Origin of the sequence: Sphingosinicella sp. (assembly GCF_052388015.1) — a bacterium.
Taxonomy (GTDB): Bacteria; Pseudomonadota; Alphaproteobacteria; order Sphingomonadales; family Sphingomonadaceae; genus Allosphingosinicella.
The window spans coordinates 1-55,346 of the sequence record NZ_JBQTIN010000020.1 but is presented as its reverse complement, the minus strand read 5'-3'; the positions used below and the strand labels follow the sequence as shown (position 1 = coordinate 55,346).

Sequence of the window (55,346 nt, the reverse complement as noted above, 5' to 3'; positions counted from 1 at the left end):
GTGCCCATGCCCGCCCGGACCGATGCGTCCGGCTCGAAGAAGCTGTAGATCATGCTGAGGCCGTCGGCCTGCTGGTCGGTCAGGCAAGCGCCGACCAGCCGCCCTGGACGGCCGCCCACCGAAGGCTCGCGATATTCGACGAGATAGGTGCGGACCGGGCTATGCTCCACCATGTCCGAGAAGTCGCGCTCGTCCATGTCGACCATGCCGCCTTCGGGGTGGCGGGCCTGCAGATAGCGGCGGAGCAGCTCATATTGCTCCTCCGTCGCCCAGGGCTTGCAGGCGGTGACCTCGAGATCGGCATTGCGCTTGAGCAGCCGGCGCTGGGTCGCGCTCGGCTGGAATTCGGGCGCGACGACCCGGACCGAGACGCAGGCGGCGCAATCGAGGCAGGACGGGCGATAGGCGACGTTCTGGCTGCGCCGGAAACCGATCCGGCCGAGCGCGTCGTTGAGCTCGCCGGCATGCGGGCCGGAGAGCTCCGTGAACACCTTCCGCTCGGTCTTGCCCGCGAGATAGGGGCAAGGCGCGGGGGTGGTGACGAAGAAGCGGGGAAAACGGAAAGGTGCGCTCAACGCCGGGTTCCTGCGGGAATGAGTGAATCTGTCGTGGGATTCTTATGAGCCGGCGGCCGGGCCTTGGAAAGGGCGCTTGCGACGAGGAAGGCACCTATGCGCCGAGCCGTTCCAGGACGGGACGACGACGGGTCGACCGGTAACGGACGAACGTTAAGGTCGTCGGTTCCGGGCGCCATCTGGCGCGCGTCGCGAACTATGCGTATCGCGAGGTCCGGGCAAAGCGAGGCATCATGGGGCGCGACCTTCTCTCACTCTTCCGGACGTTGTTGTTGTTCGTGCTCGCGGCCTGCGTGGGAACGCCGGCGCTCGCCGACCAGCTGGTCGAGAACGTCAATGGCTATACGCTGCGGGGCGGCCGGCTGGTGCGCTTCAACGCGCTGTGGATCGGTGACGACGGACGGGTGCGGCAATTGCTCGAGCGCGGCGAGCGGCGGCCGCAGACCCGCTATCTGATCGACGGGCGCGGCCGGACGCTGATCCCCGGCCTCATCGACGCGCATGGCCATGTCATGGGCCTGGGCATGGGGGCGATCCAGCTCGACCTCAGCGACACCAACAGCCTCGCCGAGGCGCAGCAGCGCATCCGCGACTATGCCGCGGCCAATCCGACGCCGCGCTGGATCATCGGCCGCGGCTGGAACCAGGAGCGCTGGAACCTCGGCCGCTTCCCGACAGCGGCCGACCTCGAGGGGCTGGCCGGCGATCGGCCGATCTGGCTCAGGCGCGTCGACGGCCATGCCGGCTGGGCCAATGCCGTCGCGATGCGCGAAGCCGGCGTCACCGCCGCCAGCCAGGCGCCGTCCGGCGGCAGGATCGAGCGGGTGGGGCGCAATCCCGGCGGCATCTTCGTCGACGCGGCGATGCGGCTGGTCGATCAGGCGGTGCCGCCCGCGCTGCCGGTCACCCGCGACCGGGCGTTGCAGCGGGCACAGGAAATCCTGCTCTCCAACGGCCTCACCGCCGTCGCGGACATGGGCACGAGCGTCGAGGACTGGAGCGTGATGCGCCGCGCCGGCGATGCCGGCCAGCTCAATGTCCGCATCCTCTCTTACGCCTCGGGCATCGACAATCTGCTCGCCATCGCCGGCACCAGGCCGACACCGTGGCTCTACGACCAGCGGCTTCGCATGATCGGCGTGAAACTCTATCTCGACGGCGCGCTTGGTTCGCGCGGCGCCTGGCTGAAGCAGCCCTATCGCGACGCACCGGGCCAGCGCGGCCTGCCGCTCGTCACCGACACCGTGCTCAAGAATCTGATGAGCCGGGCGGCGATGGATAATTTCCAGGTCGCGGTGCACGCGATCGGCGACCGGGCGAACGCCACGCTGCTCGACGCGATCGAGGAGCTTGCCGACACCTATCGCGGCGACCGGCGCTGGCGGATCGAGCATGCCCAGATCGTCGATCCGGCCGATCTGCCCCGCTTCGCCCGGCATGGGATCATCGCCTCGATGCAGCCGGTTCACCAGACCAGTGACCGGCTGATGGCCGAAGCGCGGATGGGGCTCGAGCGGCTGGGCGGCGCTTATGCCTGGCGCAGCATGATCGCGAACAATGTGCCGCTCGCCTTCGGCTCGGATTTCCCGGTCGAAAGCCCGAACCCTTTCCACGGCCTCGCCGCTGCGATCAGCCGCGAGGACGGACAGGGCCAACCCCCCGGCGGCTGGCTGCCGGAGCAACGGGTGACGCTGCTCCAGGCGTTCGATGCCTTCACGCGGGGCGCGGCCTATGCGTCCTTCGCGGAAGGGCAGATCGGCTCGCTGGAGCCCGGTCGACAGGCGGATTTCATCTTCATCGACCGCGATATCTTCAACAATCTCGGCCAGCGCGAGATCAGGGAGACCCGGGTGCTGGAGACCTATGTCGGCGGCCGCAAGGTCTGGGACCGGCGCGAGCGCGACGCGCGCTAGCCGCCGAGGCTGGTCATCGTGCCGACGGTAAGAAGCTGCGGCAGCACCTCCGCCTCCCGACCCGGAGCGTAATAGAGATAGAGCGGCACGCCGGAGCGGCCGTGCCGGGCCAGGAAGCGGGTGATCGCCGGATCGCCGCGCGTCCAGTCGCCGACGAGGGTGCGGACCCCCCGCGCCCGAAAATGCTCGGCCACCTCGGCCCGGTCGAGCACGGCGCGCTCGTTGACCTTGCAGGTCAGGCACCAGTCGGCGGTGAAATAGACGAAGACCGGGCCGGAGGCGCGCAGGGCGGCAAGCCGCGCCTCGCTGAACGGCTCGGCGCCAAGCGCGCTGCCTTCGGCCACTGGCGCTCCTTCGGCCGTCTGGATGAAGGGCAAGGGCGCGACGACCGCCAGCGCGATGACGATGAAGGCGGGCCAAAGGCTACGCCCGTCCTGCCGCCGGCCGAGCCACCAGAGACCGAGGCCGAGCAGCAGCGCCGCGCCAAGGCCGAGCGCCATGCCATCGACGCCCGTTTGCCGGCCAAGGACCCAGGCGAGGCCCAAGGCGGTGAGCAGCATCGGCGCGGCGAGCAGGCGCTGGAAGCGCTCCATCCAGACGCCGGGCTTCGGCAGGCGGCTGCGGAGTGCCGGAATGAAACCGAGCAGCAGGAAGGGAAAAGCGAGGCCGAGGCCCAGTCCGGCAAAGACCGCCAGCGCCGCCCAGGCGGGCAGCACGAGCGCAGCGCCCAGCGCGAAGCCGAGGAACGGGCCGGTGCAGGGCGTCGCGACGAACGCGGCGAGTGCGCCGGTGAAGAAGGCACCCCGCGCTCCGCTTTGACCGGTGAGCGCGTCGCCGCCGCCGAGCGTCGGCAAGCGAAAAAGGCCGGCGAGGTTGAGCGCGATCGCGATGACGAGCAGCAGCAGGACCAGGATGATGCGCGGATCCTGAAGCTGGAACGCCCAGCCCGCGGCCACGCCCGCCGCGCGCAGGATGAGCAATGCGCCACCGAGTGCGAGGCAGATAAGGACCGCGCCGGCCGAATAGGCCAGGGCCTCGCGCCGCGCCGTGCCCTCGTCGGCACCGGCCCGGGCAAGGCTCAGCGCCTTGAGGCTGAGAATCGGGAAGACGCAGGGCATGACGTTGAGGATCAGCCCGCCGGCTAGCGCGCCGAGCAAGGCGAGCAGGATCGACGCCTCCGCGCCATCTCCACTGCCCCCGGACGCGACCGAGTTGTCAGCGCCGGGCGGCGCATTCGCCCCGCCGCCCACGGTGGCGAGGGTCGCGCCCGCCGGCGGCACCGGCCCGGGTCGCGCGGTCAGCGCCAGCGCGACGCCGGGCGCGAGCTCGATCACCCCTTCGATCGCGCCGAGCCGGACCGCGCTGGGTCCCGCGCCGGTTTCGATGACCAGGACGTCGCCGTTGCGCGAGATGGTCTGCGGCGCGGCATGGCTGAGCGCATCGCTCGTCGCCGGGAAGAAATAAGGCTCCGACAGCGCGGCGCCGGCCGGCACCGGGATGGCAAGCCTGATGCGGCCGTTCGTCGCCTCGAACCGCCCCTCGCCCTGCAAGGGGCGCGGCAGCGCCTGCCGGTAAGCCGCGAAGGCCGGATTAGGCCGGCCCGGCGCGCGGGTGGCGACCTCAACCGAAACATCCGCCTCCTCGGGCACGCAAACCTCGTTGGTGCAGACGAGATATTCGAGCCGCGCGTCGATCGGCGAGGCGACGCCCGGCTCGGCATCCGCCGGCACCCGGATCGTCGCGAGCAGGGCATAATCGCGCTCGAACACATAGTTCATCAGGCCCATCACGATCAGGCGATCGGGGGCGGGATATTGCAGCGGCCCGGCCTGCCAGCCCTCGGGCAGCCGCCAGCGCACACGCGGCTCCGCGCCGGCATCGCCAGGATTACGCCAATAGCCATGCCAACTGGTGCCCGGCCGCATCACGAAAGCGACCGTGAGCGTCGTACCGGGGAGGACGTTGGCCGTCTCCGGCACCAGCGAAACATCCATCCGGCGCTGCGCCGCGGCGGGCGCGCCGACCAGCAGCGCGCAAAGCAGAATGAGGAGCGCGCCGGCGCGAGTCATGCCGGCGCTATAGCATGGACCATCGCGCAGGCGAGCCGGTCCGCGCCCGCCCCGAAGCGGCGAAAAAATTCTCGAAAGAATCTTGGAACCTTTGCCGCACGGCCTCGTTGAGCGGCTTGGATAGTGACCTTTTGCCCCCCCGCTCTCGCTATCCGACAGAATGGGCCCGGAACGCGTCAACCCCCTCCCCCCCGGTGGCGCATTCCGGGCTCAAATCTTTTCGGCTCCGGAATCTTTGTCGCATCCGCGCGTCGTTTCGTCACGCGCGCGGAACCGGGGAGGCGCGCCGGCATTGACGGGAATCATGGCTCGGACGCATGGTTCTCGTCCCGGGCGAGGGAGAATGAAATGAAGAAGCTGCTGATGATCGCGATGGCGACGAGCACTTTGGTGCTGGCCGCGTGCAACACCGTCGAGGGCGCGGGCCGCGATGTGCAGTCGGCCGGCCGCGCGATCGAGGACGCCGGCGACCACTAGGCGTCGCGCGAGATCATGTGACAAAGCGCCGTCCCGCGCGAGGCGGCGCTTTTTCTAAGGGGCGGGCGCCTCGGCCGCCTCTGTCTTGGCGCGGTTGCGGTTGCGCTTGCGCTCGGTGAACCAGATCGCGACCAGCGAAACCTCGTAGAGAAGCACCAAAGGCACGGCGAGCAGCAGCTGCGACACCACGTCCGGCGGGGTCAGCACCGCCGCGACGACGAAGGCGATGACGATCGCGTAGCGCCGGCCCTTCTTCAGCTGCTGGCGCGTCACCAGCCCGGCCGTCTCGAGCAGCATCAGCAGCACCGGCAGCAGAAAGGCGACGCCGAAGCCGAAGATGAATCGCATCGAGAAATCGAGATAATTGCCGATCGCCGGCAAGGCCTCGGCCGTCACGCCCCCGACGTCACCCTGATAGCTGAGCAGGAAGCGCAGCGCGACCGGCATGGCGAAATAATAAGCGAGCGCGGCGCCCGTCGCGAACAGGAAGGGCGTGAGGATCAGGAAGGGCGCGAACGCCTTCTTCTCCTTCGAATAGAGGCCGGGCGCGACGAAGCGCCAGATCTGGTTGGCGATGATCGGGAAGGCGACCATCAAGGCGGCGAAGAAGGCGACCTTGATCTCGACGAAGAAGGCCTCGAAGATGTTGGTGTAGATCAGCCGCCCCTGGCCGGCGGCGAGCAACGGCTGGACGAGGATACCGAAGATCGGCCGGGCGAAATAAAGGCACACGCCGAAGGCCACCGCGAGCGCGACGAAGCTCCAAAGCAGGCGGCGGCGCAGTTCGATCAGATGCTCGAGCAACGGCGCCTTGCTGGTGTCCAGTCCCTCCTCGTTCCGCTCTTCGTCGCTCATGCCGCATCATCCGCTGGCGGCGCCGTGGGCGCAACGGGACCGCTCGCCGCCTTGCCGCGCGGGCGGCGGGGCCGGGCCGGCGGCGGCTTCGGACGCGAAGGATCCGCGGCCGCCGGCGACGGGAGGACGGGCGTGGCCGGCTCGGCGGGTTCCTCGCCTTTGCCCCAGTCGCTGTCGGCAGGCGGCGGCGCGGCGCGCATGATCCGCTCGTTATTGGCCTTCCAGAGCTTTTCCATGTCCTGAAGCTCGGATTCGCGGATCATATTGTCGACGCCGGCGCGGAAATGGCCCGCCATGCCGCGCGCCTTGCCGACGAAATTGCCGATCGCCCGCATCACGCGCGGCAGATCCTTCGGCCCGATGACAAGCAAAGCGACGATCGCGATGATGAACAGTTCGCCGGAATCGATCCCGAACACGCGTCGTCCTCAATTCTGGCCGGGCGAAAAGATCAGCGGCGCTCGGCGTCCGGCGCGGGCGTCGCCGCCGGGGTCGGCTCGGCTGGCGCGGCCGCGGTCGGCGCCGCTTGCGGCGGCGCGGCCTCGATCCGCCGCTGCGCCGCCGCGGCCTCCTCGTCCTCGCTCATGCCCTTCTTGAAGCTCTTCAGGCCCTTCGCGACATCGCCCATCATGTCGCTGAACCGGCCCTTGCCGAACAGCAGGAGCACGACCAGGCCGACGATGAGCCAATGCCAGAGGCTGAAACCACCCATGTGAAGATTCTCCCGATGTCCCGCCCTATCTAGGCCGGTTCGGAGTCACTTTCCAGTTCGTCCGCGTCGGTATCGTCGCGTTCGAGGACAAGCTGCCCCAGCGCGGCGTCGATCGGGTCGAGCAGGCCGGCCGCCTTGAGATCGTCGATGCCGGGCAGATCGCGCCGGCTGGCGAGGCCGAAATGGGTCAGGAAATCGGGCGTGGTGGCATAAGTGAGCGGCCGGCCGGGCCCCTCGCGACGGCCGGCGGGGCGAATCCAGCCCGCCTCCATCAGCACGTCCAATGTGCCCTTGCTGATCTGGACACCGCGGATCGCCTCGATCTCCGCCCGGCTGACCGGTTCGTGATAGGCGACGATCGCCAGCGTCTCGACCGCGGCGCGCGAGAGCCGCCGGCTCTCCTCGCGCTCGCGGCGCAGCATCTGAGCGAGATCGGCGGCGGTCTGGAAATGCCAGCGCCCGCCGCGCTCGACCAGCTCGACGCCGCGGCCGGCATAGTGAGACTGAAGATCGGCAAGAGCCGCTGTAACGTCCACCCGGGCGCCGACATGAAGCGCAAGCTCGGCGGCCGTCATCGGATCTTCGGCGGCGAACAAGACCGCCTCGACGGCACGCCGCGCGTCGTCCAGCTCGTTCATATTCTCCCCTCCCTGCAAGGGAGGGGATGGGGGTGGGTTAGCGGAGCGCCGGCGCGACGCCGGCGGTTCGCTACTACGCCGCATGATTCTTTTGGCGCGCGGACGCGCACACCCACCCCTCGATCCCCTCCCTGGAAGGGAGGGGAAGAAATGAGTTGCGCGATCACACTCATGCCGCCCTCACATAAAGTGGCGCGAAGCTGCGTTTCTGGTCGAGCTGCAGCTTGCCGAGCCGCGCGAGCTCCAGCGTGGCGACGAAGCTGGAGGCGAGCGCGGAGCGCCGATATTCGGGATCGTCGCTGTCCGGCAAGAAGGCCTCGAGCGCGGTCCATTCGACCTTCATGCCGATCATCCGCTCCAGCCGGTGAATCGCTTCGTCCAGCGTCATCACCGGCCGGCGCGAAACGATGTGGACCGACGGTTCACCGCGTGCGCGGATGATGCCATAGGCGGAAATCAGATCGTAGAGATCGGCCCGCCAGGCGGCGCGGCGGACAAGCTTCAGCCCTTCGGGCCGGGCGCGCGCGAAGACGTCACGGCCGAGCCGGTCGCGGGCGATCAGCCGCGCGCCGGCCTCGCGCATCGCCTGCAACCGCTGGAGGCGGAGCTGCAGCCGCGCGGCGAGGTCCTCGGCGCTCGGGTCAGCCGCCGCGTCGCGCGGCAGCAGCAGGCAGGATTTGAGATAAGCGAGCCAGGCCGCCATCACGAGATAATCGGCCGCGATCTCCAGCCGGAGCTGCTTCGCGTCGGCGATGAAGGCGAGATATTGCTCGACCAGAGCGAGGATCGAGATTTTCGCCAGATCGACCTTCTGCGCGCGGGCGAGCGTAAGCAGCAGATCGAGCGGCCCCTCCCAGCCGTCGAGATCAAGCGTCAGCCGCTCGTCCGGCGAAGCGGGGCGGGAAGGCTCGAAATCGTCGAAATCGTCGGTCACGCGGGCAAGATTAGGCAGGCCAGTGGCGGAAGTCGAAGCCGAAAGGCGACTTTTCCACAGCGAAACGATCGGTTAGCGCTTAAGTCGTGACACGGTGGCCGATCCTGCTTTGCCTCGCTCTGCTCGCCGGCTGTGCGACGACGGTCGCCGAGCCGGGGCGGGAGCAGGCTGCGTCAACGCCTCCATCGCCTGCGCCGCCCGCATTGGACGGCGTCATTCGCGACCAGACGCAGGAGCAGTCTGCGCCCCCGCCGCCGCCTCCGCCGCCTCCTCCGCCGCCCAGGGTGGGCGCCGTCACCGGCGGCCGGACGCAGGCCGGCTGCCCGCTCGCCATCGCCTTCGCCAGTTACGGCGCCGGGATCGACAATCCCGTCCGCGAGCGGGTCCAGTCGATGCTGGTCGGCGACCGCTCCGTGACCGGCTTCGACGCGCAACGCTGGGGCCGCGAGGGCGAGGTGACGCTCTGCGTCCGCACCCGGGCCGGGCCCGACGCGACGCGGCTGTTTCACCAGGCCCGCGCCCTGATCCCGGCGCAGCCGAGGGGTCCGATCACGATGAGGACGCTGAACGGCCTGAGTTTCGAAACCCCGCCTCGGCGGCGCTAGGCATAAGCGAGCAGCGCGTCCCGCTTGTCGATCAGGGCCGCTAAATCGTCCGCCCCACCCTGTCCCGCGCCGGCCATCGCCTGTGCGAGCCGTTCTGCGCCCTTGTCGGTCAGCGGCGGCAGCGCACCCGCGATCGCCTCCATTTCGTCCAGCTTGCCCGAGCAATGGAGTGCGAGGTCGCAGCCGGCATCGATGACTGCGCGCGCCCGTTCGACCGGCGTACCGCTAAGCGCTTCCATGCCGATATCATCCGACATGAGCAGGCCGCCAAAGCTGATCCGGTCGCGGATGATGCCGGCGATGATCGTCGGCGAGATGCTGGCCGGCCGCTCGGCGTCCCAGCAGCGATAGAGGACATGGGCCGTCATCGCCATCGGCGCGTCGTTCAGCGCGCGGAACGGCGCGACGTCGATCTCCAGCTCCTCGTCGGTCGCGTCGACGACCGGCAGCTCCTTATGGCTGTCCGCCATCGCCCGGCCGTGGCCCGGCATGTGCTTGATAACGCCGACGCAGCCGCCCGCTCCCAGCCCGTCCAGCATCGCCCGGCCGAGCGCCGCGACCTTCATCGGCTCGTCGCCCAGCGCCCGATCGCCGATCACGTCGTTCGCGCCCGGCTGGCGGACATCGAGCAACGGCAGGCAATCGACGTTCACGCCGACCTCGGCGAGTATCAGGCCGAGCGCCGTGCCGTTCACACGCGCCGCTTCGATCGCGCTGATCGGCGCTTTTTCATAGAGCGCGGCGAACGCCTCGCCGGCCGGGAAGGCGGGCCATTCCGGCGGCTTCATCCGTGCCACCCGTCCGCCTTCCTGATCGATCAGGATCGGCACGTCGGCACGGCCCGAGAGGTCGCGCAGCGTATCGGTCAGCGCGCGGAGCTGGGCGCGATCGACGCAATTGCGGGCAAAAAGGGCATAGCCGGCGGGGTCGGCACCGCCGAACAGGGTCTGCTCGGCGTCGGTAAGGGCGGGGCCGGACAGGCTGAAGATCGCGGAGAGCATCTCGAGACGCATATCGCCTCCGCCGCGCAAAGTCAGATGCGAAAAGGGGGCGCCGCGATGGACGCCCCCTTCCCCCTCCCGCTGATTACGCCACGACCCAAACACCGGCCGCGACGCGAGGCCCGGTTTACTGGCTGGTGAGCTCGGAGATGTGGACCTGGGCCGGATGCAGCGTGCGGCCGCCATAGGTGCCGACCCAGATTTCGTAGCGGCCCGACTGGACGTTGCTGAAGCGGACCGACGGGTTCATCCCCCGCTCGCCGCCATCGTCGTCGCAATACCAGCGGCCGTCAGGCCCGTTGACGACGATCGTCGTATCGGCGCCCGAATCGGCCGAGATGATCAGCGGCAGCCGGCTGCCGGCGACGAAGTTCAGCCGCACGTCCGGCGCATCCGAGATGAAGCCGCGGCAATTGGCGTTGATCCGGCTCGCATCGATATTGCCGCCCGAGCGGACATTGACGACATGCGGATCGCGCGGAAAGCCGGTGCGCAGATTCACGGTGCCGTAGTTCGGCGCCAGGTTGAAATTCTGCGCCGAGGCCGGAATGACGGCGACGCTTGCCGCCAGCGCCAAAGCGACGGCAAGCTTGGAACGAATGGACATGACGATACTCCCACCTTGGTTGAACCCGGCGCCGACGCGAAACCGGCGGCCCGATCGACAGCGCGGATCATCGATGACGGCGACGAAATGGTCATTCCCGCTTATGTCCGAATTTTGGCCCGACATGTGTCGGATGGCTGCGCCCGGCCGTGCCGCCTACATTGCGCCTCGATGAACGCCTTGAGCCCTCGCATGACCCCCGCCCGCCCGCTCGACATCCTGATCCTGGAGGACCAGGCGCTGGTGCGCGCCGGCATGCGCGCCCTGATCCAGATCAGCGAGCCGCACGCCCGCATCCGCGAGGCCGCGAGCTACGAGGAGGCCGTCGCGCTGGCCGAGACGGGGCCGATCGACATTGCCTTCCTCGACATCGACCTGAAGGCAGCCAGATCCGGCCTCGATTTCCTGAAATGGCTGCGCGAGGGCGAGCGCGACACGCGTGCAATCATGCTCTCCGGACATGCCGAGAAAGAACTCGTCATGGGCTGCCTCGCCGAGGGGGCGAGCGGCTATATCGTCAAGGACATGGAGAGCGACGGCCTGTTCCGCCGCGCGCTGGACACCGTCTTTTCGGGCAGTATCTTCCTGCCGGCGACGGTGATCGGTCGTGGCGGCTTCTCACCGGCCCAGCCCGCGGCGCCCGCGATCGTGTTGCCGGAATCGCTCGGCATCACCGGACGGACGCTCGAGGCACTCTATTATGTCTGCCAGGGACTGCCCAACAAGCTGATCGCCCGCAACATGGGGATCGAGGAAGGGACGGTCCGCAAGGACTATCTGCCGAAATTGTTCCGCATCTTCCATGTCGTGCGGCGGACCGAATTGATGATCGAAGTGTCGCGCCGCGGGATCGCCGTGCCGAAGCCGGAGCCGGTTCAGACCGCCTGAACCGGTGCGACTACTGCACCGATTGCCGCCACCAAAGCTTCTGGCGAGACTGGTTTCCTCAGCACCCTGCCGCCGGCCAGCCAGGGACCGTCGAACGATCCCATCTCGCCAGTGACGACGATGAGGGGCAGCGCGCGATCGAAGGCCGCGCTTGTCACGTTCACGACATCTTCCGCAGTCCGCTCCTCGGGCAGGCGATAGTCGGTGATCAGCACGTCCGGGTCGCGCTCAATGCCGGGCAGTGCCGCCTCCAGCTCGGCGAGGCTGGCGAACGATTCGTGACGAATGCCGAGCGTATCGAACAAGGTGACAGCCGAGGCGCGGACCAAGGCATCGTCCTCGACATAGAGCGCATAAAGCCCGGCCAGGTCTGACGCCTCCTCGGCCAGCGCCGGATCGACCGCCAGCGCGCCGCTGATGGCATCATCGGCATAGGGCAAATCGAGCGAGAAGCGGGTTCCGGATCCGGGCCGGGAACGCATGTCGATCCGGTGCCCCGGCAGCAGCGGCACGATCGCCGCGACGATCGACAGGCCGAGCCCGACGCCCTTTTCCCGGTCGCGCTCGGCGTTGCGGAGCTGGACGAAGGGATCGAACACCCGCGCCCAGTCCGATTCCGCGATGCCGACGCCATTGTCGACCACATCGATCCTGATCCGGCCCGGCAGGCAGACGATCCCGACCAGCACCGCCTGGCGCGCGCCCTTGGCCGGATCGGCATAAGCGATCGCATTGGCCAGCAGATTGCCGATCACACGCCCGAGAAGATGGCGGTCGGAACGCGCCCCGATCGCCGGAGCCACGCGCCAGCGGAAGCGGACCTCGACGCCTTTCTCCTGCGCCGCCACCAAGCAAGGCGCGGCGACCTCGCGGACCAAAGCCGGCAGGTCGACATCGGCCAGCTCCGCCTCGACGAAGCCCGATTCGAGCCGCGAAATGTCGAGCACCGCATTGAACGAGGTGCGGGTGAGGCGCGAAGCGTCCTGGGCGAGGCCGAGGATCTTGTCCGCTTTTCCGGCCGCGCCTTGTCCCAACGCATGGCGCGCAGCGCCGAGCAGGTTGGTCAGCGCCTGCATCGGCTGGCGAAGATCGTGCGCCGCGTCGGCGAGGAATTTCGACTTGGCCGCATTCTGCCGCTCGGCGAGCGCGCGCAATTCGTCCTTGGCGCGGACCAGCGCCTGGGTCTTGACCCGCGTCTCCTCCCGCGCCGCCTCCAGCCGCTCGTTGCGGTCGGAAAGCTGGCTCTCGCGGGCGAAGGCGTCCCGCGCCGAGCGCTCCAGCTCGACCGCGACCGCGCAGCCGATCAATGAGAAGCTCAAGAGGAACACGATCGCCGCGACATTGTAGTAAGAGAGCGACTTGGCGAAAAATTGCGGCAGATTGTCCGGCTGGGCGAGATCGGTGGTCTGGGCGAAGCCGAGGAAGCTGACGCTCGCGACAAGACAGAAGCCGGCGAGCGCATAAACCAGCCGGCTGTCGAGTCGGAACATGCCGAACAGGAAGGTGAGGATCAGCGGCAGGCAGATGAAATAGAAGAGGTAATTGTAGGGGAAGGTCGTGATCGCGATCATCCCCAGCGACAGCAAATAGAGCGCGATGGCGCAGGCCGCGAGGGCGCCGTTCGTCGCGCGGTGGCTGTCGCGGCCGAGCAGCATGACAGCCGCCGCGCCGGCGACGGCGAGCGTGCCCAGCCCACGAAGGATCAGGATGCCGCCGAGCGACGGCCTGAAATCCTGGTTGCGATAGCCGTGGAACCAGTCCCAGCCGAAATAGGAGACCCAAAAGGCCGCGATCAGGACAATCGCCACCTGCCGCGCGACCGTCCAGCGGCGGAGCGAATCGGCGCGATACTCGGCCTCCATCTCCGCCGGGAACCGCGGCGGCGGCCAGAACATGCGGCCGAGCAGCGGCGGCGCGCCCCGCCCGAACAGCGAGACGCCGGCCTCGCCCTTACGCTCGGGTCTATCCGGCAACCCTCATCCTCGCCGGCTGATCGCTCACCATCGCGCTTAGCCCGAGCTTCGCGAACAATGCCGCGTCCGCGTCACCGCCCGCATTGCCCGTCGTGAGCAGCTTGTCGCCGGTGAAGATCGAATTGGCGCCGGCGAGGAAGCAGAGCGCCTGGGTGCTCTCGCTCATGCTCTCGCGCCCCGCGGAGAGTCGGACCATCGCACGCGGCATCAGGATGCGGGCGACCGCGACGGTACGAACGAACTCGATCTCGTCGATCCTGGCGAGCGGCGTATCGGCCAGCATGTCGCCGAGCACGGTGCCCCTGATCGGCACCAACGCGTTGATCGGCACGCTCTCAGGATGCTCCGGCAGGGTGGCGAGCGCGTGCAGGAAGCCGACCCGATCCTCGCGGCTCTCGCCCATCCCGACGATGCCGCCGCAGCACACCGCCATGCCCGAGGCGCGGACATGCTCCAGCGTGTCGAGCCGCTCCGCATAGGTCCGGGTGGTGATGATCGCGCCATAATGTTCGGGCGAGGTGTCGAGATTGTGGTTGTAGTAATCGAGCCCGGCCTCGGCGAGGCGATCGGCCTGGCTCCGGGTCAGCATGCCGAGCGTCATGCAGGTTTCGAGGCCCAGCGCCTTCACGCCCGCGACCATCTCGCAGAGCGCGTCCATGTCGCGGTCCTTGGGCTCACGCCAGGCGGCGCCCATGCAGAAGCGGCCCGATCCCGCCGCCTTGGCCTCGGCCGCAGCCGCGAGCACCGCGTCCGCGTCCATCAGCTTTTCGGCCTTGAGCCCGGTCTTGGCGTGCACGGATTGCGAGCAATAGCCGCAATCCTCCGGGCAGCCGCCGGTCTTGATGCTGAGCAGGGTGGAGAGCTGAACCTCGTTCGGCGCATGATGGGCACGATGCGCCTGCTGCGCCTGCCAGAGCAGATCGAGCAGCGGCAGCTCGAACAAGGCGGCGATGTCGTCGCGCGTCGGGGTCATTCGGCGGCCTCTTCCAAAGGCGGGAGGTTGTGGCCGAGCAGCTTCAAGACCTCGCCGGCCGCCTCGACCAGATTGGTGCCGGGGCCGAAGATCGCCTGCACGCCCGCCTCGCGCAGCATGTCGTAATCCTGCGGCGGGATGACGCCACCGACGACCACCTTGATGTCCGGCCGGCCCAAGTCGCGGAGATGGCCGATCAGCTCCGGCACCAGCGTCTTATGGCCGGCTGCCAGGCTTGAGGCGCCGACCACGTCGACCTGCTTCTCGACCGCCAGCCGGGCGCTTTCCTCGGGCGTCTGGAAGAGCGGGCCGGGGACGATCTCAAAGCCCAGGTCCGCGAAGGCGGAGGAGACGAGGTTGGCGCCGCGATCATGGCCGTCCTGACCCATTTTGGCGACCAGCATGCGGGGCTTACGTCCCAGCCGGCGGCCGATGCCGCGCACCCCGTCCTCGGCGCGCGACCAGGCCGGATCGTCCGCCCAGGCGGCGCCGTAAATGCCCTCGACCGGCGTCGGCACCGTGCCGTAGCGGCCGAACGCGTCCTCCAGCGCCAGACTGATTTCGCCGAGCGTGCAGCGGGCGCGAGCGGCCTCGACCGAAAGTGCGAGCAGGTTCGCATCGCCCTTCGCGCCGTCGCGGAGCGCATCAAGCGCCGCTTTGGCCTTGGCCGGATCGCGCTCGGCGCGGGTCTTCTCGATCCGCGCGATCTGGCCGGCCCGGACCTTCGCATTGTCCACCTCGAGGATGTCGAGATGATCCTCCTCAGCCTTGCGGTAGCGGTTGACGCCGACGATCACCGTCTCGCCGCGATCGACCCGCGCGGCGCGGGCGGCCGCGGCCTCCTCGATCCGGCGCTTGGGCATGCCTTCGGCGACCGCATTGGTCATGCCGCCCATTGCCTCGACCTCCTGGATCAGCGCCCAGGCCTTCTCGGCGAGTTCGCTGGTGAGGCTCTCGACATAATAAGACCCGCCGAGCGGATCGGCGACATTGGGGATGCCGCTCTCCTCGGCGATGACGAGCTGCGTGTTGCGGGCGATTCGGGCGGAGAAATCGGTGGGCAGCGCCACCGCCTCGTCGAGGCTGTTGGTGTGCAGGCTCTGCGTGCCGCCCAGCACCGCCGCCAGCGCCTCCAGGGTGGTGCGGATGACATTGTTGTAGGGGTCCTGCTCGGTCAGCGACACGCCGCTGGTCTGGCAGTGGGTGCGGAGCATCTTGGACTTCCCGTTCTTCGCCCCGAAACCGTCCATGATCCGATGCCAGAGCAGGCGGGCAGCCCTGAGCTTCGCCACCTCCATGAAGAAGTTCATGCCGATGCCGAAGAAGAAGCTGAGCCGCGGCGCGAACGCATCCACGTCCAGCCCCTTGGCCATCGCCGCGCGGACATAATCGGCGCCGTCGGCGAGGGTGAAGGCGAGCTCCTGCACCGCCGTCGCCCCGGCCTCGTGCATGTGATAGCCGCTGATCGAGATCGAGTTGAACTTCGGCATGTTGGCCGAGCAATATTGGATGATGTCCGCGACGATCCGCATCGAGGGCGCGGGCGGATAGATATAGGTATTGCGGACCGCGAACTCCTTCAGGATGTCGTTCTGGATCGTGCCGGCGAGCTTCTCCTGGCTCACGCCCTGCTCCTCCGCGGCGACGATGTAGAAGGCCATGACCGGCAACACCGCGCCGTTCATCGTCATCGAGACGCTCATCTTGTCGAGCGGGATGCCGTCGAACAGGATCTGCATGTCGGCGAGCGTGTCGATCGCCACCCCCGCCTTGCCGACATCGCCGACGACGCGCGGATGATCGCTGTCATAGCCGCGATGGGTGGCGAGATCGAAAGCGACCGAAAGGCCCTTCTGCCCGGCCGCGAGGTTGCGGCGGTAGAAGGCGTTGGAATCCTCGGCGGTCGAGAAGCCGGCATATTGGCGGATCGTCCAGGGCCGCCCGGTGTACATCGAGACATAGGGCCCGCGCGTGAACGGCGCGAAGCCGGGCAGGCCGGGATCGAGGCTGGCGGCGTCCTCGGCGGTGTAGAGCGGCTGGACGTCGATGCCTTCAGGCGTACGCCAGACGAGGTCCTTGCCCTTCACCTCCTTATGGGCGGCGGTGTCCCAATCGGTGCGGGTGGGCTTCCTATCGTTCATCACCACCAACCTACCCGCTCGTCCCGAGCGAAGTCGAGGGCGTATGCCCGGACTCAGTGCCGTTGCAGGAGCAAGCCTGCCCCGCGGACAGGCCCAAAGCTCCCGCAACCCCCTCCCCTATGCTCGGAACGAGCGATGATGATGCCCTGCTAATGCGCCGCGATCGACGTCATCGCGGCTTGCCGCTTCATCGGACCGGTCACCAGGATGTTGTCGACATGACCATCGAACGCGTCATAGTCCGCGGCGTCGCTGTCGCGGCGCATCGCCCGGACCAGCGCCAGATAGGCGTCCCGGCTGGCCGGCTTCCTGGGATCGCCGCCCGTATCGTAGAAATGGCTCAGCGCGGAGACCACCTCCTTGGAGCCGTAGATGAGCACCGCCGAATGAGCGGTGACGAAACGCGCATTGGCCGCCTCCATCGCGGCCAGCTCGTCGGAGGCAAGCGCCTGTCCGGTGGTCAGCTTTTGCATCACCTGCATGACACGCGGGCCCGATGCGCCGGCGACAGCATCGATATAGGCGGTATAGGCCTCCGTAATGCGGTCCTGCCGGTATTTGGCGGCTTCGCGGCTGCGCGCGAAATAAGCGCCGATGAAGAGGCCCGCGAAGGTGAGCAAAGGCCCGAGGATCGCCAGCCAGATTGCCGTTCCGCTCATCGTTCCCTCTCCCGCTCCTAGTGCGCCCCCTTCGGCGTCTCCATGATCTCGGTCAGCACGCCCCCCATGTCCCTCGGGTGGACGAAGAAGATGAGCGTGCCATGCGCGCCGATGCGCGGCTCGCCGAGCACCTTCGCGCCCTTGCTCTCGAACCATGCCTTGGCTTCGTGGATGTCCGGCACCTCGTAGCAGAGATGATGCTGCCCGCCGGCCGGGTTCTTCGCGAGAAAGGCGTGGATCGGCGAGGCTTCGCCCAGCGGCTCGATCAGCTCGATCTGCGTGTTGGGCGTGTCGACGAAGCAGACCTTCACCCCCTGCGCCGGCAGGTCGAACGGCTCCCGGATCACCTCCGCCCCCATCACGTCCCGGTAGAAGGCGATCGAGTGCTCGATCGAAGGCGTCGCGACGCCGACATGGTTGAGGCGGCCGAGTTTCATCTGACTATCCCCGTCATCGCGAGCGCAGCGAAGCAATCCAGAACCGAGCCCTCAGCCATGGGCAATACTCTCGAACAGGTCATTCCAGTCAGGGTTCATTTCTTCGATCAGCGCCCGCTTCCTGGATCGCGAACCTGCCTTGATCTGCTTTTCCCGAGCGATTGCCGTATTCATCGCCCCCGCCATCTCGTGCCAGACCAAAGTCTTGCAGCCGTACCGCTTGGTGAAACCGTCCGCGACGCCCTCGCGATGCTGCCACGCCCGCTGCGGGAGGTCCGAGGTGACGCCGGTGTAAAGCGTCCCGTTGCGCTTGCTCGCCATGATGTAGACAGCCGGCCACCGCTCACGCCGGGTCATTCATTCGACCCCAGCCTCGTCATTGCGAGGAGCCGAAGGCGACGAAGCAATCCAGACGATCGCATCTCGGCGCCGACTGGATTGCTTCGCTTCGCTCGCAATGACGGGGAGGAGCGGCGACGCCGACATGATTGAGGCGGCCGAGCTTCATCTGAAATTCCACAATCTGACGCCGAACAGGAGATCGATCGCTATCGCCGCGACGAGCACCAGCACAAGCCCGTAGAGGCCGAGCAGCGCATGGAACGCGCCCCGGCGCTCAGCCCTTACGACATGGCTGCGCGCGATCGGCAGGCGCCCTTCCCGAAGGCCGCGCATCATCGTCCAGACGATCCACGGTACGAGCAGCAGCGCGACCAAGCCGGCGAGCAGATCCTCGCCACGGCCGCTCATCCGCCCGGCCTGAAATGGGGGACGGCCCAGGCCAGGGTCGCGACGCCGACGACCGCGCAGAGGATGACGGCGGCCCAGAACGCGCCGGGCTGTGTGTCCTTGCGGAACGTGACGCTGCTGACGACCTTCATCTCGCCCTTGGCGAGCGCGAAGATCGCGACCACGACCAACGCGATCCCGAACCCCAAAGCGAAGCCGACCCAGGTCGGCGCGGTTTCAGAGCGCATGGCGCTATTTCCCTACAACGGAATATTGTCGTGCTTTTTCCACGGGTTCTCGAGCTGCTTGTCGCGCAGCCTGCGGAGGCCGAGCGCGATCCGGCGACGAGTCGAGTGCGGGTAAATCACCTCGTCGATGAAGCCCTTCGACGCTGCGACGAAGGGGTTGGCGAAGCGCTCCTCATAGTCGGCCGTGCGCGCCGCGATCTTCTCCGGATCGCCGATGTCCTTGCGGAAGATGATCTCGACCGCACCCTTGGCCCCCATCACCGCGATCTCGGCGGTGGGCCAGGCATAGTTCAAATCGCCGCGCAGGTGCTTGGAGGCCATCACGTCATAGGCGCCGCCATAGGCCTTGCGGGTGATGACGGTGATCTTCGGCACCGTCGCCTCGGCATAAGCGAAGAGCAGTTTGGCGCCGTTCTTGATGATGCCCTCATGCTCCTGCGCGACGCCGGGAAGGAAGCCGGGCACGTCGACGAAGGTCAGGATCGGGATATCGAACGCGTCGCAGAAACGAACGAAGCGCGCCGCCTTCTTCGACGATTTGATGTCGAGCACGCCGGCGAGCACCATCGGCTGGTTCGCGACGACGCCGACCGTCCGCCCCTCGACCCGGCCGAAGCCGGTGATGATGTTCGCGGCATGAGCGGGCTGGAGCTCGAAAAAGTCGCCGTCGTCGGCGACCTTCCGGATCAGCTCGTGCATGTCATAGGGCTTGTTGGCGCTGTCCGGGATCAGAGTGTCGAGGCTGTCCTCCTGCCGGTCCCACGGGTCCTCGCAGGGGCGCTCGGGCAGGTCGTGGCGGTTGGAGAGCGGAAGGAAATCGAAGAAGTCGCGGGTCGCGAGCAAGGCGTCGATATCATTCTCGAAGGCGACGTCGGCGACGCCGGATTTGGTCGTGTGGGTGACGGCGCCGCCCAGCTCCTCCTGGGTCACCACCTCGTTGGTCACGGTCTTCACCACGTCCGGCCCGGTGACGAACATGTAGGACGAGTCCTTCACCATGAAGATGAAGTCGGTCATCGCCGGGGAATAGACGGCGCCGCCGGCGCAAGGGCCCATGATCAGGCTGATCTGCGGGATGACGCCGCTGGCGAGGACGTTGCGCTGGAAGACCTCGGCATAGCCGGCGAGGCTGGCCACGCCCTCCTGGATGCGGGCGCCGCCGGAATCGTTGAGACCGATGACCGGCGCGCCGACCTTCATCGCCATGTCCATGACCTTGCAGATCTTCTGCGCATGCCGCTCGGAGAGCGAGCCGCCGAAGACGGTGAAATCCTGCGCGAAGGCGAAGACGAGGCGGCCGTTGATCGTGCCGGAGCCGGTGACGACGCCGTCGCCGGGAATCTGCTGCTCGGCCATGCCGAAATCGACGCAATTATGCTCGACATACATGTCATATTCTTCGAACGACCCGGGATCGAAGAGCACCCCGAGCCGCTCGCGTGCGGTCAGCCGGCCCTTGGCGTGCTGCGCCGCGATCCGCTTCTCGCCGCCGCCCAGCCGCGCCTGCGCCCGGCGGCGCTCCAGCTCCTCGATCCTCGTCGCCATGGAGTGCGAGAAAGACCCCGGCGCACAAAAGGTCAAGCCGAGGCCGCTTTCTTCACAATTTGGTAGCCGGCGACGGGCTAGAATGAGCCACATGGAGCCCAAATTCACCTTCCGGCTCGATCACGCCCGCGGGCTGGTGCGGATCAGCATGGCCGGCTTCTACGACATCGGCGATGTCGCCGCCTTCTTCGACGCGCAGCGCACCGCTCATGCCGAGCTCGGCCTGCCGCCGAACCAGCACCTCACGCTCAACGACCTCAGAGGCATGCAGGTCCAGAAGCAGGAGGTCATCGAGGCTTTCCGGGTAGGGCTGGCCGTGCCGGAGGAGAGGGCGCGCAAGCTGGCGATCGTGGTCGATGCCGCAATGGCGCGCGCTCAGGCCAACCGGGCGATCGCCTCGGCCGATACGCACTACTTCACCGATGTCGCCGAGGCGGAGGCCTGGCTGTTCGCCGACGAGGAAATGGTCGCCGTTTCCCGCGCCGCCGCCGCGCGCTAGCCCTATCGGCCCAGCCGCCGCCACCGGCCCGGCGACATCGCGAAGGCGCGCCGGAACAGATGGTTGAAATGGGAGATGTCGTTGAAGCCGGCATCGAGCGCGATCTCGGTGATCGGCGCGGCGCTCTCCTGCAGCCGCTCGGCGCAGGCGCGCAAGCGCAGCCCGATCAGGAAGCGGTTGGGGCTGGTGCCGGTCAGGTCGCGGAACAGGCGCAGAAAATGGAACCGGCTGAGCCCGGCCCGCGCCGCGAGATCCGACAGGCTGTGCGTCTCGGCAAAATGGCCTTCAAGGAAGCGGACCGCGTCGAGCACCACCCGGCTGTCGCGCGCTGACGGCGGCGGCGCCGCGGCCTCGCGGTCCAGCCCGAACGCGGCCGCGACCAAAGCCAGGACGAGCTCCTCCTGCTCGCGCTCGCTGCGCACCAGCCGCAGGATGGCGGCATGGAGCGGCGCGCTGCTTGGGCCCGGCGGCAGCGCCGCGAGCCGGAAGGCGGCGCTGGATTGGCCGGCGGCGTCGGCCGCCTCCTCGATCAAGGCGCGATCGAACGCGACAACCGAACGGTGATTGTGCGCACGATCGAACTGGCGGCAGGTGAATTGTTCGCCGGCATTGCCGAACAGGATCGTGCCCGGCACGGCCATCGCCGCGCCGGTCTGGGTCCGATAGCTGAACGGGGTGGAATGGACGACGCCCATGGCGGGCCCGTGATAGAGCCGTTCGATAATCCCGTCGGAACCGGTCCGGCAGAGCGATTCCCCGGCGCCGTAGAGCGCGCCGCGGGCCGGCAAAGCGGGCCCGGTCACATCCACCCGGAAGTCATTGCGTTGAGATATGGCGCGGCCGTCCATCGATCGTCACTTTCTCCGGCCCACATCCGCAACTTACAGCAATTTCGCCCAAGCGCGAACATTGGAAGCGGCGCTATCCCTTTTTGGTGCACTGGACGACGACCAGATTGAAGGCTGCGGCCTACGGCGCAGCGGCGGCAGCGATCGGGCTCGACAGCCTCGCCGCCGGCGAAACCACGCCCTTCCTTCCGTTCGGGAGCAGCGTCTCGCTGGTCGCCGCCGGGTTGATCCTGATCTTCTGGCCGCCTTTGGCCCCGGTCGCGGCGCGGCTTGCGGCGCTGATTTTCGCGGTTTGGGCCATCGTGCTGAAGGCCCCTTTGATCGTGGCGGAGCCAGCCAACGGGCCAGCCTGGCTCGCGCTGGCCGGATTGCTGGCGCTTGCCGCGGCAGGGCCAAGGCTGGGTGTGGCGGAAGCGGGGGCGGGCGAGGGCGAAGAAAAAGTGCGGGTTCCAGAATGGCGACCGCTCCAGGGAGCCTCGCCCATCGCGCGCCGGCCCGGCTATCAGGGATCGAGGGGATAATATGCGGGCGGACGGCGTCATCCTTGCCATCGGCACAATCGGCTATGGGCTTGTCTGCCTCGCCTTCGGCGATTTCGGGCTGCAATGGCAGCCGGTCCCGGACTGGGTGCCCGGCCGAACGCCGCTCGCTTATGCCAACGGCGCCCTGCTCGCCGCGGCCGGGGCTTTGCTGCTCTGGCCCAGATCCTCGCTGTGGGCCGCGCGCTTCCTCGCCTTCTATCTTCTCCTGTGGGTGCTGGTGCTGAAGCTGCCGAAGCTCGTCGCGGCCCCGGCGTCGGTCGCGGCCTGGCTGGGGCCCGCCGAAATCCTCTCGATCGCCGCCGGCGCGGTGACGCTCGCCTTGCTTCTGGATCGAACGCCAGCCGAAAGGGGCATCCGCATCGCCCGCTATGCCTATGGCGTCTGCCCGATCATCTTCGGCCTCAGCCATTTTGTCTATGCGGACTTCACCGCAAACATGGTGCCGGCGTGGATCCCCGCGCCGCTCTTCTGGGCCTGGGCGACCGGCATCGGCCATTTCGCCGCCGGGCTCGCAATCCTGAGCGGCGTGCTCGCGCGCCTCGGCGCGACATTGCTGGCGGCGATGATGGTCAGCTTCGCGCTGTTGCTCCACCTCCCTCGCGTCCTTGCCGATCCGGCGAGCCACATCGAATGGACGATGCTCGCCGTCGCGACCATGCTGACCGGCGCGGCGTGGCTGGTCAGGGCAGGAATAAAGCCAGCGCAGGCATCGATCGCCTGGCTGCGGCCCGCGCCTAGCGTCCCGTGAAGCGCGGCGGCTGTTTCTGGAGGAAGGCCATGACGCCGGCCTTGAAATCGTCGGTGCGGCCGGCGTCGCGTTGCGCAATGCGCTCGGCGGCGAGCGCCTCGGTCAATGAGGACTGCTCGGCGTCGCGGGCGAGGCGGCGCAGCGAGCCGTAAGCGGCCGTCGGCCCGGCGGCGAGCTTGGTCGCCAGCGTCTTGGCCTCATCGAGCAGCCGGTCGTCCTCGACCATCCGGCTGATCATCCCCCATTGCTCCGCCTGCTCGGCCGGAACGCGCTCGCCGAGCATCATCATTTCCATCGCCCGCGCCCGGCCGGCTAGGCGGGGCAGCAGCCAGGTCGCACCGGCATCGGGGATCAGGCCGATATTGATGAACGCCTGGAGGAAATAGGCGGAGCGGCCGGCGATCACGATGTCGGCGGCGAGCGCGAGGCTGCACCCCGCGCCGGCGCACGGCCCGTTCACCGCTGCGATCACGGGCATCGGGCAAGCGAACAGCGCCTCGATCAGCGGATTGAAATGCGCCTCCAGCGACGCGCCGACATCGTCGGGCAGGCCGCCGCCGGACGTCAGATCGGCGCCGCTGGAAAAGCCCAGCCCCTCGCCGGTCATCAGCAGGCAGCGCGCGCCGGAGTCCGACAGGCTCTCGACCGCCGCGCGCAATTCGTCGACCATCGCCCCATTGAGCGCGTTCAGCGATTTCGGCCGGTCGAGCGTCAGCGTCGCGACCCCATCTTCGCCCTGCTCCAGCCTGACATATCGAAAATCCATGCCCGTTCGTAACGCGCGCGACACGGATTACCAGCAGGTCAGTCTTCGGCGGTCGCTTCTTGGGGGGCATGCAGCCTGAGCCGCCGCACCCGGCGCGTGTCGCCCTCGGTCACCTCGAAACGCCAGCCGGTCGGATGCTCGACCGTCTCGCCGGGTTGCGGGATGCGGCCGGCGAGGATGAAGGTGAGTCCGCCCAGCGTGTCGACATCCTCCTCGACCAGGCCGAGCCGCTCGTCGATCGCCTCGGCGACATCCTCCAGCTCGGCGCGTGCGTCCGCTTCCCACACGCCCGGCGCGACTTCGGCGAGCAGGCCGGGCAGTTCCTCGTCATGCTCGTCCTCGATGTCACCGACGATTTCCTCGACCACGTCCTCGATGGTCAGCAGACCCTCGGTGCCGCCGAACTCGTCGACGACGATCGCGAGATGGACCCGACCGGCGCGCATCCGCGCGAGCAGATCCAGCATGCCCATCGATTCGGGCACGAAGAGCGGCGTGCGCATCAGGGTGCGGATGTCGGGCGTGTCCGGTCCGGGTGCGAAATGGTGCAGGAAGACGTCCTTCAGGTGGATCATGCCCACGACGCGGTCGAGATTGCCGTCGTAGACGGGCAAGCGGCTGTGCTCCGCCTCGGCCAGCGCCGTGATGAGGTCGGGAAGGCCGATGTCGGCCGGCACGGCGATGATCTCGCCGCGCGGCACCGCCACGTCGCCGGCGGTCTTCTCGCCGAAGTGGAGGATGTTCTTGAGCATCTCCCGCTCGGCCGCGGAAAGGTCGCCGACCCGCGGCGCCTCGCCCTCGCGATTCTCCAGGACCTCCTCGATCTCGTCGCGAAGGCTGGATTCGCTGCCGTCGCCCAAGAGGAAGGCGCGCAAGCCGCCCCAGAAACTTCGTCCTTGCCCCCGGTCGCCCGGACTGTCGTCGTCCATGATGTTAGGATCGCACCTCGTTCAGTTCATAAGGGTCGGCGACGCCGATCGCGGCGAGCGCCCGCCGCTCCACGCTTTCCATCTCCTCGGCCGCATCCTCGCCCTGCTCATGGTCGTAGCCGAGCAGGTGGAGCGCGCCATGGACGACTAGATGCGCGGCGTGCGCCTCGATGGAAACCTTTTTCTCGGCCGCCTCGCGCGCGCACACGCCATGCGCGAGGACGATGTCGCCCAGCATCGGCGCGTCAGCGATCTCCGCCAGATCGGCCATCGGGAAGGAGAGGACGTTGGTCGGCGCATCCTTTCCGCGCCAGGTCCGGTTCAGGGTGCGCGCCTCCTCGTCGGAGGTGAACAGGACCGAGATTTCGCAATCGGCCAGCCCCGGATAGCGGCTCGCGGCGACAGCGGCGTGGACCGAGCGGCGAGCCAGCGCGGCCCAGTCGATTCTACCGTCCCATTCCTCGGATATGTCGGTCTCGACGCCGATCACCGGTCCGGCCCCTCATAGGCCTCGACGATCCGGCCGACGAGCGGGTGGCGGACGACGTCGCCGGCGCCAAAGCGGATCATCGAGATTCTCTCGATCCCCTCGAGCTTGCCGACCGCGTCGTTGAGGCCGGAGGTGGCGCCGGGCGGCAAATCGGTCTGGTTGGGATCGCCACAGATCACCATCCGCGAGCGCATGCCGAAGCGGGTCAGGAACATCTTCATCTGCTGCGGCGTCGTGTTCTGCGCCTCGTCGAGGATGATGAAGGCATCGCTCAGCGTCCGGCCGCGCATGAAGGCGATCGGCGCGATCTCGATCTCGCCGGACGCGATCCGCCGCTCGACCTGCTCGGTCGGCAGCATGTCGTAGAGCGCGTCGTAGAGCGGGCGCAGATAGGGATCGACCTTGTCCTTCATGTCGCCGGGCAGGAAGCCGAGCCGTTCGCCGGCCTCGACGGCGGGGCGGGACAGGATCAGCCGATCGACGCTGCCGCCGATCAGCTGCTGCACCGCCTGCGCGACCGCCAGATAGGTCTTGCCGGTGCCGGCCGGGCCGAGCGCGAAGATCATGTCGTCGCGGGCCAGCGCCTCCATATAGACCGCCTGCGCCTTGGAGCGCGGGACGATCGTCTTCTTGCGGGTGCGGATCATCACCTTGGGCGGCTCGATCACCTCTGGGGCGATGATCCCGTCCAGGGTCGGCTGGCCGGACATGGCGATGATCGCGTTGACCAGTTCGGCGTCGATGTCCTGACCCTCGTCGAGCCGGTTGTAGAGGCCGAGCAGCACCTCGCGGGCGCGCGCGGCGGCGCCCGGCTCGCCCTCGATCTGCACCTTGGCGCCGCGCGCCGCGATATAGACGCCGAGCCGGTCCTCGATCGCCACCAGGTTGCGGTCGAACTCGCCGAACAGGGGTCCGAGCAGATGGGGCTGCTCGAACTCGATCTCGACCCGGGCGCGGGGGCCTGAGGCGGCTTCGGCTTTCTTCTGCTGGGCCATAATCAGCGCTCCCCGGCGGCCGAGCGGAGCGTCGCGGTCATCGAAAAGTCCGTGTTTCGGTATTCATCCAGGCCCTCAAATTCAAAGCACAGTGTTCCTTCAATATCTAGCGACATCGTCCCATCCGCTATCCGACCGAAGCGCAGAACGGTCACATCAATAGGGTGGTGGGCATGTTCGATGTACATCGATGCATCGATGTAACCCGGCTCTGGATTCCGCGGGAACTGAAACGTCTGGTTTTGCAGGTCATCCAAGTCGCCAGAAGGCAACGGCACGCCCTCCATTCGGATGCTCGTGGATACGATTTCGACACTGTCCTCAAGCGGCAGCTCAAAAGGCTTCAACGGCACTTCGATGGCGATGCCAATGTCCGTTTCCTCGATCCTCCCGGTTTCGGCATGAATAAGAGCCGTGGGAAACTCCATCTCAGGCCGCCACCCTTTCTGTTCCCCGGCGAAGGCCGGGGTCCAGATCTGAGTCGGTAACTGGACCCCGGCCTTCGCCGGGGAACAGCTTGCCCGCCAGGCTGTTGGGGCCCGCCGAAAGCAGTTCCACGGTCACGATGTCACCGATCGCGGTGTCGGTCTCGAGATGCACGGATTGCAGCCAGGGCGTCTTGCCGACCAGCTGGCCGGGCTTGCGGCCGGGTCGTTCGAGCAGAATCTCGCAGCGCCGGCCGACGCTCGCCTGATTGAAGGCTAGCTGTTGCCGCCCAAGCAGCGCCTGCAAGCGCTGAAGTCTTTCGTCCATCACTTGGGGCGCCACCTGATTGTCCATATTCGCCGCCGGGGTGCCGGGGCGAGGTGAATATTTGAACGAAAAGGCCTGCGCGTAGCCGACCGCCTCGACCAGCTTCAGCGTTTCCGCGAACTCGGCCTCCGTTTCGCCGGGGAAGCCGACGATGAAATCGCCCGACAGCGCGATGTCCGGCCGCGCGGCGCGGACGCGATCGAGGATGCGGAGATAGCTCTCAGTCGTGTGGCTGCGGTTCATCGCCTTCAGGACGCGATCGCTCCCCGACTGCACGGGCAAGTGCAGATAGGGCATCAGCTTTTCGACCTCGGCATGGGCGCGAATCAGGCCCTCCGTCATGTCGTTCGGGTGGCTGGTCGTGTAGCGGATGCGATGGAGGCCCGGCAGCGCGTCGAGCGCGCGGATCAAAGTGTCCAGCCCGCGCTCGCCCTCGGCCCAGGCGTTCACATTCTGGCCGAGCAGCGTGATTTCCTTCGCCCCGGCGTCGAGCAACGCCTTCGCCTCGTCGAGGATCGCCGCGAACGGCCGCGATATCTCCGCGCCACGCGTGTAGGGGACGACGCAATAGGTGCAGAATTTATCGCAGCCTTCCTGCACCGTCAGGAAGGCGCTCGGCCCCTGCCGCCGCCGCGCCGGCAGCGCGCCGAATTTGGAGAGCGCGGGCATGCCGGTGTCGAGCGCCACCTGCCCCGCCGCCGCCTTGGCGACCAAAGCCGGCAGGTTATGATAGGCCTGCGGGCCGACAACGACATCGACCTTCGCCCGCCGCGCGATCTCCTCGCCCTCGGCCTGGGCGACGCAGCCGGCGACCGCGATCATCGGCCGCGAGCCGTCGGCGCGCTTCAGCCGGCCGATCTCCGAATAGACCTTCTCGGTCGCCTTCTCGCGGATGTGGCAGGTGTTGAGCACGACGAGATCGGCCGCCGCCGGATCGGCGGCGAGCGTCAGGCCGTCGGCCTCGAGCGTCTCGGCCATGCGCTCGCCGTCATAGACATTCATCTGACAGCCGAGCGACTTGACCGCATAAGTGGCGGGACGATCCATCGCGCCGCCTATAGGGGATGGGCCGGCGCGGCGGAAGCAAGCGCCGCCACGATTTCTTCACGCGCCATCGCCGCCAGCGCCTTGCGGTCCTCGGCCGCGGCCGGATCGATCGGGGCGAGGAAGGCGAGCGTGACCGGGATCGTGCCGAGTCGGGAGAGGATGCGGCGGACATTGCCCGCCATGCTCTCATCGTCGAGCCAGGCGATCGTCGCCGTCGCCGCGCCATAATCGAGCGCGACGGGCTGGACGACCACGGCCGGGATCGGCGGGTAGAGCGAGGCGAACAGGCTGGCGCGGAACGGCAGCACGTCGCGGGTGGCATCGACCGTGCCTTCCGGGAATAAGGCGACCTTGCCGCCCTCGGCCAGCTTGTCGCGGATCTGGTCGGCCTGCGCCTGAACCTGATGGCGGGCGGCGCGGACGACATAGAGCGTCGCATTGAGCCCGGCGAGCCAGCCCACCATCGGCAAGCGCCGGACCTCGTCCTTGGCGACGAAGGATGCTCCAGTGACGCCGCCGATGGCGAGGATATCGAGCCAGCTCTCGTGATTGGCGGCGAACAGGACGGAGCCGGCCACCGGCGTGCCGCCGACCGTCACCCGGAGGCCGCAACGCCGTGCCGCGAATCCGAGAAAGGCCTGCGGCCAGGGGGAGCGCCGACCGGCCAGCTTCCACGAATAGTGCAGCGGAACGAAGAGGAGCAGGCCGAGGCCGATCGCCCCGAGCCGCGCGATCATGCGGATCATTGAGGGCCTGCCCTGCCCATCCACGACGGCTGTGACGGAGTGGATTTTGGTTCAGGGCAAGGAGCGAGGAGCGAGCGATGCTGGACGCATCGTGACCGACGAGCGACGCCGCCATGGGCCAAAATCCGCCCGCCGCTTCGCGGTCGTCCGGAGAAGGCCGCCGGCGGCGTCGGCCGGCTTGTCCGGGCCACCAGCCCGGACTGCACCGTCCTCCTTGCCGGCGGCCTTCTCCGGGCGATCCCGGCCATTGCGGAGGTTGGATGCAGGCCCTGGCCGAGCCGGGCGAAAGGGAAGTGCCGCTTTATCGCCGCCGGAAGCTGTGCTTTAACGGCGCCGGGCTTGGCACCGAAGGGGACGGCATGGCGACGGCGGAGCTTCCCGGCGAGGATGCGCGGTGACCTTCGCGCCGTTCCGCATCGAGAGCGCGGCACTGACTCATGAGGGGCGCGTGCGCGACCATAATGAGGACAGCTATTGCGCCCGCGAGGGCGACGGCCTGTGGGCGGTCGCCGACGGCATGGGCGGCCATGAGGGCGGCGAATGGGCGTCGGGCGAGATCGTCAAGGCGCTCGACGCGCTCGACCTGCCCGAGGATTTCGACGCCGCGCAGGACGCGATCGCCGATGCGATCGGAACGGCCAACCGCAGGATCGTCGCCCAGGCGAAAGTGCGCGGCAAGCAGATGGGCTCGACCGTTGTCGCCCTGCTGATGCGCGGCGCGCGCTACGCCATCCTCTGGGTGGGCGACAGTCGCGCTTATGTGTTGCGCGACGGCGCACTCATCCAATTGAGCCGCGACCACAGCCAGGTGCAGGAGATGGTCGATCGCGGCATCATGCGGCCCGAGGATGCGGAGGGCCATCCGATGGGCCACATCCTGTCGCGCGCCGTCGGCGTCCGCGACGATGTGCAGGTCGACCGTGTGACCGGCGACATAGAGCCGGGCGACACGTTCCTGCTCTGCAGCGACGGTCTGCACGGCTATGTCGACAAGGCCGACATTACCCGGCTGCTGGTGCAGCACACGCCGGACGAAGCCTCGACCGACCTGGTCGAGATCACCCTCGCCAACGGTGCGCCGGACAATGTGACGGTGATCGCCGTCTCGGCGACCGAGGCGACCATTCTCTCTTTTCCGGATTCGGTGAACGCATGAGCGACGACAAGAACGACAGGCGCCCCGATGCCGGCGACGAGCGGACGGTTTTCGTGGCTCCCGGCGGAACGATGCCGCCGCCGCCCGCCGATGACGGGTTCGTCGGCGACAGCGAGCCGGTCGGCGCGCCGCCGGCACCGCCGCCGTCTGCCGAGGGGGAGGGCGAGGAGAAGACCGCCCGATCCGAACCGGTGAAGGCGAAGAAGCCGCGCAAGAGGAAAGAGGAGCCGGAGGAGAAGACGGAGCCGTCCATCCCGATGCCGCCCGTGCCGACGCCGCGCGACGAGCCGGAGGCGGCGACAGTCGTTGCGGACGGTGCCATTCCGATGCCGCCAATGCCGACGCCGCGCGACGAGCCGGACGCCGCGACCGTGGTCGCGATGCCGCCGGTCCCCGACGCCGGTGGGGCCGGCGAGCCCGCGACCGTGATCGCCGGCGCGACCACGCCTCCACCGACTGCCGCCGAACCGCACCCGACCACGCCGCCCGTGCCGGAGGTCGCGGCCCAGACGAGCCCGCCGGACGGGACGAGCAGCTCGACCGGCCCGTTCGTCGCCCGCGAGGCGCAGAAGATCCAGGTCGGCGACGTCCTCAACCATATTTTCGAGGTGAAGCGCTTCCTCGCCCGCGGCGGCATGGGCGAGGTGTTCGAGGGCTGCAACGTCAACACCGACGAGCGGGTCGCGATCAAGGTGATGCTGCCGCAGATGGCGGCGGACGAGAAGGTGGTCGCGATGTTCCGCAAGGAGGCGCGGACGCTCACCAAGCTCCAGCACGAGGCGCTCGTCTCTTACCGCGTGCTGGCCCAGGAGCCGCAACTGGGCGTGCTCTATATCGTGACCGAGTTCATCGAGGGCGTGAACCTGGGCGACACGCTGGGCAGCGTCCCGCGCGGCGCCGACGAGCTGCGCAACCTGCTGCGCCGGCTCGCCTCGGGCCTCGGCGCGGCGCACAAGCTGGGCGCCGTCCACCGCGACATCTCGCCGGACAATATCCTGCTCCCGGGCGGCGACGTCCACCAGGCGAAGATCATCGATTTCGGCATCGCCAAGGATCTGGAAGCCTCCTCGGCGACGATCGTCGGCGACGGCTTCGCCGGCAAATTGAACTATGTCGCGCCCGAGCAGCTCGGCGATTTCGGTCGCGAGGTCGGGCCGTGGACGGACGTCTACAGCCTCGCTCTGGTCATCCTCGCGGTGGCGAACGGCAAGGCGGTCAACATGTCCGGCTCGCTGGTCGATGCGATCGACAAGCGCCGCAAGGGGCCGGACCTGACGGCCGTGCCGGGCGAGCTGCGCGGCGTCATGGAAGCGATGCTGCGGCCCGATCCCAAGGACCGGCTGCGCTCGATGGACGAGGTGATCGCGATGGCCGGCGGCGGCGCGGGTTACATCCCGCCGACCACGCCGCCAATGTCGATGCCGGTGTCAGGGCCCGATGTGCTGCCGGGCACGATCGTACCCGGCGCGCCAAGCGGCGGCGGCGGCGCGTCCAAGGGGCTGTTGGTCGGCGGCGTCCTCGCCGCTTTGCTCGCGGTCGGCGGCGGCGCCTGGTATCTGATGCGCGACGGCGGCCTGCCCGGCTTCGGCGGCAATTCGCAACAGCAACAGCAAGGCAATCAGATCGTCGGGCCGGTCTCGCCTCCGGCCAATCCGGTCGAGGCGGCGCGCGCGGCGATCAACTCGGCCTTGCCCTCGGTCACCTGCACCTGGCTCGATGTCGGCGGCGTGACCGGCGGCGCGAACGGCGTCCGGGTCGCGGTGCGCGGCGTCGCCGGCGACGAGCGCGCCGCGCAAAGCGAGCTGACGCAGGCGCTCCAGCGCGCCGGCATCGCCAACGGGACGGTCGATTTCGGCGACGTGGCGCCGATCACCCAGGCCGGCTGCGCGGCGCTCGACACCTATCGCCAGGTGCGCGCGACCAGCGATTATCACCTCTCGGTGCCGGCGCTGAGGTTCGAGATGACCCGCCAGCCGGCCGGCGCCGCTTATGCCGGGCGGGAGGCGTCGAACGCGATCATCGACTTCAATTTCGGCAACCTCCAGGGCGATTTCGCCTTGATGGGGATCGAGCCCAACGGCGTGATCTCCTACACCGTCCCCGATCGGGCCGATTTCGACGCGCGGCTCGCCCAGTCGCGCAACGGCCGCCCGATCGCGGATCTGGGCGGCGATCGCTACCAGCTTCATATCGACGCCGATCATGAAGGCTGGTCGGGCATCATCCTGATCAACGGCCGGGGGCCGTTCCCGCAGGACGTCGTCGCGCCCCAGGTCGGCGCGCGGGGGCCGACCTGGCAGCAGCGCTTCCTGTCGGCGGCGGCGGAGCGCAACTGGCGGGTCGAGATGGTCTGGTACCAGAGCATCAACCGCGAGCGCGACGGCCGGCCCGCCGCCCGCCCGCAATTCGGCCAGCCGCAGCGATAGGGGTGCGGGTTCGACCCCTATTCCTTGCCGAACCCGTCCCTCAATTGGCGCTCATAGGCCTTGCGGAACTCCTTCGAGAAGACCTCCATGAAGGCCTCGTCGGATTCGTTCTTCACCTTCACATATTCGCGCTCGTAATTGCGCCACAGGGCCGCGTCGTGGAGCGCCGGCAGCAGGCGGCCGAGGACGCCGGCGGCGTCGGCGCGGCGGCGGATCGCGCCCGGCGAGAAGCGATCGAGCGTCGCCCGGAGCGCGCCGGGGATCGCCGCCAAAGTCGCGATCTGGTGCGATTGCAGGTCGAGATAGGCGTCGTCGACCGCTTTTTCGGCGTCGAGAAAGCCGGTCGCCGGCGGGTTGAGCAATTGGGCCAGCGCCTGCTCGGGCGAGCGCGCGAACTTCAGCGGGTTGTTGCCGTCGAGCTGGAGCTGGGTCGTCTCGGCGCCCATCTGCGCCTTCGCCCGGGCCCGCGCCTCGACCATGACGATCAGGCCGGAGATCAGCCGGCGCAGCAGCGCGCCCGCCTTGCCGACCAGCTCCGGATTGGCCTGGACCTCGGCCTCGGTCAACGCCACGGCCGCGATCAAGGCGCGAGCCGGGTCGTCGCCCGGCGCCGTCGCAACCGGTGCGGCCGGGGCCGCGGCCGCGCCGTCGCCGATCCCGCCGCGCGCCCAATCGACCTTGTTCACGTCCGCGAGCTCGTTCCACATCACGGTGACGTTCTCGGGAACCTGGTCTTCGGCCGGCGCGGCGGGTTCGGGCTCGGCTGCAAGGGGCGGCGGAGCCGGCGAGGCTTCGGGTGCGGGCGGCGGGGGAGGAGGCGCTGCGGCCACCGGCGGCTCCGGCGGCGGCGGGGGAGCTTCCGGCGCAGGCGGCGGTGCTTCGGGTGCTGCTGACGCTTCCGCTGCCGGCGGAGCGGCCGGTGCCTCGGCGACCGGCGGCGCGGCGGGCGGCTCGGGCGCGGGCGGCGGTGCCGCCACCGGTTCGGAATCGTCGCCGATCCAGCCGCCCGCGTCCGCCGGAACCGGCGCGATCGGCGGCGTCGTGACGGGCGGCGTGGCGAGCGGCGGCGTCGTAACCGGCGCAACAGCCGCAGGCGCCGGCGCAGGCGGTGGAGGTGGCGCTGCAACGGGTTCCGGCGCGGGCGGCGGCGGCGCCGCAACCGGCTCCGGCGGTGCTGGCGGCGCAGGGGCCTCGACCTCGCCGAAGGAGGCGACGATGTCGTAATCGCCGATCTTGAAGGCGTCGTCCGGCCGAATCAGCCGCTCTTCGGTCATCCGTTGGGCGGCGCCGTTCAGGAAGGTGCCGTTGGTGCTGATGTCGGTGAGGACATAGCTGTCGCCCAGCTTGCGGATCTCGCAATGGCGCGAGGACACGATGTTGCTGGCGTCCGGCAGGGTCCAGGCGTTGTTCTTCGATCGGCCGATGATCGCGCTGTCGCCCCTCATCGCGAAAACGGCGACGACATCGTCCTTGATTGCCTCCTGGTTGCGGATGGTCAGGATCAACGTCATGCGAACCCCTTGGAATAGCACCGTTTCGTGCCGGCGGCAGCCTGAGCGGGCGGCGCGGACGGGAACCTAGCAGGCTCGTTTCAGTCAAACAACGTTCAGATCGGCCCCGTTACAAGCGCCATCGAGCGGGGAAATGAGCGGACGGCGATTGCCTTGTCCGCGCGCCCCGTTTGGCGTAGATTTCGGGCTGTTCCCGAAAGCACGTCCGTCCATTGGAGGCACCATGCGCAAGTTCGGAATGTCCCTCATCGCCTGCGGTCTTTTCGCCGCGCCTTATGCCGCGCTGTCGCAGCCCGGCTCGACCAGCACGCCCGACGAATATGTCTGCGCGCTGACCGGCGAATGCGGCGAGGAGGCAGCGGCGCCCGAGGCCCAGGATGGCAGCGGCCCGCGGCTCGAAGCGACTCGCGGTTTCACGCTCGCCCGGCCGGACGCCGCGCCGGCGCAGCCGCGGCAGCAGCGGCAGACGACCAGGCGAACGCCGCGTTTCCAGATGGCGCGCCCGATGCGGCCCCGCGTCGCGACTCAGCAGCGCGGCCGGGTCAATCTCCGCCTCGCCTTCGCGCCCGGCTCGTCGAGCCTGAGCGCCGCCGCGCAAGCCGAGGTCCGCGCCTTCGCCGAGGCGATGCGGCGGCCGCAGCTCGTCACGATGCGCTTCCGGATCGAGGGCCATACCGACAGCGTCGGCGGCCGCACGATCAACGGGCCGCTGTCGCAGCGCCGCGCCCAGGCGGTCGCCGATTATCTGGTCGCGCAGGGCGTCGCCCAGACCAGGCTGGAAGTGCAGGGCTTCGGCTATGACCGGCCGCTGCCGGGCATGGCGGCCTCGTCGGGCCGCAACCGGCGGGTCGAGGCGGTCCGGATTTCCTGATTTCGCTCAGGCGAGCGCGGGCATGCGTCGGTGTGCCCGCGACGCCGCGAACAGGCGGACGATCCGTCGCGCCTGATCGGGATTGAGCCGGGGGTCGCGGCAATCGTCGCGGCTCATGCGCCCGTCGCATTCCAGCGCGCCGCGATGGGTGAGCTCCAGGTGGAGCCCGCCGGGCGGCGTCCCTTCGGCGTCGAAAATATCGAGGAAGGCCTGTGCCTCCGCTTCGATGCGCGCCATGCCGCGCCGCTTGGTGCCGTCCGGCCCCCGGACGGTGTTGCCGTGCAGCGGGTCGCAGCACCACAGCACCGGCTGCCCGGCCGATCGCGCCGCGCGCAGCAAAGACGGCAGCGCTGCGACAATCCGTTCGGCTCCCATCCGGATGACCAGCGTGATGCGGCCGGCCATCCGCTCCGGATTGAGCCGGCTCAATAGCCGGAGCAAGTCATCTGCCGCGAGGTCCGGCCCGCATTTGAGCGCGACCGGGTTGGCGAGGCCGCGCAGCAGTTCGACATGGGCCGAGCCGGGAAAGAGCGTTCGCGCGCCGATCCAGAGCAGATGCGCCGAGCCGCCGAACCAGCGACCGCTTGCCGAGTCTCGCCGGACCAGCGTCTCCTCGAACGGCAGGAGCAGCCCTTCGTGCGAGCTGAAGAGTATGCCCCGAAGCAACTGCCGCGACACGGCGGCATGGTCGTAGGCGGCGAGCAGCCGCGCCGGATCGGGCCTGCGCGCTACCGCCTCGAACGCCATGTCGTTGACGCTGTCGCCGCGCCAGGCGGGCAGGGCGCGGCCGTCCCTTCGCTCCAGCGCCTGGGAGCGCGGCTTCGCGAACTGGCCGGCGATCCGGCCGAGCCGAACGACCGGCAGGCCTCCGCGCTCTTCCAGCTCCCCGCCAAGGTTGGCGATCAGCGCCGCCATCGCTCGCGTGCCGGCCGGCGTGTCGCTCAGCCGTTCGGCGCAATCGCCGGCCTGGAGCAGGAAGGCGCGACCGGCCTGCGCGTCGGTCAGTTGCGCCGTCAGCGCATCGATTTCGACGAGCGTGACCAGGGGTGGTCGCGCGGCGATCTCGGCCAATGCCGCGTCGAGCGCGATCGGCTCCGGATAAACGGGCTGCTGCCGCGCCTCGAACGCGCGCCAGCTCTCGGGGCGCCAGTCCATTGGATCACCCTGGATTGGGAACGTTGAGCTCCTGCGCCGCGGTTCGCAGCCGCGTCTGCGTCGCCGCATCGTTCGCAAAGGCCGCGAGCGCCGAGCGCAACGCCTCGCGCGCCTGATCGGGCTGCTGCTGCACCATGTAGGAGCGCATCAGCATCATCCAGCCGTTCGCGTCGCGCGGATTCTGGCGCAGCCGCGCCGCCAGCCGCTCGACCATCCCCTGCGCCATCCGCTGCTGCTCGCCCGGCGGGAGGTTGCGCGCCTGCTCCAGCTGCTGCTGGTTCGGCCCCGGAATGCCGCGCGTGGCGACCGATTGCTCCGGCTGACGGCTCGGCGGCAGGCGATTGGCGATGTCGATATTGTTTGCCCGCGCGATGTTTTGGACGGTCTGTCGAACCTGGGGCTCCCAGGGGGCGTCGACGGGCGCGTCACGCAACAAGGCGATGAGATCGTCGATCGCGCCGCGATGATCGCCCCGCATGTCCCTGATCGTTGCGAGATAGAAACGGGCCTGCGCATTGCCGGGCTGAAGCTCCAGTGCACGCCGGAAGAGCCGCTCGGATTCCGGTGGAATCGGCGCGCTCGTCCGCATCGCTTCGGCCAGTATCATCTCTCCCAGATACGCCGCATAGTCGGGATTCTGCGGCGATAGCTCCATCGCGCGGCGGAATGACTGCACCGAAGCCCGGAACTGGCCATCCTCGCGCTGCGCCTGGCCGAGCCGGTACCAGAGCTCGTGATTGTCGGGATCCTCCCGGAGCCGGTTCTGCAGCGACGCGATCGCGGTGGCTAGCGTCGGCGCAGCCTGCGCATTGCTGGTCGCGGCGGCGCTGCTGTTGCCGCTCGTCGTCTCGCTCGGCCGGAACAGGATCCAGTAGCCAAATGACGTCACAAAGAGAATTCCGGCCAGCACGAGCGCGATCGTCGCCGGCGTGAAGCGCCGTTCGGCGGCTTTGGTGGTGCTTGCCATCGGGCGGATCATCGCGGCAAAAAACGCGCCGTCAAGTCTGGGCGCGGAGTGACGAAGCTGGTAGACCGAGGCTGGGAGTAGCAGGCTTTTGTCGTCCGTGTTCAAGATTGCCGTCGTCGGGTCGGGTCCGGCTGGCCTCAGCGCCGCGGGCCGCGCCGCACAGCTCGGCCTCAGCCATGTGCTGCTCGAAAAGACCGATCACCTGTCCGACACGATCTACAAATATCAGAAGGGCAAGCATGTGATGGCGACGCCGAGCCAGCTCGTGCTGCGCTCGGACATGGAGTTCGAGGCCGGCAAGCGCGAGGCGGTCCTCGGCGTCTGGGACCAGCAGGCGGCGGAGCGGAAGGTCAACGTCCGCATGAATGCCGATGTGAAGAAGATCACCGGGCAGAAGGGCGATTTCACGCTGGCGCTGACCAACGGCGAGGAGGTGAAGGCCGAGTTCGTCATCCTCGGCGTCGGCACCCAGGGCAATCCCAACAAGATGCGCTGCGACGGCGGCGATCTGCCGCACATCCAGTATCAGCTCGACGACCCCGGCGAATATTTCGACGAGCATATCACCGTCATCGGATCGGGCGACGCCGGGATCGAGAATGCGCTCGGCCTCGCTGCCGATCCGGCGCAGAACAACACCGTCACCATTCTCAATCGCAGCCCCGAATTCGCCCGCGCCAAGCAGGCCAATGTCGATCTGCTCAACGAGGCGGGCGCCAAGGGCCGGGTCAACATCATGTGCGAGACGACCCCGACCAAGGTCGTCCCCGGCTTCCTGTTTCTCGAAACCCGCGACGGCGAGAAGAAGATCAAGTGCGACCGGATCATCGCCCGCATGGGAACCTCGCCGCCGCGCAAGTTCGTCGAGGATTGCGGCATCGCCTTCTCGAGCGAGGACAAGAATGCCTATCCGTCCTTGTCGCCGCAGTTCGAAACCTCGGTCCCCGGCATCTATGTGATCGGCGCCTTGGCCGGCTATCCGCTGATCAAGCATTGCATGAACCAGGGCTATGACGTCGTCGAGTTCATCAACGGCAACGTCGAATTGAAGCCCGCCGACGAGCCGATCCTGGAAAAGAAGTTCGCCAACCTCCCAGGCGCGCGCAGTGTCACCGAATGGCTCGCCTTCATGCGCCGCCGGGTCGGGGTGCTCAACGACCTGTCGATGCTTCAGATGCGCGAGTTCATGCTCGATTCGGAGCCGATCGCCTATCGCGAGGGCGAGGTGATCTTCGAGCGCAACGATCCCGGCGCGTCCTTGTTCGCGATCGCCGACGGCTCGCTCGCCGTCGAGATCGACCCCAACGATCCGTCCCGGACCGTGCCGATCCCGCAAGGCACGATCGTCGGCGAAGTCGGCCTGATCTCGGGCCGCAAGCGCAGCGCCACGGTGCGCGCCGCCCAGGGCTCGATCGTGGTCGAGATCCCGCGTACGCCGGCGCTCAAGCTGATGGCGACCAACACCTTCGCCAAGAACGAGATCACCCGGATCGCCACCGAGCGCCAACTGCTCCAGCTCTTTCCCGGCACGACCCCCGACGACCTCAAGGACGTGCTGGCGAGCGCCGAGATTCAGGGCGTGCGGGCCGGCCAGACGATCATCGAGGAGGGCGGCGAGGGCTACGACATCTTCGTCATCCGCCAGGGCTCGATGGTGGTCGAGAAGAGCATCGGCGGCAAACCGGTGTTCCTCTCTTATCTCCCGGCCGGCTCCTATGTCGGCGAGATGGCATTGATCGACGGCGGCCGGCGCACCGCGACGGTCCGCGCCGCGATCAAGTCCGAGGTCATCAAGCTCAATGGCGACGCCTTTCGCGCGCTGCTCACCAGCAAGCCCGATCTGCTCAGCCGCTTCAAGCAGGACATGTCCTCGCGCACCCAGCTCAATTCCTATGTCGAGGCGAAGAAGAATAGCTTCGGCGGCGCGGTCGACATGTATTCCTCGGTCGCCGGCTTTCTCGTCGAGGAGGGCATCGGCGAGGCGACCGACGTGCTGCTCATCGACGAGAAATTGTGCATCGGCTGCGACAATTGCGAGCGGGCCTGCGCCGACAGCCACGAGGGCCTGTCCCGGCTCGACCGCGAGGCGGGTCGGACCTACGCCCACCTCCACGTGCCGACGAGCTGCCGGCATTGCGAGCATCCTCATTGCATGGCCGATTGCCCGCCGCTCGCGATCAACCGCGGGCCGGACGGCGAGGTCTATATCAACGACACCTGCATCGGCTGCGGCAATTGCCAGCGCAACTGCCCCTATGGCGTGATCCGCATGGCCAAGCCGCCGCCCAAGAAGCCTAGCCTGTTGAAATGGCTGTTCTTTGGATCGGGGCCCGGACCGGGCGAGCCGGACAAGGAATGGACGGAAGGGCGGGTCAGCTCCGAAACGCCCAAAAAGGCGATCAAATGTGATATGTGTTCGGGGATAGACGGGGGCCCCGCTTGTGTGCGAGCGTGCCCCACGGGCGCGGCGATCCGCGTCTCGCCGGAAGAGTTCCTGACCGTGGCGAAGATGGGGCAAGACAGCTGAGCTAGGGGGCAAAAGGTGGCGACGAGGGGGATCGACAAAGGCGTGCTCAGCGACGCGGCGGCGCATGAGAGCTTCCTGCGCTATCAGCGCTTCCGCTGGTTCAAGATCGCCGCCGTCATCAGCCTTGTCAGCCTGCTCATCTATCTGCTCGTCGACGTTCAGCCGCGCCACAATGGCGGCTCCTGGCTCGGTTACACTTTGGGGACGATCGGCGCCGGCCTGATCGTCTGGCTGGCCTTGCTCGGTATCCGCAAGCGCGCGATGACCCGCGGTCGCTGGTCGCTCAAGGCCTGGACCTCCGCCCATGTCTATCTCGGCCTCGCGCTGATCGTCATCGGCACGCTGCACACCGGCTTCCAGCTTGGTTGGAATGTTCACACCCTCGCCTGGGTGCTGATGATGCTGGTCATCGTCTCCGGCATCTATGGCATATCGGTCTATGCGATCCTGCCACAGGGCCTCAGCGACAGCCGCTCGGAGATGACCGGGCCGCAGATGATCAACGCGGTGAGCCAGCTCGACAAGCAGCTCCAGCACGCCGCCCAGCCATTGTCGGATTCCGACAGCGCTGTCGTGATCGGTTCGCTCGGCCAGGATCCGTTCGGCGGCAGCGCCTGGCGGCGGCTGACCGGCAATTATCCGAACGACCCCAACCGTGCCGCGCTCGCCTTCATGCGCGAGCGGCTGGAGGAAGTGGAGGTCAAGCAGCAGCCCGCGGTCGAGCAGGTCGTCGAGCTGCTGGAGAAGAAGGCGGCGGCGCTGTCCCGGCTGCGCGGCTACATCCAGCGGCGCGGATTGCTGGAGGTGTGGCTGTTCGTCCACGTGCCGCTCACCTTCGTGTTGATCGCGGCTTTGTTCGCGCACATCATCAGCGTGTTCTTCTACTGGTAGGGGGCGGCGGGCATGGCATTCCTGCTTCGGAATATCAGCCTCAGCGCCGAAGGGCGCGAGATCGTGCGCACCTCGCGGGTGCGGGACGATCTGATCAAGGTCGGCCGCGACCCCGGCAACGACATCGTCCTCAACGATCTCGCCGTCGCGCTCCACCATGCGACGCTGGAGCAGATTTCGGCCACGCAGATCGGCGTCTCGGCCGAGGCCGGGCTGAGCGTCGAGATCGATGGGATCACCACCCAGGGCGGTCAGATCAGCACCACGACCGGCGGCACGATCAAGGTCGGCCCCTTCCTGTTGCGCCTTCTCGCCGCCGAGATGGGATCGGAGGACGTCGCGATCGACGTCGCCCGCGCCGATACGGATGCGGACGAGGAGAAGTTCGATACCCGCCGCTTCGCGCTGGCGACGACCCTGCCGGGCAAGCGCACTTTGGCCTGGTCGCTCGCCATGGTCGTGTTCGGCCTGTTCCTCGCCTGGCCGATCTGGTCCTACTGGTCGCAGCGGAGCGGCGATCCGGCACAGGTCGCGGCCAGCTATCACGCGGACCAATTGTGGAGCAGCGGCCCGCTGTCGCGCGGCCATGCCAGCCTCGAGAACAATTGCACCGCCTGCCATGCGCGACCGTTTGAATCCGTTCGCGACACCTCCTGCACCTCCTGCCACACGCAGGTGCATGACCATGCCGACCAGGCCCGGATGCAGCAGGCGGGGCCGCAGCTCGGCGCGTGGGCCAGCTTCCAGCGAGCCGTCGCCAATGTCTTCGGCCAGACGCCGGGCCGCTGCGTCGATTGCCATACCGAGCATGAAGGGGCGGCGCAGATGCTGCCGACGGCGCAGCAATTCTGCTCCGATTGCCATACCGATCTCGACGCCCGCTTGCCGAACACGCGGCTCGGCGATGCCTCGAACTTCGAGACGCGGCACCCGCAATTCCAGCCGTCGGTGCTGGTCCGCTGGGACGGCGACACGCCGGTCACCCAGCGCACCTCGCTCGACCGCAACCCACGCGAGATGAGCAACCTGCGCTTTCCCCATGCGCTCCATCTCAACCCGACCGGGGGGGTCGCGCAGATGGGCCGGCGGCTAAGCGCACAAAACGGCTTCGGCCAGCAGCTCGAATGCCGCGACTGCCACACGCCGACGCCGGACGGGACGCGCTTCCAGCCGGTCGACATGGAGGCGGATTGCGGCATGTGCCACAGCCTCGCCTTCGAGACGATCGGCGGGGTCGTCCGTACCCTGCGCCATGGCGAGCCCAGGCAGGTGGTCGCCGACATCCTCTCCTTCGCGCGTGGCAATCGCGCGCCGGCCGACCTCGGCGGCGGACCGCGCACCCGGCCGGGCGACGTCAACCAGATCCGCGCCGCGATCCAGTTCGCCCAGGCCCGCTCGACCGCGACTCCGCGCGCGATCGCATCGGTGCGCCAGGCGTTCACGCCGGACGGCGCCTGCGGCGAGTGCCACCAGGTGCAGGTGCCGGCTGCCGGCTTCGACTATCGCATCCGGCCGGTCGCCTTCCCGGTGCGGTACATGCTGCACGGCTGGTTCGATCACCGGCCGCACCAGAATGCGCAGCGGCCGGGCCATGCGATGATCAGCGGATCGCAGGCCTGCCTGAGCTGCCACACAGCGAACGCGTCGAGCGATGCGACCGATCTGATGATCCCCAATGTCGCCAGCTGCCGCGATTGCCATGGCGGCGAGACGACCAGCCTGCCGGTGCCGTCGAGCTGCGCGATGTGCCACGATTACCATATGGACGAGGGCGTCCCGTCGCAGCTGCTCCGCCAGCAGGTGCGCGGCCGGCGCTGGACGACGACGGGGGTCCGGGCCACGCCCCAGCAATCGGCGGCTCCCAGAACGCGATGACCGGATGCTGATCGCCCAGATCACCGATCTCCATCTGGGATTCGATCCCGACGATCCCGACGAGTTCAACCGCCAGCGGCTGGATCGTGCGCTGGCGGCGCTCTGCGTGCTCCATCCGACGCCGGATCTGCTGCTCGTCACCGGCGACATCGCCGACAATGGCGACGATGGCATCTCCTACGAGCGCTATGCCGAGGCGATCGGCGTGCTCCCGTTCCCCGCCTGGCCGATGATGGGCAACCATGACAGTCGTGCGCCATTCCTCGCCCGCTTTCCGGAAACCGGGACGGCGGACGGCTTCATCCAATATGAGATCGACGTCGGGCCGTTACGCATATTGATGCTCGACACGCTGGAGGAGGGGCGGCACGGCGGCGCCTTCTGCGAGGCGCGCGCCGCCTGGCTGACGGCGCGCCTCGACGCGGCGCCTGAGCGGCCGACCTTGGTCGCGTTGCACCATCCGCCGATCGACACCGGCATCGACTGGCTGACCGAGGCGCCGGACGCGGAGTGGATCGCACGGTTGCACGATGTGCTCATGGGCCGGCGCAACATCGTTGGCCTCATCTCCGGTCATGTCCACCGGCCGATCACCACGATGTTCGCCGGCCACAGCCTGTTCGTCTGCCCCTCCACTGCCCCGCAAGTCGCGCTCGATCTCACCCCGATCAATCCTGAGGCGCCGGACGGCCGGCCGATGATCATCGCCGACCATCCCTATTTCGCGCTTCACTGGTGGAATGGCCGCAACCTGATCAGCCACCTCGTCACCGCCGAGGATGACGAAGTGCTGGCCAGCTTCACGCCCGACCTCCAGCCGCTGGTCAGGATGCTGAAGGCGGAAAAGAAGGGGTAAGTCCACCAGGCCCGAAACGGCGAGCCGGGCCCACTTCGGGATGAAGGATGGCGGCGCCGCGACGCTCGACATTTCGTTCATCGCGAGTTCCGCCGCGCCGGCCGATCCTGCCTGCGAAGGAGAAAGGCCATGCGTATCAAGCTTGTACTGGCCGTCGGCGCCGGCCTGGTCGCCGGCACGGCCCAAGCGGAGAGCCAGTCGTCGAACACGAGCTCAAACAGCTCGTCCAACAATGGTGTCGTTCGCGAGCGGATCGTCGATACCTATTGCGACAACGGCTATTGTGAACGCACCGTCCAGCGGCGGGTCTATCGCGACGATCGCCGCCGCTGGCATCGCGACCGCCAGCGCCGCCGTTATCGTGATCGCTTCAACGACGATTGAGGTCGTTGTCGCGGCGCGCCGTCGCTAACGGGCCGCCATCCTCGGGCCGATCCAGTCGTCCATCGTTCCCGTGTCCTGCACCTGGTAGGGCAGGCCGCGGCTGTTCAAATACATGCGCTGCATCTCGGTCCGATTGAACGGCCGTGAGCCGAGGCGCCCGAAAACGGCGATCTGGCCGCCGGTCTCGTCCACCGCGCGGTCGCGGTCGAGGCCCTTCGACATCGCCAGCGCAGGCGAGGGGGTGCGGGCCCAGGCGATCAATTGCGGCACCGGCCTTGGGCTGAAGCCGTAGAAGGCGCGCTGACTTTCCGGCGAGGTGAGCTGGAGCACCCTGACGCCGTTCCGCCCGTCGGCGACATAAGCGAAGAGCGAGGCGTTGGTCGAAGCCACGGTCACGTCTTGCGTGTCCGGCGTCTGGCCGTTCCACACCGCCGCGCGATTTTCGTCGGTCACTCGCCAGAAGATCGAGGGCTGGGTCGGCCGGGTGATGTTGACGATCACGAGACCGTCGGCGCCAGCGGCGACATAGGCGTAGGTGCGGGCGAGATAGACGCGGCGGGCGTCGGCGAGCGGCACGGTCGCGCCCGCCACCGCGGTGGGGGTTTCCATATTGGTGACGTCGAACAATTGCAGGCCGTCGGCGCTGGTCACCCACAGGTAGCGGAACTGGAGCGCCGAGGCGCGGCCGTCGTTGAGCGGCACCGTCGTCACCAGCCGCGGCTGCAGCGGGTTGTCGAGATCGACGACGACCAGCCCGGCATTGGCGATGACATAAGCGTAATGGCCGGCGAGGGTGACGTGCCTGGCGCCGGCGAGCACCCCGTTCTCGTTCCAGGTCACGGCGCGGCGGAGGAAATTGTTCCTGGGCTCGCCGTCCGCCATCGTGTTGACGTTGACGAGGTACATGCCCTCCTCGGAATCGGTCACCACCGCATAATTGTAGATCGCATGGAAGCGCTGCTCCTGATTCTCCTCGAGCAGGCTGACCGTCGAGCCGTCGGGCTGCGGCCGGGCGGTGTTCGCCATCGCATCGTTGCGGTCGGGCCGGATCGGCTGGTTGGTCGGCAGCGCCACGCAGGTCGCGTTGCGCGAGCTCACCCGCGTGTCGTGGCCGAGTGGAGAGAAGGGCCCGGTCAGGATGCGCTCGGAGAGGCCCTTGTTGCCGATCGAGGCGATGTCGTAGACCATGAATCCGCCGCGGCCCTGGGCCAGGAACATATATTCGCCGCGCGCCTGCAAGCAGCGGACCGCGTCCGGCGTGCCCTGGACGATGTTCGCGAACTCCTCGAGCGGCCGCGTCTCGCCGGTAAAGCCGCGGTCGAAGGTCCGGCCGCGCGTCCAGTTGATCAGCTCGCGCCGGTTCTGGTTGACGTGCATCCGGTAATAATCGGGATAAGCGAAGCGGTGGAGGTAGGAGCCGATCACCGCCTGCGGCTCGTCCCATTCGGTGACGCGCGTCGCCTGGAAGCCGGACTGCATGCCGGTCCAGGCGTGCATGCCGACAAAGTTCACGAAATTGGTGCCGTGCAGCAGCAGCTGCGCCATGATCGCATTGTTGTCGTTCGCCTGAGCGACATGGCAGTCGGTGCAGGTCTTCGTCTCCGTCCGCCGCACGGTGTGCGGGAAGTGCGGCGCGAAGGCCTGGCTCGAAAAGCCCGAGGCGGCGATCGGCGGTTGCTGGACGTAGATTCGTTCGCGGCTGACGTTGGTCGATGAGAGGACGAGCGCCGAGGTCGAGCGGATCGGCGCGATGATATTGTCCTTGGTCGTCTGGTGACGGCCGAGCTGGAACATGTCGTCGCGCGCGACCTGCGGGTTGTAGGTCGCGAAGTTGCGCGTTTCCTCGCCCTCATAATGGTGGATCGAAGTGCGGTTGTTGGCCTCGATCGGCAGGTGGCAGCCGGCGCAGCTCGTCGTCCAGCTGAGGTGGCAGGTGAAACAGGCCATCTCATTGTCGGGATGGGCGAGCTCGTTCTGCGGCACGCCGGCGCCGAACACGTAGCGGCCGGTCTCCGCGCCGGTGCGCGACATCAATTTGGCCCGCGCCGAGCGGATGTTGAAGCAGGGCCCCGGCGTCGCCTGGTCGCCCCGCGCTTCGCAGGGCGGCAGGCTGGCATCGGTGCTGTCGCGGACCTGGCTCACCTCCCATTCGAGGTTCGGATCGACGATCGAGCGCTGGATCAGGACGCGCCGGCCGTCCCGCTCGATCCATTCGAAGCGGCGGCGGCCGTCCTCGTTGCGGATCAGCTCCAGATTGGTGCCGTTGGGCGGCGCGGCCGGCCCCGAGGTGCGCAGGTTCGCATAGGCCTGTGACGAGCCGTGGCAGTCGCGGCAGCCGATCTCGATCGCGTTCGCCACCTCGCCATAGATGAAGCCGTTGCCGTGTGAGTCCTGCGCGAAATGGCAGTCGGCGCATTGCAGGCCGCGCTCGGCGTGGATGTCCATCATATGGACCGATCGGCCGGGATTGACGCCCACGGGCACGAACAGCCCCTCGCCCTCGCGGCGGAAGGTGTCGGGATCGTCCGGCGGGATGGGCTGTCCTTCCGCGTCGACCAGATTGCCCTCGCGGTCGCGGCGCAGGATGGCGCGGAAGTTCCAGCCATGGCCGTGATAGTCGGCGAACTGGGTGTGGCGGGCGAGCGGGTTCACCCGGTCATAGACCTCGCGCAGGAACTCGGGATCGGCCCACAGGCCGCGCACCGCCGCGCCCTCCGGGTTGCGGTCGAGGATGTTGTGCATCTCCTCCTGGCCGACGTAGCGCTGGTTGCGGAAGCGCTGCTCCTCTTCCGCGTTGCGCGCCGGCAGCCGGTTTTCCGGCCCCGGCCACATCAGATCGGCGTCGGACTCATAGTCCCACATCGTGTAGCCGAGATAGGAATTCAGGAAGATGTTCGGCTGGTGCATGTGGCAGATCATGCACTGCGAGGTCGGGATCGCCCGGCTGAAGACGTGGCGGATCGGATGGCCGCGTTCGCGCACGGCGCGGTGGTTGGCGTCGGCGGGAGCGGCGCGGCGCGGCTCGTCTCCGCCGCCCGGTGTTGGCTCTGGTTGAGCGGTCCCCTCGGTCGCCGGCGCCTGAGTATTGCCGCCCGCCGCCGCTTCGCCGCCCGTAGAGCCATGGCCTTCGCGGTCGGTGAGGCGGGAGATGGTGGGGTCGATCGTGCCGGTCTGGCCGTCGCGGCCGAAGCGGGCATAGGTCAGGCTGTGCCTGGGCTCGCGGTCGTTGGCGTAGACGACATGGCAGCCGGCGCAGCCGGAATGGCGATAGTCGCCTGGCTGGTCGTTGGTGCCCATGAACCACATGAAGGGATCGTTGAGCCGCGTCTTGTGGACGTTGAGCACCGGGATCGAGACGCGAAGGCCGGTGCCGGGGCCGCGATTGGACTGGCGGATGTCGGGCCGGCCCGGCTCTTCGAGCCGCTGGATGATCCCGGTCGGGTTGGGCAGGCCGACCTCGGCGAACTGGGTGTTGATGTTGCGGCCGCCGCGCTCGAAGACACGGAAGACGTCGCCCGGTGGCACCACATGCCAGGTTGGCAGCGGATAGAGCTCGGCGAGCACGCCGCGCGCGCGTTGCGCCTCGCTCAGCGCGGCGCCGACCGGAGACTGGATGCGGGCCGGCTCGCCGTCCCGGGTATAAGCCTCGCCCAGCAGATAGTTTTTGAACGGCAGGATGCCGTTATTGTAGGATGCGCCGCCCCACAGCATCGCGCCGGTCGCCATCAGCGAGCGCTCGGCCGCCTCGATGATCTCGATATGGCAGGCGCCGCAGGAATCGCGCACCGCGCGATAGTCGGACGGGTTGATGAAGCGCACATATTCCGGCGCCTCGATATTGAGCAAAGTATAGGTCCGGCGCGGATTGGCCGACGAGGGATAGTGCCAGGCTATCGGGTAGCGCGGCAGCACATGCGCCCGCTCGCGTGCCCCGACATAGGCCGGATCGGCATGCGATTCCGCCGTCGATCCGGCCGGCGCGGTCACCGTCGGGTTGCCGCCATGGCAATCGGTGCAGCCGAGCACAACCGCCGGCGATCGATGCATTGTGTGCGCGTCGCTCTGGGTGTGGCAGGTTTGGCAACCGGCGCTCTTTTGCTCGGCCTCGCCCCAGTCCTGCGTGCGCGGCGCCGGCGCCGCGCGCACCAGGCTGTAATCGCGCACGATCGGCTTTTCCTTCTCGGCCGCGCCGAGCTGCGACGTGCCGAGCATCGCGCTGCCGACGATCGCTGCGACGATCAGGGTGCGTTTCGCGAAGCTGGCGAGGGTCAGCGCCATCTCAATAGGTCAGGATCGCGTTGAGCAGGACGGAATAATATTGGCGGTCATTCTCCACGTTGGCGAACAGGTCACGGAAACCGTCGCCGGGTTGCAGGATCGCCGCCGAGGCCCGGAAGACAACGTTCTGGACGAAGCTCGGCCGCCAGATCAAAGCCGCCGACACATCCCAGCCGATGTCGCGGCGGATCGGGGTCTGCTGGCGCAGCACCTCCAGCGTGCCGGTGCGGTGAAACCAGAGGTGGTTGACGTTGGCCGACACGCGCACCGCTGGCGTGATGTCGAAATCCGCGCCGACGCCCAGGAGCATTGTGCCCGGATTGACGAAGTTGGACTGGCCCTGATCCTTGGACGAGCGCAAATTGTTGAGGATCCCGTTGCGCTGGTCGAGATTGACCGCGCGGCCACCGCCGGCGAACGGGATGGACTGGCGGATCCAGTAGCTGGTGTCGGCGCCGGCGAAGATCGGGTTCTCGATGATCGCATCGAAGCCGCGCTGGACATTGTCGAACGGGCGGTCGTCGCCGCTCGCGAACAGGGCCGCGCCGCGCAGGCGAACCCAGTTCGCGTCGTAGGAAGGCTCGACGGCGGCGAAAAAGCCTTCGATCCGGGCCCGTTGGCCGGTGAAGATGTTGTTCCGGTCCGATCCGAAGACGCCATAAGCGGAGGCGGAGATGTTCACGCGGCCGATGCGACCGTCCGCGTTGTAGCCGATGTAGAAGGCGTCGTAATTGCGATTCTGGAGGTTGCCGATCAGCGCCGGACGGACCGGGAAGCCGTTATCGTCGACCTCGATATCGTTCCGCTCGCGGTTGATGTTCCAGGTCAGGCTCAATTCGCTGGTCAGGCCGACAAGCGGGAAATCCTGGCGATAGACGTTGGCGTGCAACACCCAGTCGCGCCGCGGCGTCTGGAGGATATTGTTGAGGCCGGAATTGGTGTCCTTCTCGAGCCGCCAGATCGCGGCGAGATTGAACTGCCAGCGATTGTTGTCGCGATTGCCGAACAGCCGGATGCCGAGGTTCGAATCCTGGAACAGGAAGCCGCGGAAATCGAGGTTGAACGGCTGGATGCCGACCCGGATCGAGTAGAAATCGTAGCGATAGGAGGTGTTCCTGATGTGATAATCGACGAACGCCTCCTGAACGCCGAACGCATAATCGAACCGGTCCGAGCCTTCGGTCGGCTGCACGTCGAGCACGCGCCGTTCCGGCACGTCGACATAACTGGCCTGGACGGCGAAGATCGCGCGCCACTCCCAATCGGGCGGCATATAGGCGGTGGAGCCCTGGATCAGCGAGGCGCCGAAGATGAAGGTCTGGGCCAGGACCAGGCTGTCATTGCGGCCGAAGACGCCAAGGCTGTCCGGCCGGTCGGTATTCTGCTCGCCGCCCGGGATCGGGAAGCTGCGCTGCTCGACGACGGTGTCCGAGATCGCGCTGGCGGCGAGGAACCAATTCGGGCTGTTGAGGAAACGCGGCGTGAGGCAGCGTGGGATGCCCGCCTCTCGCCGGCGCGCCTGTTCCTCGTCCGTGTTGACGCAGAGCGGCCGGTCGCCCTTCAGCGTGTTCTGGTTATAGGGGTCCCACCAGCGCTCGCGGACGATGCCCAGCGACTGGATCAGCCGCCAGCGGTCCGGGATCGGAATATGGTCGGCCGGGAACGCCTCGGGCGGCGGCGAACGGATCGCGCCGGGGTTCACCTGGTTGACCGGGTCCTCCAGCTCGCGCTGGATGTCGGGCCGGCGGCGGCCCTCGATCAGCTCCTGCTCGACCGGCGTCGGCGGCGGCTCGGTCCGTTCGTTAACCGGCGGCCCGGGCGGGCCCTGCGCAGTCGCGGCCGGCGGATCATCGAGGGCGGCGAACTGGATGGGCGCGGCCGGCGGCGGTGCGGCGATCGCCTGGCCGGTGCTCGTCACGAGCGAGACGAGGATGGCCGCGACGCTCATTTTCCGTCGCACACATTCTGGTCTTGCGTCCCGACGAACGGCGCGAACGGGCAGCGGATGTAGCGCAGGTTCGACGATCCCTGCTGCAGCGGCACGTTGATCCGGTCGGACCGGATCGCGACCGGCGCGTTGCCGATCGCCCCGCCCAGCCGGATGCCGGCATTGTGCAGACCCAGGAACGCGATCATGTCGCTTTGGTCGTTGCCGTCGCCCGACGCGGCGATCGCGCCGACCAGCACGCCGTTGCGATAGATGGGCACCCCGCCGGCGAACAGGGTGATGCCGTTGTTGATCCGGTTGCGCCCCGTTGCCGGCACGATGGCCGATCCGGGTCCGGTGCAGCGCTGCGGCACGTCAGGAACGGTGAGCGTCGGGTCGAGGATGAAGCCGATATGATCGAGGATGTCCTGCTCGATCAGCCGTGCCTGGAGGCCGGTGTTGAAGATGCTGAACTGCTCGATTGGCACCGAGAGAGCGCCCGGCGGCTGGCCGAGCTGGCCGTCCGGGAACCAGGGCCGGGCGATGTTGCCGATCGCGCGCAGCGAAAAAGCGGTCTGTCCGGTCAGCGCCGCCGGGTCGCCCAGGAAGGTGCGAACCGCGGCGACATAATTGCCGGAGCGCGGATTGGCCGCGAGATAGGCGCCCGCGGTCGGGCTCGAGAAGAAGACCGTGGTGCGCGCCTTTTGCGGCACCGCGTCGATCGCGTCGGGCAGCGCGTCCGGTCCGCGCACCAGGCCCAGGATCTGGCCATTGGTGTCGACCACCGCGATTGTGTTCTGGGCGCGGGCTTCGGGCTCTCCGTTCCGCTCGATGCGCAGCTGGGCGCGCGCTTGCCGCTGGACGAGGAAAGCCTCCTCCAGCATTGCGCGCACCTCGGCCGCAGTCAGCGCATTGACGCCGTCCGTGCCGGGGATCGGCGGGAAACGGTTGTTGCCCAGGCCGTCGCTCACCACCCAAAGCTCGGGGATGGTGTATTCCAGCGCCGTCGCCGGACGGACGCCCGATGCCTCGGTGCCGTAGATCGTGCCGGCAAGGACGCCGCCGCCGGCCGCATAATAGCCGCGCACGCTGACCAGATTGCCGATGGTGCCGTTGATCGCCACGAAGGGCTGGATCGTGGTGCTGCGGAAGTCGGCCGGCGTCGCGTCCGAATAGCGCAGCAGGAAGCCGTCGATCGTCACCCGATCGGCGCGGATCTCAGCCGGCGGCTCGAAGCCGCGCGTGGCGGCGAGGGCGATGACCTCTTCGACGTTGCGATCATTGTCCCGATATTCGGTGTCGAAACCGTAGACGCCGTCGCCGACCACCGCGACCGCGCCCACCACCGTGCCGTTGCGGTAGAGCGGGAAGGAGCCGGGATCGGCGCCTGCGCCGAGCGGGCCGCGATGGGTTCCGGCGCGGTTCGGGAATTGCGACGAGACGTCCGAGCAGGGCAGCTGGCTGAACTGCACGCTGAACAGGGGGCCGCTCTCCAGGCCGCGGGTGGCGGCGGACGGCGGCAGCGTCTCCTGCAGGATGTCGTTGGCGGTCCGGGTCGAGAAGGCCGCGCCGACCGACGAGAAATAGGATGAGGTCAGCGCCTTCGAGATGCCGCCGGCAAGCGCCGCCGGGGCGGGCAGAGTCAGATTCTGCAGGGCGCTGTTCACGCCGTTCGGTGCCGGCGGCGTCCGCAGCGTGAGGTTCGCGCCGTTCATCGCGAAGACGGCCAGCACGTTGCCGACCCGATCGATGACGACGAAGCCCGAGGGCTGGTTCTGCGCCTGCGCCTCCGCGACGCCGTTGGCGATGATCTGCTGGACGTCGGCGACGCTGAGCCCGACCAGCTGCGGCGTCTGGAAGACGGGCGTCGCGGCGGACGGCGGCGGTGTCTGTTGCTCCGGTTGCGGCCCCGGACCGCTCCCGCCGCCCCCTCCGCCGCAGGAGGCGGTCAGCAAGGCGGCAATGGCGACAACCGACGTCTTATGTCTCACCTCAGCCTCCGGATCGCCGCGGCCGCCCGGCCGAGGCTCGCCCGGAACTCACCCGGACTGTACGCATTGGGGTCGCGCACGGCGCGATAGGCGATGTTGATGTCGGCGCGGATGCGGGCCGCATTGGCGGCCGGGACCGTGCCGTCGTTGACCAGCGACGAGAGCAGAGTGTCGGTCGCCATTACCGCCTGCACGCTGCCCGCATAATCGGTGAAGCGCGGGCTGATCGCTTCGCTGGTGATCGCGTTGATGATCGCGAAGGTCTGGTCGCGGCCCATCGCGGTCGAAGCGAAGGCGGCAGCCAGCGCCCGCGCGCTTTCGCGCAATCGCGCCGCGGCCGCGACGGCCGAGACGCGGTCGCGCGCGATCGCAAGATGGAAGGCGCGCACGTCGCGGTCGAAGCGCTGGCCGGCGCCCGGCGCGATCACCCGCGCCGCGGCCGAGAGCATGATCATGTTCTCGTCATTGTAGGGCGGCATGCCGGACGGGATCGGTCGCCCCGGGTTCGGCATCGCGGTCGGGACGAAATTGGTGTCGTCGCTGATCCGCCGGTGGCAGCTGTGGCAGTCGAAGAAATAGAATTCGGGGAACATGCCCTCGATGCCGCGCGACGGCGAGGCGAACAGGGTCAGCGAGCGCTCCAGAGCCATCGTCTGGCCGATCGCCCAGGTCTGGAGCGCGTTGCTCTGGCCCTTGCGCTGGCGGTAGTCGTCGTCGTCCTGGTGATGCGCCTGGAGCGTGGTGAACAGGTCCAGCTCGAACGAGATGCGCGGATGGCCGGCGGCCATGATCCGGTGGGTGACGAAGCGGTTCTGCTCGGCGCTGCCGAAATGGCAGTCGAGGCAGATGCCGGCCCGGACGCGCGGATTTTCGAGCGGGACGAGGCCGCGCGACACGTTGTTCGCATGGGTGCCGCCGACCGCATAATGGCTCGACAGCCAGCCGGAAGCCGGGCCGTGGCAGGATTCGCAGCCGACACCGTCGGTGGTGAGGAAGCGCGTGCCGCGCTGTCCGGGCGGAGTCGCGTGGCAGCCGAGGCATTCGGGCGCGGTCGACGCCTGGCCGATGCCGAGCCGCTGCGCGATGATCTGGCTGCGCGGATCGCGCAAGATCGCATAAGCGCGGCTATGCGCGCCGGCCGGGGATGCCGGATCCTGCCAGATCATCAATTCGTCCTGGCGGACGACGGGGCCGTCGGCCTCGCTGCGGCCGTGGCAGGTCGTGCCGCCGCAGGTGGCGACGCCGACATAGGTCGGGCTGTTCTGCTGGGCGATGGCAGGTGAACCGAGCGGTCGGAAAAGGACGAGCAGGAGAGCGGCCATGAAGCCTGTCGCACCCAGCCCGGCGGCGATGTAGCGTCTGCCCCCCATCTGCCCTCCATGCCGCCCCTTTGCGCACCCGGGCGGCCCTCAAGACCGGCCGAAAGCATGGCTGAAAGCGGTCCGGCTGGCAACAGGCAAAGGTCGCCGAAAAGCCCGGTTTGCCGCCGGTCGTTGCACGGCTGCGACGGCGCCGGGTGACAGGGCGATCAATCCCCGATAGGCTCGGACGATCGAGGGGGCAGGCCGGACGCATGCCGGTGGGCTCCGTCGCCAGCGTCCACCGCCCGCCGGAGCCCGAGATGACCAAAGCATCAGACCTGTTCGTTCAGTGCCTGGAGGAAGAGGGCGTCGAATATATTTTCGGCGTTCCGGGCGAGGAAAATCTCGACATGCTCGATTCGCTGAGCCGGTCGAAGCAGATCCGGCTCATCCTCACCCGCCACGAGCAGGGCGCGGGCTTCATGGCGGCGACCTATGGCCGCCACACCGGCAAGACCGGCGTGTGCATGGCGACGCTCGGGCCGGGCGCGACCAATTTCGTCACGGCGGCCGCTTATGCGCAATTGGGCGGGATGCCGATCCTGATGGTGACCGGGCAGAAGCCGATCAAGAAATCGAAGCAGGGCCGCTTCCAGATTCTCGACGTCGTCGCGATGATGGACCCGATCACCAAATATACCCACCAGCTCGCCAGCGCCGACAATATCCCGAGCCGCATCCGCGAGGCATTCCGGCTCGCGGAGGAGGAGAAGCCGGGGGCGACGCACCTTGAATTCCCCGAGGATGTCGCCGACGAGCAGACGGATTCGAAGCCGATCAAGCGCAGCATCGCGCGCCGGCCCACCGCAGAATCGAAGGCGGTGCGGGCGGCCGTCGAGAAGCTGGAGAAGGCGAAGGCGCCGGTGCTCGTCATCGGCGCCGGCGCCAACCGCAAGCTGACCGGCCGGATGCTACTCCAGTTCATCGAGAAGACCGGCACCCCCTTCGTCACCACCCAGCTCGGCAAAGGCGTGATCGACGAGACGAACCCGAAGTTCCTCGGCTGCGCGGCGCTGTCGGCGAACGATTTCGTCCACAAGGCGATCGAGGCGGCGGACCTGATCGTCAATGTCGGCCATGACGTGATCGAGAAGCCGCCCTTCTTCATGAAGCAGGGCGGCACCGAAGTGATCCACGTCTCGACCCGCTCGGCCGAGGTCGATCCGGTCTATTTCCCGCAGATCGAGGTGATCGGCGACATCGCCAACGCTGTCTGGCAGATGAAGGAGGACATCGTCCCCTCCGGCCGCTGGAACTTCGACAGGATGATGGCGGCGCGGGCGGCCGAGCTGAAGCACAGCGCCACGCTCGCCGGGGACAGTCGCTTCCCGATCCTGCCCTCCTGTCTGGTCAGGGAAGTGCGCGCTGCGATGCCGGCGGACGGCATCATTTGCCTGGACAATGGCGTCTACAAGATCTGGTTCGCCCGCAATTATCCGGCGCGCCAGCCGAACACCGTGCTGCTCGACAATGCGCTGGCGACGATGGGCGCCGGCCTGCCCTCGGCGATGGCTTCGGCGATGGTCTATCCCGACCGCAAGGTGATGGCGATTTGCGGCGACGGCGGCTTCATGATGAACAGCCAGGAGATGGAGACCGCGGTCCGGCTCGGCCTCAATATCACCGTCCTGATCCTGCGCGACGACAGCTACGGCATGATCCGCTGGAAGCAGGCGAATATGGGCTTCAAGGATTGGGGCCTCACCTTCAACAACCCCGATTTCGTCAAATATGCCGAGAGCTATGGCGCCAACGGCCACCGCGTCGACAGCGCCGACGATCTGCCGCGCCTGCTGCGGTACACGCTCGACACGCCGGGCGTGCACCTGATCGACTGCCCGATCGACTATGCTGACAACGACCGGATATTGAACAACGAGATCAAGGAGTTGAGCGCGAAGCTATGACTGGCGCGACGGACGCGATCCTGCGCCGCTTCGAGACGCCCGACGAGGTGCGCACGTTTCCCAAGGGCAAGTTCGAGCTGGTCCGGATCGGCGGCATGACGATCGGCCGGGCGACCTATTTGCCCGGCTGGAAATGGTCGGAGGATGTCGGCGCGGCGATGGGCCTGGCGCGCTGCAACGTCGAGCATGTCGGACTGGTCGTCTCCGGCTGCGCGACGGCGGCGATGGAGGACGGCGTCGTCCATGAGATGCGCGCCGGCGACCTGTTCTACATCCCGCCCGGCCCGCCGGGGCACGACAGCTGGGTGGTGGGCGACGAGCCCTATGTCTCGCTGCACTTCATGGGCGCGGACGATTATGCGGCCAAGGGAGCCGAATGATGGTGAAGCTCAAGCAGGTCTATCCGCTCTATCTCAACAACAAGGCGGAGCAGCCGAACACGGACCTCGAGGTCACCGACAAATATACCGGCGAGGTCGCCTTCCGCTGCGCGCAGGCCGATGCGGCGACGATCGACAAGGGCATCCAGGGCGCGGTCGAGGCGGCCGAGCCGATGGCGCGGATGGCCAGCTACGAGCGGCAGGCGGTGCTCCAGCATTGCGTCGACCGCTTCAAGGAACGGTATGACGAGCTCGCTTACGCGCTCTGCGTCGAGGCGGGGAAGCCGATCAAGGACAGCGAGGGCGAGGTCACAAGGCTGATCGACACGTTCCGGATCGCCGCCGAGGAGAGCGTGCGGATGACCGGCGAGGTCCAGCCGCTCGACATCTCGCCGCGCGCCAAAGGCTATCAGGGCATCTGGAAGCGGGTGCCGATCGGGCCGTGCAGCTTCATCTCGCCGTTCAATTTTCCGTTGAATCTTGCCGCCCACAAGATCGCGCCGGCGCTCGCCGTCGGCTGCCCGTTCGTGATGAAGCCGGC

The 55,346-nt window shown here is 68.0% G+C and carries 52 protein-coding genes; 19 read left to right on the top strand and 33 right to left on the bottom strand.

Annotation, left to right across the window (positions count from 1 at the left end; all coding sequences use genetic code 11):
* On the bottom strand, nucleotides 1-575 hold a 575-nt coding region (locus ACT4N3_RS01500; RefSeq protein WP_444853434.1), incomplete at its 3' end, for an arginyltransferase.
* 233 nt (nucleotides 576-808) lie between these two features.
* Here ACT4N3_RS01500 and ACT4N3_RS01495 point away from each other — a divergent pair.
* A complete protein-coding gene (locus tag ACT4N3_RS01495) occupies nucleotides 809-2,488 on the top strand; it encodes an amidohydrolase (protein ID WP_444853433.1) in 1,680 nt (559 codons plus the stop codon).
* Here ACT4N3_RS01495 and ACT4N3_RS01490 read toward each other — a convergent pair.
* Nucleotides 2,485-4,557: a protein-disulfide reductase DsbD family protein gene (locus ACT4N3_RS01490; RefSeq protein WP_444853432.1), complete on the bottom strand. Its 2,073-nt coding sequence runs from the start codon at nucleotides 4,555-4,557 to the stop codon at nucleotides 2,485-2,487. The two genes, ACT4N3_RS01495 and ACT4N3_RS01490, sit on opposite strands and share 4 nt — an antisense overlap.
* Before the next feature lie 363 nt (nucleotides 4,558-4,920).
* On the opposite strand from ACT4N3_RS01490, the gene ACT4N3_RS01485 reads away from it, so the two are divergent.
* Nucleotides 4,921-5,034 (top strand): entericidin A/B family lipoprotein, encoded by a 114-nt coding sequence (locus tag ACT4N3_RS01485; RefSeq protein WP_444853437.1) that lies wholly within the window; start codon nucleotides 4,921-4,923, stop codon nucleotides 5,032-5,034.
* 54 nt (nucleotides 5,035-5,088) lie between these two features.
* Here ACT4N3_RS01485 and tatC read toward each other — a convergent pair whose 3' ends face one another.
* The 5 genes from tatC to ACT4N3_RS01460 all read right to left on the bottom strand — a co-directional run bounded on the left by tatC (nucleotide 5,089) and on the right by ACT4N3_RS01460 (nucleotide 8,173).
* Nucleotides 5,089-5,889, bottom strand: coding sequence for a twin-arginine translocase subunit TatC (tatC, locus tag ACT4N3_RS01480; RefSeq protein ID WP_444853431.1), 801 nt, complete (start codon nucleotides 5,887-5,889; stop codon nucleotides 5,089-5,091).
* Complete coding sequence (gene tatB, locus ACT4N3_RS01475) at nucleotides 5,886-6,308, bottom strand: Sec-independent protein translocase protein TatB (protein WP_444853430.1); 423 nt, start codon at nucleotides 6,306-6,308, stop codon at nucleotides 5,886-5,888. Before tatB ends, tatC begins: the two co-directional genes overlap by 4 nt.
* A 32-nt stretch (nucleotides 6,309-6,340) precedes the next feature.
* Nucleotides 6,341-6,601, bottom strand: coding sequence for a twin-arginine translocase TatA/TatE family subunit (locus ACT4N3_RS01470; protein ID WP_444853429.1), 261 nt, complete (start codon nucleotides 6,599-6,601; stop codon nucleotides 6,341-6,343).
* Nucleotides 6,602-6,630: 29 nt separating this feature from the next.
* Nucleotides 6,631-7,239 carry an SMC-Scp complex subunit ScpB gene (gene scpB, locus ACT4N3_RS01465; protein WP_444853428.1) on the bottom strand — a complete coding sequence of 203 codons (609 nt, stop codon included), beginning with the start codon at nucleotides 7,237-7,239 and terminating at the stop codon, nucleotides 6,631-6,633.
* A gap of 169 nt (nucleotides 7,240-7,408) precedes the next feature.
* Nucleotides 7,409-8,173, bottom strand: coding sequence for a segregation and condensation protein A (locus ACT4N3_RS01460; protein ID WP_444853427.1), 765 nt, complete (start codon nucleotides 8,171-8,173; stop codon nucleotides 7,409-7,411).
* A gap of 86 nt (nucleotides 8,174-8,259) precedes the next feature.
* On the opposite strand from ACT4N3_RS01460, the gene ACT4N3_RS01455 reads away from it, so the two are divergent.
* Nucleotides 8,260-8,778 carry a hypothetical protein gene (locus tag ACT4N3_RS01455; RefSeq protein WP_444853426.1) on the top strand — a complete coding sequence of 173 codons (519 nt, stop codon included), beginning with the start codon at nucleotides 8,260-8,262 and terminating at the stop codon, nucleotides 8,776-8,778.
* On the opposite strand, the gene nagZ is transcribed toward ACT4N3_RS01455, so the two are convergent.
* Nucleotides 8,775-9,779: a beta-N-acetylhexosaminidase gene (nagZ, locus tag ACT4N3_RS01450; protein ID WP_444853436.1), complete on the bottom strand. Its 1,005-nt coding sequence runs from the start codon at nucleotides 9,777-9,779 to the stop codon at nucleotides 8,775-8,777. The two genes, ACT4N3_RS01455 and nagZ, sit on opposite strands and share 4 nt — an antisense overlap.
* A 127-nt stretch (nucleotides 9,780-9,906) precedes the next feature.
* Nucleotides 9,907-10,386, bottom strand: coding sequence for a hypothetical protein (locus ACT4N3_RS01445; protein ID WP_444853425.1), 480 nt, complete (start codon nucleotides 10,384-10,386; stop codon nucleotides 9,907-9,909).
* A 192-nt stretch (nucleotides 10,387-10,578) separates the two neighbouring features.
* On the opposite strand from ACT4N3_RS01445, the gene ACT4N3_RS01440 reads away from it, so the two are divergent.
* Complete coding sequence (locus ACT4N3_RS01440; protein ID WP_444853424.1) at nucleotides 10,579-11,274, top strand: response regulator; 696 nt, start codon at nucleotides 10,579-10,581, stop codon at nucleotides 11,272-11,274.
* On the opposite strand, the gene ACT4N3_RS01435 is transcribed toward ACT4N3_RS01440, so the two are convergent.
* From ACT4N3_RS01435 to ACT4N3_RS01395, 9 genes are all read right to left on the bottom strand, one after another.
* Entirely contained in the window at nucleotides 11,262-13,247 is a 1,986-nt protein-coding gene (locus ACT4N3_RS01435) for an ATP-binding response regulator (RefSeq protein ID WP_444853423.1), read from the bottom strand. The genes ACT4N3_RS01440 and ACT4N3_RS01435 overlap by 13 nt on opposite strands.
* Complete coding sequence (bioB, locus tag ACT4N3_RS01430) at nucleotides 13,237-14,220, bottom strand: biotin synthase BioB (RefSeq protein ID WP_444853422.1); 984 nt, start codon at nucleotides 14,218-14,220, stop codon at nucleotides 13,237-13,239. The genes ACT4N3_RS01435 and bioB overlap by 11 nt, the downstream gene beginning before the upstream one ends.
* Nucleotides 14,217-16,361, bottom strand: a complete 2,145-nt coding sequence (gene scpA, locus ACT4N3_RS01425; protein ID WP_444853421.1) for a methylmalonyl-CoA mutase — start codon at nucleotides 16,359-16,361, stop codon at nucleotides 14,217-14,219. Before scpA ends, bioB begins: the two co-directional genes overlap by 4 nt.
* A 149-nt stretch (nucleotides 16,362-16,510) precedes the next feature.
* A complete protein-coding gene (locus ACT4N3_RS01420) occupies nucleotides 16,511-17,020 on the bottom strand; it encodes a hypothetical protein (protein WP_444853420.1) in 510 nt (169 codons plus the stop codon).
* Nucleotides 17,021-17,037: 17 nt separating this feature from the next.
* Nucleotides 17,038-17,457: a methylmalonyl-CoA epimerase gene (mce, locus tag ACT4N3_RS01415; protein ID WP_444853419.1), complete on the bottom strand. Its 420-nt coding sequence runs from the start codon at nucleotides 17,455-17,457 to the stop codon at nucleotides 17,038-17,040.
* A 51-nt stretch (nucleotides 17,458-17,508) separates the two neighbouring features.
* Nucleotides 17,509-17,814 (bottom strand): GIY-YIG nuclease family protein, encoded by a 306-nt coding sequence (locus ACT4N3_RS01410; protein WP_444853418.1) that lies wholly within the window; start codon nucleotides 17,812-17,814, stop codon nucleotides 17,509-17,511.
* 147 nt (nucleotides 17,815-17,961) lie between these two features.
* Entirely contained in the window at nucleotides 17,962-18,207 is a 246-nt protein-coding gene (locus ACT4N3_RS01405; RefSeq protein WP_444853417.1) for a hypothetical protein, read from the bottom strand.
* Nucleotides 18,204-18,434: a hypothetical protein gene (locus ACT4N3_RS01400; RefSeq protein WP_444853416.1), complete on the bottom strand. Its 231-nt coding sequence runs from the start codon at nucleotides 18,432-18,434 to the stop codon at nucleotides 18,204-18,206. The genes ACT4N3_RS01405 and ACT4N3_RS01400 overlap by 4 nt, the downstream gene beginning before the upstream one ends.
* A gap of 12 nt (nucleotides 18,435-18,446) precedes the next feature.
* Nucleotides 18,447-19,979: an acyl-CoA carboxylase subunit beta gene (locus tag ACT4N3_RS01395; protein WP_444853415.1), complete on the bottom strand. Its 1,533-nt coding sequence runs from the start codon at nucleotides 19,977-19,979 to the stop codon at nucleotides 18,447-18,449.
* A 91-nt stretch (nucleotides 19,980-20,070) separates the two neighbouring features.
* Between ACT4N3_RS01395 and ACT4N3_RS01390 the strand changes: the two genes are divergently transcribed.
* Nucleotides 20,071-20,478, top strand: a complete 408-nt coding sequence (locus ACT4N3_RS01390) for a hypothetical protein (RefSeq protein WP_444853414.1) — start codon at nucleotides 20,071-20,073, stop codon at nucleotides 20,476-20,478.
* A 2-nt stretch (nucleotides 20,479-20,480) separates the two neighbouring features.
* Here ACT4N3_RS01390 and ACT4N3_RS01385 read toward each other — a convergent pair whose 3' ends face one another.
* Nucleotides 20,481-21,326: a helix-turn-helix domain-containing protein gene (locus ACT4N3_RS01385; protein ID WP_444853413.1), complete on the bottom strand. Its 846-nt coding sequence runs from the start codon at nucleotides 21,324-21,326 to the stop codon at nucleotides 20,481-20,483.
* Nucleotides 21,327-21,412: 86 nt separating this feature from the next.
* Here ACT4N3_RS01385 and ACT4N3_RS01380 point away from each other — a divergent pair, with 86 nt between their 5' ends.
* On the top strand, nucleotides 21,413-21,847 hold the full coding sequence (locus ACT4N3_RS01380; protein ID WP_444853412.1) for a hypothetical protein: 435 nt from the start codon (nucleotides 21,413-21,415) through the stop codon (nucleotides 21,845-21,847).
* 1 nt (nucleotide 21,848) lies between these two features.
* Nucleotides 21,849-22,616 carry a DoxX family membrane protein gene (locus ACT4N3_RS01375; protein ID WP_444853411.1) on the top strand — a complete coding sequence of 256 codons (768 nt, stop codon included), beginning with the start codon at nucleotides 21,849-21,851 and terminating at the stop codon, nucleotides 22,614-22,616.
* Here the strand turns inward: ACT4N3_RS01375 and ACT4N3_RS01370 are convergent.
* The 7 genes from ACT4N3_RS01370 to ACT4N3_RS01340 are packed head-to-tail and all read right to left on the bottom strand — an operon-like array spanning nucleotide 22,603 to nucleotide 28,342.
* Entirely contained in the window at nucleotides 22,603-23,382 is a 780-nt protein-coding gene (locus ACT4N3_RS01370) for an enoyl-CoA hydratase-related protein (protein ID WP_444853410.1), read from the bottom strand. The two genes, ACT4N3_RS01375 and ACT4N3_RS01370, sit on opposite strands and share 14 nt — an antisense overlap.
* A 38-nt stretch (nucleotides 23,383-23,420) precedes the next feature.
* Nucleotides 23,421-24,311, bottom strand: a complete 891-nt coding sequence (locus ACT4N3_RS01365) for a hemolysin family protein (RefSeq protein WP_444853409.1) — start codon at nucleotides 24,309-24,311, stop codon at nucleotides 23,421-23,423.
* Nucleotides 24,312-24,315: 4 nt separating this feature from the next.
* The gene (gene ybeY / locus ACT4N3_RS01360; RefSeq protein ID WP_444853408.1) at nucleotides 24,316-24,801 is read right to left on the bottom strand and encodes an rRNA maturation RNase YbeY; all 486 of its coding nucleotides are present in this window, start codon (nucleotides 24,799-24,801) and stop codon (nucleotides 24,316-24,318) included.
* Complete coding sequence (locus ACT4N3_RS01355) at nucleotides 24,798-25,796, bottom strand: PhoH family protein (RefSeq protein ID WP_444853407.1); 999 nt, start codon at nucleotides 25,794-25,796, stop codon at nucleotides 24,798-24,800. The genes ybeY and ACT4N3_RS01355 overlap by 4 nt, the downstream gene beginning before the upstream one ends.
* Before the next feature lie 2 nt (nucleotides 25,797-25,798).
* Nucleotides 25,799-26,224, bottom strand: a complete 426-nt coding sequence (locus tag ACT4N3_RS01350; RefSeq protein WP_444853406.1) for a hypothetical protein — start codon at nucleotides 26,222-26,224, stop codon at nucleotides 25,799-25,801.
* A gap of 1 nt (nucleotide 26,225) precedes the next feature.
* Complete coding sequence (gene miaB, locus ACT4N3_RS01345) at nucleotides 26,226-27,608, bottom strand: tRNA (N6-isopentenyl adenosine(37)-C2)-methylthiotransferase MiaB (protein WP_444853435.1); 1,383 nt, start codon at nucleotides 27,606-27,608, stop codon at nucleotides 26,226-26,228.
* Nucleotides 27,605-28,342, bottom strand: coding sequence for a lysophospholipid acyltransferase family protein (locus ACT4N3_RS01340; RefSeq protein ID WP_444853405.1), 738 nt, complete (start codon nucleotides 28,340-28,342; stop codon nucleotides 27,605-27,607). The genes miaB and ACT4N3_RS01340 overlap by 4 nt, the downstream gene beginning before the upstream one ends.
* Nucleotides 28,343-28,602: 260 nt before the next feature.
* Between ACT4N3_RS01340 and ACT4N3_RS01335 the strand changes: the two genes are divergently transcribed.
* From ACT4N3_RS01335 to ACT4N3_RS01325, 3 genes are read left to right on the top strand one after another with little or no spacing between them, the layout of a single operon-like run.
* Nucleotides 28,603-28,740 (top strand): hypothetical protein, encoded by a 138-nt coding sequence (locus ACT4N3_RS01335; RefSeq protein WP_444853404.1) that lies wholly within the window; start codon nucleotides 28,603-28,605, stop codon nucleotides 28,738-28,740.
* Entirely contained in the window at nucleotides 28,737-29,498 is a 762-nt protein-coding gene (locus ACT4N3_RS01330; RefSeq protein ID WP_444853403.1) for a PP2C family protein-serine/threonine phosphatase, read from the top strand. The genes ACT4N3_RS01335 and ACT4N3_RS01330 overlap by 4 nt, the downstream gene beginning before the upstream one ends.
* Nucleotides 29,495-31,924 carry a protein kinase domain-containing protein gene (locus ACT4N3_RS01325; protein WP_444853402.1) on the top strand — a complete coding sequence of 810 codons (2,430 nt, stop codon included), beginning with the start codon at nucleotides 29,495-29,497 and terminating at the stop codon, nucleotides 31,922-31,924. Before ACT4N3_RS01330 ends, ACT4N3_RS01325 begins: the two co-directional genes overlap by 4 nt.
* A 17-nt stretch (nucleotides 31,925-31,941) precedes the next feature.
* On the opposite strand, the gene tagH is transcribed toward ACT4N3_RS01325, so the two are convergent.
* Entirely contained in the window at nucleotides 31,942-33,435 is a 1,494-nt protein-coding gene (gene tagH, locus ACT4N3_RS01320) for a type VI secretion system-associated FHA domain protein TagH (RefSeq protein WP_444853401.1), read from the bottom strand.
* Nucleotides 33,436-33,658: 223 nt separating this feature from the next.
* On the opposite strand from tagH, the gene ACT4N3_RS01315 reads away from it, so the two are divergent.
* The gene (locus ACT4N3_RS01315; RefSeq protein ID WP_444853400.1) at nucleotides 33,659-34,306 is read left to right on the top strand and encodes an OmpA family protein; all 648 of its coding nucleotides are present in this window, start codon (nucleotides 33,659-33,661) and stop codon (nucleotides 34,304-34,306) included.
* Nucleotides 34,307-34,312: 6 nt separating this feature from the next.
* Here ACT4N3_RS01315 and ACT4N3_RS01310 read toward each other — a convergent pair whose 3' ends face one another.
* Nucleotides 34,313-35,461, bottom strand: coding sequence for a 3-deoxy-7-phosphoheptulonate synthase (locus tag ACT4N3_RS01310; protein ID WP_444853399.1), 1,149 nt, complete (start codon nucleotides 35,459-35,461; stop codon nucleotides 34,313-34,315).
* Nucleotides 35,462-35,465: 4 nt separating this feature from the next.
* The gene (locus ACT4N3_RS01305; RefSeq protein ID WP_444853398.1) at nucleotides 35,466-36,428 is read right to left on the bottom strand and encodes a tetratricopeptide repeat protein; all 963 of its coding nucleotides are present in this window, start codon (nucleotides 36,426-36,428) and stop codon (nucleotides 35,466-35,468) included.
* Nucleotides 36,429-36,516: 88 nt separating this feature from the next.
* Between ACT4N3_RS01305 and ACT4N3_RS01300 the strand changes: the two genes are divergently transcribed.
* The 5 genes from ACT4N3_RS01300 to ACT4N3_RS01280 all read left to right on the top strand — a co-directional run bounded on the left by ACT4N3_RS01300 (nucleotide 36,517) and on the right by ACT4N3_RS01280 (nucleotide 42,961).
* Nucleotides 36,517-38,955, top strand: coding sequence for a cyclic nucleotide-binding domain-containing protein (locus ACT4N3_RS01300; protein ID WP_444853397.1), 2,439 nt, complete (start codon nucleotides 36,517-36,519; stop codon nucleotides 38,953-38,955).
* A 15-nt stretch (nucleotides 38,956-38,970) separates the two neighbouring features.
* A complete protein-coding gene (locus tag ACT4N3_RS01295) occupies nucleotides 38,971-39,846 on the top strand; it encodes a hypothetical protein (protein ID WP_444853396.1) in 876 nt (291 codons plus the stop codon).
* A 12-nt stretch (nucleotides 39,847-39,858) separates the two neighbouring features.
* Complete coding sequence (locus ACT4N3_RS01290) at nucleotides 39,859-41,721, top strand: cytochrome c3 family protein (protein WP_444853395.1); 1,863 nt, start codon at nucleotides 39,859-39,861, stop codon at nucleotides 41,719-41,721.
* Nucleotides 41,722-41,725: 4 nt separating this feature from the next.
* Nucleotides 41,726-42,577 carry a phosphodiesterase gene (locus ACT4N3_RS01285; RefSeq protein ID WP_444853394.1) on the top strand — a complete coding sequence of 284 codons (852 nt, stop codon included), beginning with the start codon at nucleotides 41,726-41,728 and terminating at the stop codon, nucleotides 42,575-42,577.
* Between the two features lie 129 nt (nucleotides 42,578-42,706).
* Entirely contained in the window at nucleotides 42,707-42,961 is a 255-nt protein-coding gene (locus tag ACT4N3_RS01280) for a hypothetical protein (RefSeq protein WP_444853393.1), read from the top strand.
* 24 nt (nucleotides 42,962-42,985) lie between these two features.
* Here the strand turns inward: ACT4N3_RS01280 and ACT4N3_RS01275 are convergent, their stop codons facing one another.
* From ACT4N3_RS01275 to ACT4N3_RS01260, 4 genes are read right to left on the bottom strand one after another with little or no spacing between them, the layout of a single operon-like run.
* A complete protein-coding gene (locus ACT4N3_RS01275; protein ID WP_444853392.1) occupies nucleotides 42,986-47,239 on the bottom strand; it encodes a hypothetical protein in 4,254 nt (1,417 codons plus the stop codon).
* A 1-nt stretch (nucleotide 47,240) separates the two neighbouring features.
* Nucleotides 47,241-49,187, bottom strand: a complete 1,947-nt coding sequence (locus tag ACT4N3_RS01270; RefSeq protein WP_444853391.1) for a hypothetical protein — start codon at nucleotides 49,185-49,187, stop codon at nucleotides 47,241-47,243.
* Nucleotides 49,184-51,157, bottom strand: coding sequence for a heme-binding protein (locus tag ACT4N3_RS01265; protein WP_444853390.1), 1,974 nt, complete (start codon nucleotides 51,155-51,157; stop codon nucleotides 49,184-49,186). Before ACT4N3_RS01265 ends, ACT4N3_RS01270 begins: the two co-directional genes overlap by 4 nt.
* Nucleotides 51,154-52,527 (bottom strand): multiheme c-type cytochrome, encoded by a 1,374-nt coding sequence (locus tag ACT4N3_RS01260; protein ID WP_444853389.1) that lies wholly within the window; start codon nucleotides 52,525-52,527, stop codon nucleotides 51,154-51,156. The genes ACT4N3_RS01265 and ACT4N3_RS01260 overlap by 4 nt, the downstream gene beginning before the upstream one ends.
* Nucleotides 52,528-52,778: 251 nt before the next feature.
* On the opposite strand from ACT4N3_RS01260, the gene ACT4N3_RS01255 reads away from it, so the two are divergent.
* The 3 genes from ACT4N3_RS01255 to ACT4N3_RS01245 all read left to right on the top strand — a co-directional run.
* Nucleotides 52,779-54,425 carry an acetolactate synthase large subunit gene (locus ACT4N3_RS01255; protein ID WP_444853388.1) on the top strand — a complete coding sequence of 549 codons (1,647 nt, stop codon included), beginning with the start codon at nucleotides 52,779-52,781 and terminating at the stop codon, nucleotides 54,423-54,425.
* Entirely contained in the window at nucleotides 54,422-54,805 is a 384-nt protein-coding gene (locus ACT4N3_RS01250; RefSeq protein WP_444853387.1) for a cupin domain-containing protein, read from the top strand. Before ACT4N3_RS01255 ends, ACT4N3_RS01250 begins: the two co-directional genes overlap by 4 nt.
* The coding region (locus ACT4N3_RS01245) for an aldehyde dehydrogenase family protein (protein WP_444853386.1) at nucleotides 54,805-55,346 on the top strand (542 nt) is incomplete at its 3' end. The genes ACT4N3_RS01250 and ACT4N3_RS01245, both read left to right, overlap by 1 nt.

Excerpts from the sequence above, each read along its gene's own strand:
- tagH (WP_444853401.1), bottom strand. The coding sequence starts at position 33,435 with ATGACGTTGATCCTGACCATCCGCAACCAGGAGGCAATCAAGGACGAT.
- ACT4N3_RS01445 (WP_444853425.1), bottom strand. The coding sequence starts at position 10,386 with ATGTCCATTCGTTCCAAGCTTGCCGTCGCTTTGGCGCTGGCGGCAAGC.
- ACT4N3_RS01390 (WP_444853414.1), top strand. The coding sequence starts at position 20,071 with ATGGAGCCCAAATTCACCTTCCGGCTCGATCACGCCCGCGGGCTGGTG.
- tatC (WP_444853431.1), bottom strand. The coding sequence starts at position 5,889 with ATGAGCGACGAAGAGCGGAACGAGGAGGGACTGGACACCAGCAAGGCG.
- ACT4N3_RS01310 (WP_444853399.1), bottom strand. The coding sequence starts at position 35,461 with ATGGACTGGCGCCCCGAGAGCTGGCGCGCGTTCGAGGCGCGGCAGCAG.
- ACT4N3_RS01420 (WP_444853420.1), bottom strand. The coding sequence starts at position 17,020 with ATGAGCGGAACGGCAATCTGGCTGGCGATCCTCGGGCCTTTGCTCACC.
- ACT4N3_RS01250 (WP_444853387.1), top strand. The coding sequence starts at position 54,422 with ATGACTGGCGCGACGGACGCGATCCTGCGCCGCTTCGAGACGCCCGAC.
- ACT4N3_RS01365 (WP_444853409.1), bottom strand. The coding sequence starts at position 24,311 with ATGGACGACGACAGTCCGGGCGACCGGGGGCAAGGACGAAGTTTCTGG.
- ACT4N3_RS01325 (WP_444853402.1), top strand. The coding sequence starts at position 29,495 with ATGAGCGACGACAAGAACGACAGGCGCCCCGATGCCGGCGACGAGCGG.
- ACT4N3_RS01375 (WP_444853411.1), top strand. The coding sequence starts at position 21,849 with ATGCGGGCGGACGGCGTCATCCTTGCCATCGGCACAATCGGCTATGGG.
- ACT4N3_RS01485 (WP_444853437.1), top strand. The coding sequence starts at position 4,921 with ATGATCGCGATGGCGACGAGCACTTTGGTGCTGGCCGCGTGCAACACC.
- ACT4N3_RS01255 (WP_444853388.1), top strand. The coding sequence starts at position 52,779 with ATGACCAAAGCATCAGACCTGTTCGTTCAGTGCCTGGAGGAAGAGGGC.
- ACT4N3_RS01355 (WP_444853407.1), bottom strand. The coding sequence starts at position 25,796 with ATGGCCCAGCAGAAGAAAGCCGAAGCCGCCTCAGGCCCCCGCGCCCGG.
- ACT4N3_RS01340 (WP_444853405.1), bottom strand. The coding sequence starts at position 28,342 with ATGATCCGCATGATCGCGCGGCTCGGGGCGATCGGCCTCGGCCTGCTC.
- ACT4N3_RS01395 (WP_444853415.1), bottom strand. The coding sequence starts at position 19,979 with ATGGCGACGAGGATCGAGGAGCTGGAGCGCCGCCGGGCGCAGGCGCGG.
- ACT4N3_RS01495 (WP_444853433.1), top strand. The coding sequence starts at position 809 with ATGGGGCGCGACCTTCTCTCACTCTTCCGGACGTTGTTGTTGTTCGTG.
- ACT4N3_RS01410 (WP_444853418.1), bottom strand. The coding sequence starts at position 17,814 with ATGACCCGGCGTGAGCGGTGGCCGGCTGTCTACATCATGGCGAGCAAG.
- ACT4N3_RS01470 (WP_444853429.1), bottom strand. The coding sequence starts at position 6,601 with ATGGGTGGTTTCAGCCTCTGGCATTGGCTCATCGTCGGCCTGGTCGTG.
- ACT4N3_RS01335 (WP_444853404.1), top strand. The coding sequence starts at position 28,603 with ATGCAGGCCCTGGCCGAGCCGGGCGAAAGGGAAGTGCCGCTTTATCGC.
- scpA (WP_444853421.1), bottom strand. The coding sequence starts at position 16,361 with ATGAACGATAGGAAGCCCACCCGCACCGATTGGGACACCGCCGCCCAT.
- ACT4N3_RS01280 (WP_444853393.1), top strand. The coding sequence starts at position 42,707 with ATGCGTATCAAGCTTGTACTGGCCGTCGGCGCCGGCCTGGTCGCCGGC.
- ACT4N3_RS01385 (WP_444853413.1), bottom strand. The coding sequence starts at position 21,326 with ATGGACGGCCGCGCCATATCTCAACGCAATGACTTCCGGGTGGATGTG.
- mce (WP_444853419.1), bottom strand. The coding sequence starts at position 17,457 with ATGAAACTCGGCCGCCTCAACCATGTCGGCGTCGCGACGCCTTCGATC.
- ACT4N3_RS01405 (WP_444853417.1), bottom strand. The coding sequence starts at position 18,207 with ATGAGCGGCCGTGGCGAGGATCTGCTCGCCGGCTTGGTCGCGCTGCTG.
- ACT4N3_RS01440 (WP_444853424.1), top strand. The coding sequence starts at position 10,579 with ATGACCCCCGCCCGCCCGCTCGACATCCTGATCCTGGAGGACCAGGCG.
- scpB (WP_444853428.1), bottom strand. The coding sequence starts at position 7,239 with ATGAACGAGCTGGACGACGCGCGGCGTGCCGTCGAGGCGGTCTTGTTC.
- ACT4N3_RS01315 (WP_444853400.1), top strand. The coding sequence starts at position 33,659 with ATGCGCAAGTTCGGAATGTCCCTCATCGCCTGCGGTCTTTTCGCCGCG.
- ACT4N3_RS01370 (WP_444853410.1), bottom strand. The coding sequence starts at position 23,382 with ATGGATTTTCGATATGTCAGGCTGGAGCAGGGCGAAGATGGGGTCGCG.
- ACT4N3_RS01290 (WP_444853395.1), top strand. The coding sequence starts at position 39,859 with ATGGCATTCCTGCTTCGGAATATCAGCCTCAGCGCCGAAGGGCGCGAG.
- ACT4N3_RS01285 (WP_444853394.1), top strand. The coding sequence starts at position 41,726 with ATGCTGATCGCCCAGATCACCGATCTCCATCTGGGATTCGATCCCGAC.
- ACT4N3_RS01305 (WP_444853398.1), bottom strand. The coding sequence starts at position 36,428 with ATGGCAAGCACCACCAAAGCCGCCGAACGGCGCTTCACGCCGGCGACG.
- ACT4N3_RS01260 (WP_444853389.1), bottom strand. The coding sequence starts at position 52,527 with ATGGGGGGCAGACGCTACATCGCCGCCGGGCTGGGTGCGACAGGCTTC.
- ACT4N3_RS01350 (WP_444853406.1), bottom strand. The coding sequence starts at position 26,224 with ATGGAGTTTCCCACGGCTCTTATTCATGCCGAAACCGGGAGGATCGAG.
- bioB (WP_444853422.1), bottom strand. The coding sequence starts at position 14,220 with ATGACCCCGACGCGCGACGACATCGCCGCCTTGTTCGAGCTGCCGCTG.
- ACT4N3_RS01270 (WP_444853391.1), bottom strand. The coding sequence starts at position 49,187 with ATGAGCGTCGCGGCCATCCTCGTCTCGCTCGTGACGAGCACCGGCCAG.
- nagZ (WP_444853436.1), bottom strand. The coding sequence starts at position 9,779 with ATGCTCTCCGCGATCTTCAGCCTGTCCGGCCCCGCCCTTACCGACGCC.
- ACT4N3_RS01275 (WP_444853392.1), bottom strand. The coding sequence starts at position 47,239 with ATGGCGCTGACCCTCGCCAGCTTCGCGAAACGCACCCTGATCGTCGCA.
- ACT4N3_RS01490 (WP_444853432.1), bottom strand. The coding sequence starts at position 4,557 with ATGACTCGCGCCGGCGCGCTCCTCATTCTGCTTTGCGCGCTGCTGGTC.
- ACT4N3_RS01400 (WP_444853416.1), bottom strand. The coding sequence starts at position 18,434 with ATGCGCTCTGAAACCGCGCCGACCTGGGTCGGCTTCGCTTTGGGGTTC.